Source organism: Actinopolyspora mortivallis, assembly GCF_003001495.1.
In the GTDB taxonomy this organism is placed as follows: domain Bacteria; phylum Actinomycetota; class Actinomycetes; order Mycobacteriales; family Pseudonocardiaceae; genus Actinopolyspora; species Actinopolyspora mortivallis_A.
The window spans coordinates 1-57,671 of record NZ_PVSR01000009.1 but is presented as its reverse complement, the minus strand read 5'-3'; the positions used below and the strand labels follow the sequence as shown (position 1 = coordinate 57,671).

50 protein-coding genes, 1 tRNA gene, 1 pseudogene and 1 riboswitch (1 of these 53 running past the window's edge) are annotated in these 57,671 nt (G+C 69.0%); of the genes and pseudogenes, 24 read left to right on the top strand and 28 right to left on the bottom strand.

Annotated elements, in window-relative coordinates; all coding sequences use genetic code 11:
* Positions 1–602 carry the 3' portion of an exodeoxyribonuclease III gene (locus CEP50_RS08490; RefSeq protein ID WP_106113388.1) on the top strand. The gene continues 193 nt to the left of window position 1, outside the view, so only the last 602 of its 795 coding nucleotides appear in the window; its start codon lies beyond the left edge, outside the window; the stop codon is at positions 600–602.
* A gap of 333 nt (positions 603–935) precedes the next feature.
* Here CEP50_RS08490 and CEP50_RS08480 read toward each other — a convergent pair whose 3' ends face one another.
* The 4 genes from CEP50_RS08480 to CEP50_RS20870 form a co-directional block, all read right to left on the bottom strand.
* Positions 936–1,463, bottom strand: coding sequence for an alpha/beta fold hydrolase (locus CEP50_RS08480; protein ID WP_258175062.1), 528 nt, complete (start codon positions 1,461–1,463; stop codon positions 936–938).
* An 18-nt stretch (positions 1,464–1,481) separates the two neighbouring features.
* On the bottom strand, positions 1,482–1,907 hold the full coding sequence (locus tag CEP50_RS08475) for a hypothetical protein (protein ID WP_106113386.1): 426 nt from the start codon (positions 1,905–1,907) through the stop codon (positions 1,482–1,484).
* Between the two features lie 430 nt (positions 1,908–2,337).
* Positions 2,338–2,898, bottom strand: coding sequence for a hypothetical protein (locus tag CEP50_RS08470; RefSeq protein WP_106113385.1), 561 nt, complete (start codon positions 2,896–2,898; stop codon positions 2,338–2,340).
* A 786-nt stretch (positions 2,899–3,684) separates the two neighbouring features.
* A complete protein-coding gene (locus tag CEP50_RS20870; RefSeq protein ID WP_106113384.1) occupies positions 3,685–3,810 on the bottom strand; it encodes an ALF repeat-containing protein in 126 nt (41 codons plus the stop codon).
* 117 nt (positions 3,811–3,927) lie between these two features.
* On the opposite strand from CEP50_RS20870, the pseudogene CEP50_RS08460 reads away from it, so the two are divergent.
* Positions 3,928–4,724, top strand: a pseudogene (locus CEP50_RS08460) (transposase family protein); the annotation flags it as partial.
* A 597-nt stretch (positions 4,725–5,321) separates the two neighbouring features.
* On the opposite strand, the gene CEP50_RS19825 reads toward CEP50_RS08460, so the two are convergent.
* The 3 genes from CEP50_RS19825 to CEP50_RS08445 form a co-directional block, all read right to left on the bottom strand.
* Positions 5,322–5,954, bottom strand: a complete 633-nt coding sequence (locus CEP50_RS19825) for a hypothetical protein (protein ID WP_146134763.1) — start codon at positions 5,952–5,954, stop codon at positions 5,322–5,324.
* 934 nt (positions 5,955–6,888) lie between these two features.
* The gene (locus tag CEP50_RS08450) at positions 6,889–7,437 is read right to left on the bottom strand and encodes a hypothetical protein (protein WP_106113382.1); all 549 of its coding nucleotides are present in this window, start codon (positions 7,435–7,437) and stop codon (positions 6,889–6,891) included.
* Between the two features lie 996 nt (positions 7,438–8,433).
* A complete protein-coding gene (locus tag CEP50_RS08445; RefSeq protein ID WP_258175052.1) occupies positions 8,434–9,918 on the bottom strand; it encodes a S8 family peptidase in 1,485 nt (494 codons plus the stop codon).
* 168 nt (positions 9,919–10,086) lie between these two features.
* On the opposite strand from CEP50_RS08445, the gene CEP50_RS08440 reads away from it, so the two are divergent.
* From CEP50_RS08440 to CEP50_RS08425, 4 genes are all read left to right on the top strand, one after another.
* A complete protein-coding gene (locus CEP50_RS08440; RefSeq protein ID WP_106113381.1) occupies positions 10,087–12,666 on the top strand; it encodes a bifunctional FO biosynthesis protein CofGH in 2,580 nt (859 codons plus the stop codon).
* A gap of 384 nt (positions 12,667–13,050) precedes the next feature.
* A complete protein-coding gene (locus CEP50_RS08435) occupies positions 13,051–13,290 on the top strand; it encodes a hypothetical protein (RefSeq protein WP_106113380.1) in 240 nt (79 codons plus the stop codon).
* Positions 13,291–13,379: 89 nt separating this feature from the next.
* Complete coding sequence (gene trpS / locus CEP50_RS08430) at positions 13,380–14,423, top strand: tryptophan--tRNA ligase (RefSeq protein WP_106113379.1); 1,044 nt, start codon at positions 13,380–13,382, stop codon at positions 14,421–14,423.
* 56 nt (positions 14,424–14,479) lie between these two features.
* Positions 14,480–15,517 carry a YhjD/YihY/BrkB family envelope integrity protein gene (locus CEP50_RS08425; protein WP_106113378.1) on the top strand — a complete coding sequence of 346 codons (1,038 nt, stop codon included), beginning with the start codon at positions 14,480–14,482 and terminating at the stop codon, positions 15,515–15,517.
* A 21-nt stretch (positions 15,518–15,538) separates the two neighbouring features.
* Here CEP50_RS08425 and CEP50_RS08420 read toward each other — a convergent pair whose 3' ends face one another.
* Entirely contained in the window at positions 15,539–16,756 is a 1,218-nt protein-coding gene (locus CEP50_RS08420) for a D-alanyl-D-alanine carboxypeptidase family protein (RefSeq protein WP_258175050.1), read from the bottom strand.
* A 90-nt stretch (positions 16,757–16,846) separates the two neighbouring features.
* Here CEP50_RS08420 and CEP50_RS08415 point away from each other — a divergent pair, with 90 nt between their 5' ends.
* Positions 16,847–17,080 (top strand): SCO4848 family membrane protein, encoded by a 234-nt coding sequence (locus tag CEP50_RS08415; RefSeq protein ID WP_106113376.1) that lies wholly within the window; start codon positions 16,847–16,849, stop codon positions 17,078–17,080.
* 108 nt (positions 17,081–17,188) lie between these two features.
* On the opposite strand, the gene CEP50_RS08410 is transcribed toward CEP50_RS08415, so the two are convergent.
* Genes CEP50_RS08410 through sdhC form a run of 4 tightly spaced genes read right to left on the bottom strand, consistent with a single transcriptional unit; the run spans position 17,189 to position 20,665 of the window.
* Positions 17,189–17,977, bottom strand: a complete 789-nt coding sequence (locus CEP50_RS08410) for a succinate dehydrogenase iron-sulfur subunit (RefSeq protein WP_106113375.1) — start codon at positions 17,975–17,977, stop codon at positions 17,189–17,191.
* Positions 17,977–19,767 (bottom strand): succinate dehydrogenase flavoprotein subunit, encoded by a 1,791-nt coding sequence (gene sdhA, locus CEP50_RS08405; RefSeq protein WP_106113374.1) that lies wholly within the window; start codon positions 19,765–19,767, stop codon positions 17,977–17,979. Before sdhA ends, CEP50_RS08410 begins: the two co-directional genes overlap by 1 nt.
* Positions 19,768–19,800: 33 nt before the next feature.
* A complete protein-coding gene (locus CEP50_RS08400) occupies positions 19,801–20,220 on the bottom strand; it encodes a succinate dehydrogenase hydrophobic membrane anchor subunit (RefSeq protein WP_106113373.1) in 420 nt (139 codons plus the stop codon).
* Between the two features lie 7 nt (positions 20,221–20,227).
* Positions 20,228–20,665, bottom strand: coding sequence for a succinate dehydrogenase, cytochrome b556 subunit (sdhC, locus tag CEP50_RS08395; protein WP_019852995.1), 438 nt, complete (start codon positions 20,663–20,665; stop codon positions 20,228–20,230).
* A gap of 533 nt (positions 20,666–21,198) precedes the next feature.
* Here sdhC and CEP50_RS08390 point away from each other — a divergent pair.
* A complete protein-coding gene (locus CEP50_RS08390) occupies positions 21,199–21,591 on the top strand; it encodes a cytidine deaminase (RefSeq protein WP_106113372.1) in 393 nt (130 codons plus the stop codon).
* A 67-nt stretch (positions 21,592–21,658) separates the two neighbouring features.
* Positions 21,659–22,951: a thymidine phosphorylase gene (locus tag CEP50_RS08385; RefSeq protein WP_106113371.1), complete on the top strand. Its 1,293-nt coding sequence runs from the start codon at positions 21,659–21,661 to the stop codon at positions 22,949–22,951.
* 144 nt (positions 22,952–23,095) lie between these two features.
* Here the strand turns inward: CEP50_RS08385 and CEP50_RS08380 are convergent, their stop codons facing one another.
* Both CEP50_RS08380 and CEP50_RS08375 read right to left on the bottom strand, forming a co-directional pair.
* Positions 23,096–24,280, bottom strand: coding sequence for a hypothetical protein (locus CEP50_RS08380; protein WP_258175048.1), 1,185 nt, complete (start codon positions 24,278–24,280; stop codon positions 23,096–23,098).
* 465 nt (positions 24,281–24,745) lie between these two features.
* The gene (locus tag CEP50_RS08375; protein WP_106113370.1) at positions 24,746–25,981 is read right to left on the bottom strand and encodes a primosomal protein; all 1,236 of its coding nucleotides are present in this window, start codon (positions 25,979–25,981) and stop codon (positions 24,746–24,748) included.
* 278 nt (positions 25,982–26,259) lie between these two features.
* Here CEP50_RS08375 and CEP50_RS08370 point away from each other — a divergent pair, with 278 nt between their 5' ends.
* Positions 26,260–26,841 carry an SMI1/KNR4 family protein gene (locus CEP50_RS08370; protein ID WP_258175046.1) on the top strand — a complete coding sequence of 194 codons (582 nt, stop codon included), beginning with the start codon at positions 26,260–26,262 and terminating at the stop codon, positions 26,839–26,841.
* 30 nt (positions 26,842–26,871) lie between these two features.
* Here CEP50_RS08370 and CEP50_RS08365 read toward each other — a convergent pair whose 3' ends face one another.
* Positions 26,872–27,192 (bottom strand): transcriptional regulator, encoded by a 321-nt coding sequence (locus tag CEP50_RS08365; RefSeq protein ID WP_106113368.1) that lies wholly within the window; start codon positions 27,190–27,192, stop codon positions 26,872–26,874.
* Positions 27,192–27,878 (bottom strand): hypothetical protein, encoded by a 687-nt coding sequence (locus CEP50_RS08360; RefSeq protein ID WP_106113367.1) that lies wholly within the window; start codon positions 27,876–27,878, stop codon positions 27,192–27,194. Before CEP50_RS08360 ends, CEP50_RS08365 begins: the two co-directional genes overlap by 1 nt.
* 259 nt (positions 27,879–28,137) lie before the next feature.
* Here CEP50_RS08360 and CEP50_RS08355 point away from each other — a divergent pair, with 259 nt between their 5' ends.
* Together CEP50_RS08355 and CEP50_RS08350 are read left to right on the top strand one after the other, a co-directional pair.
* A complete protein-coding gene (locus CEP50_RS08355) occupies positions 28,138–28,491 on the top strand; it encodes a PadR family transcriptional regulator (RefSeq protein WP_106113366.1) in 354 nt (117 codons plus the stop codon).
* Positions 28,488–29,129, top strand: coding sequence for a hypothetical protein (locus CEP50_RS08350; RefSeq protein WP_106113365.1), 642 nt, complete (start codon positions 28,488–28,490; stop codon positions 29,127–29,129). The genes CEP50_RS08355 and CEP50_RS08350 overlap by 4 nt, the downstream gene beginning before the upstream one ends.
* Before the next feature lie 61 nt (positions 29,130–29,190).
* Here CEP50_RS08350 and CEP50_RS08345 read toward each other — a convergent pair whose 3' ends face one another.
* From CEP50_RS08345 to deoC, 3 genes are read right to left on the bottom strand one after another with little or no spacing between them, the layout of a single operon-like run.
* Positions 29,191–30,084, bottom strand: coding sequence for an aldehyde dehydrogenase family protein (locus tag CEP50_RS08345; RefSeq protein ID WP_181188277.1), 894 nt, complete (start codon positions 30,082–30,084; stop codon positions 29,191–29,193).
* Positions 30,077–31,525 carry an aldehyde dehydrogenase family protein gene (locus tag CEP50_RS08340; protein WP_106113363.1) on the bottom strand — a complete coding sequence of 483 codons (1,449 nt, stop codon included), beginning with the start codon at positions 31,523–31,525 and terminating at the stop codon, positions 30,077–30,079. The genes CEP50_RS08345 and CEP50_RS08340 overlap by 8 nt, the downstream gene beginning before the upstream one ends.
* Positions 31,522–32,511, bottom strand: coding sequence for a deoxyribose-phosphate aldolase (gene deoC / locus CEP50_RS08335; protein ID WP_106113362.1), 990 nt, complete (start codon positions 32,509–32,511; stop codon positions 31,522–31,524). The genes CEP50_RS08340 and deoC overlap by 4 nt, the downstream gene beginning before the upstream one ends.
* A gap of 241 nt (positions 32,512–32,752) precedes the next feature.
* Between deoC and CEP50_RS08330 the strand changes: the two genes are divergently transcribed.
* From CEP50_RS08330 to CEP50_RS08285, 10 genes are all read left to right on the top strand, one after another.
* On the top strand, positions 32,753–33,769 hold the full coding sequence (locus CEP50_RS08330; RefSeq protein ID WP_106113361.1) for a DUF4185 domain-containing protein: 1,017 nt from the start codon (positions 32,753–32,755) through the stop codon (positions 33,767–33,769).
* 96 nt (positions 33,770–33,865) lie between these two features.
* The gene (gene metG / locus CEP50_RS08325) at positions 33,866–35,659 is read left to right on the top strand and encodes a methionine--tRNA ligase (protein WP_106113360.1); all 1,794 of its coding nucleotides are present in this window, start codon (positions 33,866–33,868) and stop codon (positions 35,657–35,659) included.
* A gap of 178 nt (positions 35,660–35,837) precedes the next feature.
* The gene (locus tag CEP50_RS08320; protein ID WP_106113359.1) at positions 35,838–36,683 is read left to right on the top strand and encodes a TatD family hydrolase; all 846 of its coding nucleotides are present in this window, start codon (positions 35,838–35,840) and stop codon (positions 36,681–36,683) included.
* An 828-nt stretch (positions 36,684–37,511) separates the two neighbouring features.
* Entirely contained in the window at positions 37,512–39,002 is a 1,491-nt protein-coding gene (locus tag CEP50_RS20770; protein WP_106113358.1) for a resuscitation-promoting factor, read from the top strand.
* Positions 39,003–39,106: 104 nt separating this feature from the next.
* Positions 39,107–39,991: a 16S rRNA (adenine(1518)-N(6)/adenine(1519)-N(6))-dimethyltransferase RsmA gene (gene rsmA / locus CEP50_RS08310; RefSeq protein WP_181188276.1), complete on the top strand. Its 885-nt coding sequence runs from the start codon at positions 39,107–39,109 to the stop codon at positions 39,989–39,991.
* A gap of 236 nt (positions 39,992–40,227) precedes the next feature.
* Positions 40,228–40,317: riboswitch (SAM riboswitch) on the top strand.
* Positions 40,318–40,533: 216 nt separating this feature from the next.
* Positions 40,534–41,553, top strand: coding sequence for a methionine ABC transporter ATP-binding protein (locus tag CEP50_RS08305; protein WP_106113357.1), 1,020 nt, complete (start codon positions 40,534–40,536; stop codon positions 41,551–41,553).
* Positions 41,550–42,236: a methionine ABC transporter permease gene (locus CEP50_RS08300; RefSeq protein WP_019853015.1), complete on the top strand. Its 687-nt coding sequence runs from the start codon at positions 41,550–41,552 to the stop codon at positions 42,234–42,236. Before CEP50_RS08305 ends, CEP50_RS08300 begins: the two co-directional genes overlap by 4 nt.
* A 135-nt stretch (positions 42,237–42,371) precedes the next feature.
* On the top strand, positions 42,372–43,184 hold the full coding sequence (locus CEP50_RS08295) for a MetQ/NlpA family ABC transporter substrate-binding protein (protein WP_106113356.1): 813 nt from the start codon (positions 42,372–42,374) through the stop codon (positions 43,182–43,184).
* A 99-nt stretch (positions 43,185–43,283) separates the two neighbouring features.
* Positions 43,284–44,237 (top strand): 4-(cytidine 5'-diphospho)-2-C-methyl-D-erythritol kinase, encoded by a 954-nt coding sequence (locus CEP50_RS08290; RefSeq protein WP_106113420.1) that lies wholly within the window; start codon positions 43,284–43,286, stop codon positions 44,235–44,237.
* Positions 44,238–44,316: 79 nt separating this feature from the next.
* Entirely contained in the window at positions 44,317–46,104 is a 1,788-nt protein-coding gene (locus CEP50_RS08285; RefSeq protein ID WP_106113355.1) for an ABC-F family ATP-binding cassette domain-containing protein, read from the top strand.
* Positions 46,105–46,637: 533 nt separating this feature from the next.
* Here the strand turns inward: CEP50_RS08285 and CEP50_RS08275 are convergent.
* From CEP50_RS08275 to CEP50_RS08255, 5 genes are all read right to left on the bottom strand, one after another.
* Complete coding sequence (locus CEP50_RS08275; RefSeq protein WP_106113353.1) at positions 46,638–47,039, bottom strand: PIN domain-containing protein; 402 nt, start codon at positions 47,037–47,039, stop codon at positions 46,638–46,640.
* On the bottom strand, positions 47,036–47,323 hold the full coding sequence (locus CEP50_RS08270; protein WP_106113352.1) for an AbrB/MazE/SpoVT family DNA-binding domain-containing protein: 288 nt from the start codon (positions 47,321–47,323) through the stop codon (positions 47,036–47,038). The genes CEP50_RS08275 and CEP50_RS08270 overlap by 4 nt, the downstream gene beginning before the upstream one ends.
* A gap of 151 nt (positions 47,324–47,474) precedes the next feature.
* Positions 47,475–48,002: a VanZ family protein gene (locus CEP50_RS20085; protein ID WP_181188275.1), complete on the bottom strand. Its 528-nt coding sequence runs from the start codon at positions 48,000–48,002 to the stop codon at positions 47,475–47,477.
* A 435-nt stretch (positions 48,003–48,437) separates the two neighbouring features.
* Entirely contained in the window at positions 48,438–49,028 is a 591-nt protein-coding gene (pth, locus tag CEP50_RS08260) for an aminoacyl-tRNA hydrolase (protein ID WP_106113350.1), read from the bottom strand.
* A gap of 82 nt (positions 49,029–49,110) precedes the next feature.
* The gene (locus CEP50_RS08255; protein ID WP_106113349.1) at positions 49,111–49,740 is read right to left on the bottom strand and encodes a 50S ribosomal protein L25/general stress protein Ctc; all 630 of its coding nucleotides are present in this window, start codon (positions 49,738–49,740) and stop codon (positions 49,111–49,113) included.
* 356 nt (positions 49,741–50,096) lie between these two features.
* On the opposite strand from CEP50_RS08255, the gene CEP50_RS08250 reads away from it, so the two are divergent.
* Positions 50,097–51,371 carry an Nramp family divalent metal transporter gene (locus CEP50_RS08250; RefSeq protein ID WP_106113348.1) on the top strand — a complete coding sequence of 425 codons (1,275 nt, stop codon included), beginning with the start codon at positions 50,097–50,099 and terminating at the stop codon, positions 51,369–51,371.
* Positions 51,372–51,444: 73 nt separating this feature from the next.
* Here CEP50_RS08250 and CEP50_RS08245 read toward each other — a convergent pair whose 3' ends face one another.
* From CEP50_RS08245 to CEP50_RS08230, 4 genes are all read right to left on the bottom strand, one after another.
* Entirely contained in the window at positions 51,445–52,416 is a 972-nt protein-coding gene (locus tag CEP50_RS08245) for a ribose-phosphate diphosphokinase (RefSeq protein WP_258175043.1), read from the bottom strand.
* 49 nt (positions 52,417–52,465) lie between these two features.
* A complete protein-coding gene (glmU, locus tag CEP50_RS08240; RefSeq protein ID WP_106113346.1) occupies positions 52,466–53,965 on the bottom strand; it encodes a bifunctional UDP-N-acetylglucosamine diphosphorylase/glucosamine-1-phosphate N-acetyltransferase GlmU in 1,500 nt (499 codons plus the stop codon).
* Between the two features lie 271 nt (positions 53,966–54,236).
* A complete protein-coding gene (locus tag CEP50_RS08235; RefSeq protein ID WP_106113345.1) occupies positions 54,237–55,970 on the bottom strand; it encodes a GGDEF domain-containing protein in 1,734 nt (577 codons plus the stop codon).
* Between the two features lie 61 nt (positions 55,971–56,031).
* A tRNA-Gln gene (locus CEP50_RS08230) sits at positions 56,032–56,102 on the bottom strand.
* Positions 56,103–56,571: 469 nt separating this feature from the next.
* Here CEP50_RS08230 and CEP50_RS08225 point away from each other — a divergent pair.
* Entirely contained in the window at positions 56,572–57,540 is a 969-nt protein-coding gene (locus CEP50_RS08225; RefSeq protein ID WP_106113344.1) for an acyl-CoA desaturase, read from the top strand.
* Positions 57,541–57,671 lie beyond the last annotated feature (131 nt).

Genomic DNA, 57,671 nt, shown 5'->3' with positions numbered 1-57,671 from the left:
GACGCAGCGGGGTCGCCGTGTACAGCCGTCACCAGCCGCTGGAGCGCCGGATCGGGTTCGGCTCGGAGGAGTTCGACACCAGCGGCAGGTACGCCGAGATCGAGCTGGATCAGCTGATCGTGGGCAGCCTCTACCTGCCCAGCGGGGAGGCCGGGACTCCCAAGCAGGACGAGAAGGAACGGTTCATGGAGCAGTTCCTGCCGTACCTGCGCGAGCTGCGTTCCCGCGCCGAGCAGGCGGGCAAGGAGGCGCTGGTCTGCGGTGACTGGAACATCGCCCACCAGGAGATCGACCTGAAGAACTGGAGGAACAACCGGAAGGTGGCCGGGTTCCTCCCCGAGGAACGGTCCTGGCTGAGCAGGGTGTTCGACGAGCTCGGCTATGTGGACGTGGTCCGGCGGTTGTTCCCCGAGGGGCCGGGGCCCTACTCCTGGTGGTCCTACCGGGGCAAGGCCTTCGACAACGACTCGGGGTGGCGGATCGACTACCACGTGGCCACCGGTGGGTTGGCCGAGCGTGCCGGCAGCGCCGTGGTGGAGAAGGCGCCCTCCTACGACAAGCGGTGGAGCGACCACGCGCCGGTGACGGTCTCCTACGCGTGATCCGGCCCGGGACCGTCTTATGCGAGGTCGTGGGGAGAGCTTGTCGTGATCGCTCCGGCCGGCCGAACCTGTGACCGTGAGACTTCACGAGGTGACCGAGCGCGAAGCCGACGACTGTCCGGCCGCCTACGTCTCCGACCGTGGCACGGCCGTAGTCCGGAGGAACCCGGTTGAGGTCGGGACGGAAGGACTCACCCTTGGTGCCGGGGATGGGACGTGTTCTCCCGTGTGGCCCGGTGCCGGGGAGAGCGAGGAGGGGAGCGTACGGCTACCGGGTCACAGTGGGTTTCCGCAGTCTGGCCCGGTTCACCGTGACACCGACCCGTCGGGTTCTCACGAGCGGGTCAGGAATCCTTCCATCAGCGCGACCATCGCCAGTGGGACCTCCTCGGGCGCGTAGTGTCCGGCGTCGGCGAACACCTCGAGTTCGGCGTTCGGGTACCAGCGCAGCCAGGTCTTCCGCATCACCTCGGGCGGGAGTGCCTTGTCGTGCGCGCCGGCACACACCAGCACCGGTGTCTCGGTGCCCGCGATCCGCTCGTGGATGTCGGTGCCCGCCCACGAGTCCAGGTAACGGCGGAAGGCGTTCCGGTCGCTGCGTTCCACCGAACGACGCACGGCGGCCTCCAGCCAGGGTTCGGGGAGTCTGTTCCCGGAGGTCATGTCGATGATGGCCCTGCGGTTCTGCGGGTTCCAGGCGGCTGCGGCGAACAGTTCCCAGCTCTCCTCGTCCAGGGGCACCCCCGACGCGGGAACGGGTGAGATCCCGACCAGGCAACGCAGCCTGTTCGGGGCCTTGAGCAGCACGTGCTGGGCGATCATTCCTCCCATCGAGTGCCCGATCACGGAGAACTCGGGCAGTTCAAGCGCGTCGGCGGTTCATTGCGTTTCGCTGAGGACAAGGCTCAACCCGCCGCAGAAGGCGAGCACCAGTCCGGACACGTAGGCGATGTAGATCGGACGATCGGTCGTGCGCAGTCTGGCCCGAATCAGCGCTGCCGTGCCCAGCGAGCCGTGCGTGTAAATGGCGGCGAAAAACCCGACCTGAGTCCAGGTGATCGCTGCTCCGCCGAGCAGGTATCCGCACAGCTGACCCGCCAGAGCCGCCCCCAGGATCGTGAACATCCCTTCGAAGTGGTCTTCGTGACCGAACAGCTGATCCACGAACCGGTTCCCTTTGCCGGTGGTCGCGGTGGTCGTTTTTCTCGCGACTGTGACCCACCAGTTCCGGACACGTGAGAAGAGCAGGAAAAACATCACCAGGACCGACCAGGCGAGGGTCACGGCGAAGGTGATCGTGAACAATATTTAACCTCGAAAAATCTTGTGGAACACCAGGCCGGATACCAGGATACACGTCCACGATCAGTGGACGTGTATCCTAGCATTCCGCTAGTCAGCATTTATCCTTAATATAGTTGACTCCGACCAATTCTTTTTCTAGGATTCCGATGTCGCTCCGTGATTCTTCCCAGGGGGTTTTCCGATCTTTCCTGGTGAAGGATCGAAGCAGCTTGGTCGTCTCTTTCTCTCCCCCGAGTCCTCGGATTGCCCGTATTCCTTGTAGGGCTTTCGCGCTGGGAATGCCAAAGCTGATCGCTGCCATCCCAACTCCGATCAAACAACTCCAGGGGATATTCTTCAATAAGCTGCCGATGCTGCTACCGACGTCCTTGAAGAAGTCGCCAACATCGCTGAAGAAGCTTCCAACACCGTCCAGCCAAGAACCATCGCTCTACGAGGCGGTCGCGTATGTGGCGAGCCGAATTTCGGTTTCAGTGGGTTCCGGTCTGTTGTTGATTTTGGCATCGTACTCGGGTTGGTTTTTGGCGATTGCATCCCGCAGAGCTTGGTGTGCCGCTTCCGCCGCTTTGCGGGCGACATCGGCTGAGTTCGCTGTTTGCTCGGCCGAAGCCTGCGCGTTGTCCGCCGTGGTCTGCGCCTGCGCGGCGTAGTCAGCGGTTTGGAGAGCCAGATATTGGTTCTCCGCGATACGGGCTTCCTCCGCCTCGCGCGCCAGATCGACAACCTTGCGTGCCTGCATGGCCGCTTCGGTCGAGGCGTTCGCCGCTTCGATGGCCGCATTCGCGTGCGTGGTCGCCGCCTCGGCGGCGTCTTCGGATTCGCCCGCATGTGCGGCCGCGTCCTCCGCTGCCGCGGCGGCGTTGCGGGCGTGTTGCGCGGATGAGTTCGCTGCCGCCGCCGTGTCGTCGGCCGCCTGCGCGGATCGGTTCGCCAGTTCGGTGGCGGCGTTCGCGGCCTTGGTGGCCCGCTGCCGCCGCGTTGCGTGCCGCACTCGCCGCCTCCTGGGCTGCGGTCGAAGAGGCCCGTACCGCGTTTCCTGCCTGCTGAGCAGCGGTTGCTGCATGCTCCGAGCCTGTGGCCGCGTTCCGCGCGGCTTGGGCCGCCTGACGGGCCGCGTCCGCCTGACTGGCGTCCATCGCGGCCGCCGAAGCCGCGGAATAAGCCCGTGAAGCCGCCTGACCGGCGGAGCTCGCCGCAGTCGCCGCACGCGATGCGGCATTGGCAGCGGAGCGGGCAGCCTGGTCCGCTGTGGCGGAAGCGGTGGTCGCTACCTGTGCTGCCTGGCGAGCGGTGTCAGCGGCGATCCTCGCGGCGGCGGTCGCCCGAGCCGTATCACCCTTTGCGGCCTCGATTTCCCGTCGCGCTCGTTCCGCGGCTTCCCTGGCTTCAGCGGCAGCCTTCACCGCACGCTCGGTGGGCGCTTCCGCCGCAGCCGTCTTTCGTCGGGCTTCCGCACCGGCCTTTTCGGCACGTTCGACGAGTTCGGTAACGGTGGCCTTCTCCGTGTCCCGTGCCTGCGCGACTTCCAGTTCGCGGTTCAGGAACCGGTTGAAGACGGCTTCGGTGTCGGCCTGTAGCGCCCGTTCAGCGGCTTGCTTCACGTGCGGGCCGCCGTTGACCTTGGATCGCACCACCCGTACCCGTAAATCGTGGTACCGGGCCTCTTTCCAACCCGTTTTCAGGAACTTCTCATAGGCTTCGGTGGTGTCGGCTTGCAAGACCTCTTCGGTCGCACTCCGCATTCTGGCGCCAGCGTTGGCCTTCAGCCGCACAACCGTCAACCGCAGATCGCGGTAGTGAGGTCCTTCCATCCGGTGTCCACGAAATTCTGTAATGCTTCGAGAGTTCCTTCGTTCAATGTCGCGTTGACCACCTGCTTCATGGTAGGACCACCGCTGGACATCAGTCGCGTAATGAGGTTTTCTCAGTGGTGAGGCTTCGGAGGGGTGCTCGACAGGCGTGAAGCCCCTGGTAAGGGTTGTTCCGATCAAAGACCAACTCGCTAAACCAGAGGCTTCATGTGATTACCTATCGTGTCACGCTCGATGTGCCCCGGGAACTGGCCTGGCATCTGGCCGGGCTGTTGCGTGCTGACCAGCGGAAACGAGGGCGCCGGAAGGGCAGGAGGGCCTTGTCGGTGTTTTGGCATGCGGTGCTGGTGCTGCGCTGGTTCCGCGACGGCACTCGGGTGGCGCAACTGGCCGTCGACGCCGGGATCGGAATCTCGACCGCGTACCGTTATCTCCACGAAGCCATTGAGGCACTGGCTGCGCACGCTTCCGACCTGCCCGATGTCCTGGCGCACTGCCTGCAGGAAAACACTCCTCACGTGGTGCTGGACGGTAAACGTGTTCCTACCGACCGAGTCGCTGCCCGCGTCGAAGGCGGGCACCATCTGTGGTATTCCGGTCAACACAATCAGTTCGGCGGCACTATCCAGTTCGTGTCCGCACCGGACGGGTTCCCCTTGTGGTCCTCCGAGGTCAACCCTGGCTCGACAGTGGATCTGCCCGCTGCCACCGACCACGCGCTGGGCGCCCTGTACTACGCCGCCAGTCAGGGACTACCGACCTTGGCCGACAAGGAGTACCAAGGCGCCGGGATCGGCATCCACACTCCGATCAAACGCCCACGCAACGGTGCTGTTCCCGCCGCCGACAACAGCTCCTACACCATGCTGCTGACCCACCTACGCTGCCTCGGCGAACGCGCCATGGCTCTGCTCACCACACGATGGAAAGCCCTGCAACGCATCACGCTGTGCCCCAGTGTATCGGCGACATCGTCCGCGCCGCCCTCGTACTCACCCACACCGAACACGGCAAAACTCACCGAGAAAACCTCACTGGAGACGATCGCGGCGTATTCAACCCCGATCGGGTCTCGTATCAGTACCACGCCTCATCGTTGTGGACGCTGTGGGCGATCCTCGGACTTCCCGAGCCCGGCCATCCGGAAGCTTCGATCGCGATCGAAACCCCGGCTTCGGCGTGCTGGCTACCTGAACGACTTGCCCGCCCGGTGTTCGTCCGGCCGCTAGAAGGACAGGCCCGGAGAAGTCTTCTCAGAAGCTCTCAGGGCAGGTGAAAGTCTATTGTTGTCGCGAATGGGGTGAGGTTCTCGACGAGTCCACGAAGCCTCAATGGTGTACTGGAGCAAGCGACGACCACGTTTCACAAGGCTTCTAGCGTTAGTCAGTGGCGGCAACGATCATCGTGAAACGATCCATCGATGTCTTCTCGATATGCGAGATTCCTTTCGGTTCCCCATCGGGAGAAACGCCCCGCACTCTCTCCTCAATTCGGGGTGAGGGCGGGGCGTGTGTCGACACCGTTCCTCCTGAAGTGATCATGGTCGGGCCGAGAGCGCGGTGCCGAGCTCAGCCGCCGCGGCTTCCGCGGCGGCTGAGCAGACTCAGTCGACGATCAATTGACCGCCGGTCAGAGACACACTCTTGAGGCTGTTGTCGAGGCAGGATCCCTCTATATCAGCGACATCGGTGGGTGCTGCCGTGATGGTTTTTCCTGCCAGGATTCCACTTGTGATGTCGGCGGTGAGCTCGACGGTCTGCGTGCCAACATTCACCGTCGCGCTGAAGTCTATCTTGCTGGTGCCATTGCTCAGGTCATCTTTGGTCCAGATCAACTTTTCGTCTGTGCCGGTAATGGTGGCTACGTTCGTCGTCCCGTTGCACGTTGTCGTGCTGTTCGCGCGTTTCTGCACGAACACCTGCAGTTCGGGGTGGCTACCGTCTGGTGACTCACAGTTTACCGCTGCGGTATTGACTCTCGTCTTGCCCGAGTTGGGCAGATCCGTGGTGAAATCGCTATTGAACGCGCACGTGAGTGTGGATACAGCTTTCTCGGAGTCGGCCGCTTTGTGTTGCCCGGAAGCGACGGGGGCGAGGAATAAACCACCGACCAGCGTAGCGACAGCGGCAACCATGACCGTAGGCCTGCGAAAAGAGTTCATCGTCGATCCTTTCTGGACATAAGCTCGCACGTCTCGACCCGATCGACGCTCGGGACAATACTCAAGTTCGATCATGTCGTAGATATTGATCGTGTTAGTGTGAATACGTTCAGTACACCCCCGTTCGGGTGATCATGCCGTTATGATGTGTCAGCACGGTGGATTGGTTCAGGGCATCACTGTTAGTGGTGCCCGAACTGTCGACGTGCGGGAATAGGGGACTCGAATGGAGATAGCGGCGTGTCGACTCGTGATGGGTCACTGCGTACTCCGTGCTCCGCCGTTTCCTCGTTCGCGTTTCCCCGGCTGTTGAATCCCGTGCGGTCTTTCACGGATACCCTGATTTTAGGTAAAATTGACTACGGTACTCGGCGCGTCGCGGGACATGGTCAGTACCTGGTGCTCCCGGTTCGTGGTACTGGATGCCGCCAGCCGAGCGCTGGTGCGCCGAGCTGGCCAACCGCCAACTCCGCCGGTCGGCACACCGCAGCCTGAATCCCCTCGAAACCGACGTCAGGGTCTGGATCCACGCCTGGAACACTTGGCCCCACGCCCTTCATCTGGATCGACACCGCGGAGGACATCCTCGACACACTCGCCGCATACCGCGGACAAACTAACGACTCACGACACTGGACGCTCAGGACGTACTCAACGATGAAACCCGGACGTTTCACTTCCTGCTGACAGAATAATTCGTCCGGCTCAAGCAGGCACCCGCACCGGTTCGGGTCGACCAGTTACGGCACAGGAGCGAGGTAGACCGGCGGCCAAACGTAACCCTGCGGGACGACCGGGACAGCACGTATCACCTGAACATGTTTGACCACTACTGGGTCGGATTCGTGCGTTTTTGGTTGGGAATCACGTGCGGTGAGAGGATTCTCGATCGGAGAGTTCTCGGAGAGTATGGACCCAACCGAAAAGTGTCCGTCACGGACGTTCTGCGACGTCGGTGTGCTCACGGCCGAGTGAACACACCGACGTCACGTTTGCCCGGCGCCGTGGATCAGATTCCGAATTCGACCTGGTACTTCCCGGTGATCTTCTCCAGCCCGCCGACGGCGCACTCCAACGACTCCGAAGTCGACTGGAAGGTCACCTTGCCGTCATCGCCCGCGAAGCGCCCGGAGTCCACCCGGAAGGCCACGATGACCACCTTGCTCACCTGGTTGACGGTGAACCCCGTGATCGAGCTTTCACTGATCTTCCCGTCCGACCACGTGAACGTGATGGAGCCGTCGAGCCCGAAGGAGCTTTCGCAGGACATCAGTTCTCCCGACCCCTCGAGCTCATCCGGTTGGGGAATCTCGACCGAGCCGCTGAACGCCCCCTGGCAGCTGATCGCGCTGCCGAACCCCTCGAAGTCCGTCTGCCGAAGAGTGAGTCCGAGCGCAGGATCGAACGTGACCTCCCCACTACCGGCGGGACCGCAGATCGTGTGCGGTGTGACGGCCTCGGCGGATCCGGATCCGGTGGTCATTCCGACGGCGGGAACCATGAACAGCGCCGCGGCCGCGAGAATCGCGAGCGTTCGCGTAGCACGTCGAAGACGCATGTATTCTCCTCTCGAGAGGAACAGGAGTTCAACACAGTGGCGACAGGAATCATTCCTCGACCCGGCCCGAATTCCTGTCGGTCCGCTCGTCGACACTAGGAGCTGTCCACCAGCGGGACAATCAGCCATCTGAGTGTCCGGTCCCGCTCTGGAATAAGACGGGAACCGTGCGCTGCTCCGCACGACGGTCACTCGTATGCCTCACGACAGACAGCGTGAAATCTTCCCTGGAATATTCTCGAAGGAGAAATAATAAGGGGGGTTCCGGGAACGCGAATCTGATTCTCATTTTTCTCGATTGCGCATCACGCGATCGAACCGATTCTTGGTTTTTGCGCGGCGAGAATCCAGGAACGGGAACAATCACTGTTGTCCCGTAACCGGTCTCGTTCCCGTGGCGCGGCTTCACTGTTCACGGGGTGACCGTTCATCCCGATGTCGCGAGTTACGCCCCCGGAGTCGGGAGGAGCACTCGGTGGGTCGCGGTCTCGCCCCGGACACCGTCGTTCCGTACTGGAGGGGTCACCGCGCCGCGTGACCATCGGTGATTCGGCCGCGTGCCCGGCGGTGTCGTGGTGCGGAAGACCTCCGGGGTGGACGCCGTCCGGAGTGAGCAGGGCGGGTCCCCGCCGTCTCCCGCGCGCCCGCCGGGCGGATGATTCCCCGGTTGTCCCCGGACGGGTGATAATCGGTGGGTCGGGCTCGTCCCTTCGGGGGTTTTGTCGGGAGCGCAACCCACCCTGGAACGGGGTACGTCGTCCGACACACGAGACAGTGTCACTGCTTCGGGAGGCGTTTGCATGCTGGCGCACAAGACCCCGCCGAAATGCCCGGTGTGCGGGTTGCACTTCTGCATCTGTCCGGACAAGAACGTCCGGGGACACCGTGGAGCCCGAGGGGGGAGCCGGCCCTCGGCACACCGCTGAGGTTTCCGCTCACCGGTGCGGAGTCGTGTGCGGGGCGGCCGACCGTGTTCGGCCGCCCCGCCTCCGGAAGTCAGCCCTCCACGGCGCGCAGCGCGTTCACCAGGCCGAATCCGTAGAACCCGGCTCCGGTGCGTCCGCCCTGGCACTTCGCGTCCCGTTCACCGTCACCGTCGGTGTCGTAGTTCTTCGGGCACGGGATGCGGTCGGCCTGCGCGGCCAACGCCCACCGCACGCGCTCGGCGCTCCACTCCGGGTGCGTGGCGCGGATCAGGGCGGTCACTCCCGCTGCGTGCGGCGAGGCCATCGAGGTGCCCTGCGCGTAGCCCCACTCGCCTCCGGGCAGCGTGGACAGCACGGCACCGTTGCCGGAGGGGGTCTCGGCCTGCTGCCTGCTGTCACCGCCGGGTGCGGTCACGTCGATCGAGGTGATCCCGTAGTTCGAGTAGAAGGACTTGCTCCGCTCGGGGCCGACGGCCGAGACCGTCACCGCACCGGGAAGCTCGGCGGGCAGCACCTCACAACCGGGCCCCGCCCAGCGGTCCTGGGTGGGACCACCGTTGTTGGGGCTGTTGGTGTCGTGGATCGGCTTGGACAGGTCCCAGTTGCTGTTGCCTGCCGACACCAGGTTGACCACGTCGTTCTCACTGGCGTAGGAGACGGCGCGGCGCATCGCCTCGGCCACGGCGGCCTGGTCGGGGTCGTTCCGGCACCACAGGTACCAGGGGTCGACGAAGAAGGAGCTGTTGGTCACGTCCACGTCGTGCTCGGCCGCCCACAGGAAACCGCAGATGGCCGACGAGGGGTAGATGAAGCCCTCGTCGTTGACGACCTTGATCGAGACCAGGTCGGCCTCGGGGGCCACGCCCGCGATCCCGACGTCGTTGCGGGCCGCGGCCACGGTTCCGGCCACGTGGGTGCCGTGGCCGCTGGTGCTGGGGCTCCAGGCCTCCTCCGAGCGGTCCGGGATCCCCTCCTCGGTGCAGCCGACGGAGCGGCTGGCGTCCACATTGGCGGCCAGGTCCGGGTGTCGCGGGTCGATACCGGAGTCCAGGATCCCGACCGTCACGCCGGCTCCGCCGGAGGTCTCGTGGGCCTCGGGAGCGCCGATCATGCGCATGTCCCACTGCTGTTCGGACAGCGGGTCCCGGCCCTCGCCCGAACCGTCGGTCACGGCCGCGCCGGTGGTCGCTTCCGAACCGTGTTCCACGGACGAGGACTCTCCGTCCTCGGGGAGCTTCTCGGCGAGGTTCCGGCTGGCCCCGGCGGCCCACACACCGGGTTCGTCACGCACGTGGGAGGCGAACTCGGGATCCGTGGAGTCGGCCAGCACCACGCCGATCTCCGGCCACTGCTGGGTCACCGTTCCTCCGGACCGCCGCACCGACGCGACCGTCCGGTCCAGGTTCCCGTGTGCGGGGCCCACGACGAGGAAGTGCGCCGGGTCGCTTTCCGCGGCCACCGCCGGAGCAGTCGCGGTGACCGGGGAGAGCAGGGTCAACGCGAGAGCGGCACCAACCGTCCTCAGTGGTGTGAGTCTCAGTTTCTCGGGTGACACCGAACCTCCACAGAGCGGAAGACATTACTGAATGTGGAAGTCTGCGCCCGAAAGGACCTCTCCGATAGGTCGTAATGGAGTAATTCTGCTGTGAGGCTGACAGCAACGCGTGGTCGTCGTGTGAGGCGAGCAGTGTTCTCGGGGCCGTGACGGCGTTAGGGTCTTGGCGTGTCGGTCGATCCAGAGGTTCCACCGCCCGAAACCCCGCCGAGCGCTTCGGCCATGCGCCGTGCGTTGCGCAGAGCAGCCGACGGAGTGACGCTGGACGTCACCGAGGCGACGGTGCTGCTGCACGCGCGCGGGTCCGATCTGGACACGCTGTTGGAGGCGGCGGGCCGGGTGCGCGACGCGCACCTGCGCGCCGAGGGCAGACCCGGTGCGGTCAGCTACAGCCGCAAGGTCTTCGTCCCGCTCACCCGCCTGTGCCGGGACCGCTGCCACTACTGCACCTTCGCCACCGTCCCCCACCGGGTGGAAGCGCCGTTCCTCGAACAGGAGGAGGTGCTGGAGATCGCCCGACGGGGAGCGGAGTCCGGCTGCAAGGAAGCCCTGTTCACCCTCGGCGACCGTCCCGAGGAGCGCTGGTCGGCCGCGGCCGAGTGGCTCCAGGAGCGCGGGTACTCCTCGACCGTCGACTACCTCCGCGCCTGCGCCGTGGCCGTGCTGGAGGAGACCGGCCTGCTGCCGCACCTGAACCCGGGTGTGCTCGGCTGGTCCGAGCTCACCAGGCTCAAACCCGTCGCCCCGAGCATGGGGATGATGCTGGAGACCACGGCGGAGCGGCTGTGGTCGCGGCCGGGCAACCCCCACTACGCCAGTCCGGACAAGGAACCCGCCGTGCGGCTGCGGGTGCTGGCCGACGCCGGCCGCGTGGCCGTCCCGTTCACCAGTGGAATCCTCCTCGGCATCGGGGAGACCCTGGCCGAACGCGCCGACTCGCTGATGGAGCTGCGGGCCACCGCGCGGCAGTACGGGCACCTGCAGGAAGTCATCGTGCAGAACTTCCGGGCCAAACCGGACACGGCCATGCGCGGGATGCCGGACGCCGACCTCCAGGACCTGGCCGCCACCATCGCGGTGGCCCGGCTGTTGCTGCCCTCGGGGGTGAGCGTGCAGGCGCCGCCGAACCTGGTGGGGCAGGAACACGGGCTGATGCTGCGGGCCGGCATCGACGACTGGGGCGGTGTGTCCCCGGTGACCCCGGACCACGTGAACCCGGAACGCCCCTGGCCGCACCTGGACGAGCTCGCCCGACGCACGGAGGAGGGCGGGTTCGAGCTGCGGGAGCGGCTGACCGCCTACCCGAGGTACGTGCGGGCCGGGCTGGCCGGGGACGGCATCCCCTGGCTGGATCCGAGGGTGGCCGGGCACGTGGCCGAGCTGGCCGATCCCGACGGGATGGCCCGTACCGGGGTGAGTCCGGTCGGTATGCCGTGGCAGGAGCCGGACGGTGGGCTGGAGTCGCTGGGGCGCACCGATCTCAACATCAGCATCGACACCGAGGGACGCGGCACCGACCGGCGGGGCGACTTCGACAGCGTCTACGGCGACTGGGAGGAACTGCGCGACAGGCTCCCTGCCGGGCGGGTGCCGGAACGACTCGACTCCGAGGTGGCCGAAGGGCTCCGGCTGGCCGAGCGGAACCCGGCTGCGCTGCTGGAGGAGGCCAACTCCTCGGCGGCGATGGCGTTGCTGACCTGCGACGGTGCCGCGCTGGACGAGCTGGCCCTGCTGGCCGACCGGCTGCGTGCCGACGTGGTGGGCGCGGACGTCACCTACGTGGTCAACCGCAACATCAACTTCTCGAACGTGTGCTACGTGGGCTGCCGGTTCTGCGCCTTCGCGCAGCGGGAGCGGGACGCGGACGCCTTCCGCCTCTCCCCGGAGGAGGTGGCCGACCGGGCCGAGGAGGCTCGCCGTCACGGGGCCACCGAGGTGTGCATGCAGGGTGGCATCGACCCGAAGCTTCCGGTGGAGGCCTACGCGAACCTGGTGCGGGCGGTCAAGGACCGGGTGCCCGACATGCACGTGCACGCCTTCAGTCCGATGGAGATCGTCAGCGCCGCGGCCAAGGCGGGCGTGAGCGTGGAGGAGTGGTTGACCGAGCTGCGGGACGCGGGGCTGGACACGATCCCGGGCACGGCCGCCGAGATCCTGGACGACGACGTGCGCTGGGTGCTGACCAAGGGCAAGCTGCCCGCCGCCGAGTGGATCGACGTGGTCACCACCGCGCACCGCCTGGGCGTCCGCTCCTCGTCGACGATGATGTACGGCCACGTGGACACCCCGGAACACTGGCTGGGGCATCTGCGCACCCTGGCCCGGGTGCAGGACACCGCCCGCGAGAACGGTGCCGCCGGTTTCACCGAGTTCGTCGCGCTGCCCTTCGTGCACCGCAACGCGCCGATCTATCTCGCCGGCCTGGCCCGGCCCGGACCCACGCGGCGGGACAACCGGGCGGTGCACGCGATGGCGCGGCTGGCGCTGCACGGTCGCGTGGACAACGTGCAGTGCTCGTGGGTGAAGCTGGGCGACGAGGGCACGGTCGAGGTGCTGCGCGGCGGCGCCAACGATCTCGGGGGCACGCTCATGGAGGAGACCATCAGCCGGATGGCCGGTTCCGAGCACGGTTCGCAGCGCACGATCGAACAGCTGCACGAGGTCTCACGACGTGCCGGACGGCACGCGCGCCAGCGCGACACCTCCTACGGCCCGGCCCCGGTGGTCCAGCTCGGATCGTTGGGCTGAGCGGGGTGTGCTCCCCCGGGGCGTCGTGATCCGGGGGAGGTGCCCCCGTCGCCGCCGACGAACCGGGGACGGGGACCGTACGATCCCCGCACCGCGGGATTCGGCGGAAGAAACATCGCGATATCGGGCAACCTCGTCGCCCGCTCGGACGTCCCCCGGTCGTCGACCGGTGTCCGTGGAGCGGGAGATCCCGTGTCCTCCCCGGCGCGTCCGGCGGGACGGGACCGTTTACGATCTTCGCGGTCACCACACGATCGTGGAACACCGCACAGCTTTCCGGTGACGCGGTGTTTCGGGGTGCGCGGGCTCGGGTGACACGTGCGGGGTGCCCGGGGCACCGCCGCGATCGCGACTCGAGAGAACCGACGAAGGAGGACACGGCTCGTGCGTGAACACTGGGCCGCCGCGGCGGTGTCGCTGTCGACGCTGGTGCTGACCCTGTTGACCGGAGGTGTGGCCCGTGCCGCCACCTCCGAGACGGTGTTACGGGCCACGGGGCCGATGGAGACCCTCAGCCCCCAGGTCGGGATCATCGCGGTGGTGTTCGGTGTCCTCGGCATGATCGTGGGTGCGCTGCGGCGCAAGCGGGTCCCCGTGCAGCCGGAGAACCAGCGCAGGAGCTGAAAGGTCCTCACGCTCCCCGGCGCCCGCCCTCCCGGCCCACGAGCCCCTCGGGCGAAAACCGCTCGCGGCGTTCTGCCAGAATCGACGGTGTGCACAGCGAGAGTTCCGTGACCGAGGAGAGCGGCGCGCCGTCGAAGCGCCCGCGCGTCTTCTCCGGTATTCAGCCCACGTCCGGTTCCTTCCAGCTGGGGAACTATCTCGGAGCCCTGCGCAACTGGATAGCCCTGCAGGACACCCACGACGCCTTCTACTGCGTGGTCGACCTGCACTCGATCACCATCCCCAAGGAACCGGAGGAGCTGCGCGAGAACACCCGCAACGCCGCGGCCCAGCTGTTGGCGTTGGGGATCGACCCGGAACGCAGCACCCTGTTCGTGCAGAGTCACGTTCCCGAGCACACCCGGTTGAGCTGGGTCCTGGAGTGCCTGACCGGATACGGCGAGGCCGCCCGGATGACCCAGTTCAAGGACAAGGCGGCCCGGCAGGAGGACGAGCACGTCAGCGTCGGACTGTTCACCTACCCCGCGTTGATGGCCGCCGACATCCTGCTCTACGGGACCGACCTGGTTCCCGTGGGTGAGGACCAGCGCCAGCACCTGGAGCTGAGCCGCAACCTGGCCCAGCGGTTCAACTCCCGCTTCGGGCGGACCTTCGTGGTCCCCGAGGCCCACATTCCCACCGACACGGCCCGGATCTTCGACCTGCAGGACCCGACGGCGAAGATGAGCAAGTCGCTTCCCTCGGGGGTCGTGGAGTTCATGGACGACCCCAAGCGCGCGGCGAAGAAGATCCGTTCCGCGGTGACCGACAACGAGCGCGACATCCGCTACGACCCCGAGAACAAGCCCGGGGTGAGCAACCTGCTGGTGATCTACTCGGGGATGACCGGCAGGTCCGTGAGCGAGCTGGAGGCCGCCTACGAGGGCAGCGGCTACGGGGACCTCAAGAAGGACCTCGGTGCGGTGCTCTCCGACTTCCTCACGCCCTTCCAGAGCAGGGTCCGGCAGTACCTGGACGATCCGGCCGAACTGGACAAGGTGCTGCGCCGCGGTGCCGAACGGGCCCGCGCGGTGGCCGCCGAGACCGTGCGCACGGCCTACGACCGGGTGGGTTTCCTCCCTCCGGTGGGCTGAACTGATCCTTTTGGGGTAATCTCCGCACCGACGTCCGTACGGCGCGGAGGTGAGCAGTGGCCGACCGCAGTCAGCCAGCGCGCACCGCGCACCGGCAGCCCGCCCCGGGACGGATCGAGCTGTACCGCAGGCGCTACCCGTGGTTCGACCGGCTCGTGCGGGCCGCCCAGCGGTACCAGCGCAACTACGGGGACTACTACGCGGCGGCCATCACCTACTTCAGCGTGCTGGCGCTGGTCCCGCTGCTGATGATCGCCTTCGCGGCGGCGGGGCTGGTGCTGGCCAGCAATCCGGCGCTGCTGGAGCGGCTGCGCGGGGCCATCTCCGAGTCGGTGCCCAGCGCTCAGCTGAGCGAGCTGGTCAACGGGATCGTGGCCGAGGCCGTCGAGCAGGCCGGTGCGGTCGGCGTGATCGGCCTGGTGGCCGCGCTGTACTCCGGGCTCGGCTGGATGGGCAACCTGCGTGAGGCCCTCACCGCCCAGTGGGGGCAGGGCCCCACGGCCCTCTCCCTGCCGCGACGCATGTTCGCCGACCTGCTGGCGCTGCTCGGGCTGGGACTGGCGATGCTCGTCTCCTTCGGCCTCAGCGCGGTCGGGGGCGGCGTCGGTCGGATGTTGCTCCGCCTGGCCGGGATCCAGCACACCACACTGGCCTCGCTGGTGCTGTGGGCACTGGCCCTGGTGCTGTCCCTGGCGGCCAGCTGGCTGGTCTTCCTGTGGGTGCTGGCCAGGCTGCCCCGGCAACCCGTGGTGCTGCGTACCGCGCTGTGGGGGGCGTTGTTCGCCGCCGTCGGCTTCGAGGTGCTCAAACAGGTGGGCGTGGTGTACCTGAACAGCCTGAGCGGTTCCCCCGCCGCGGCCGCTTTCGGGCCGGTGCTCGGGCTGCTGGTGTTCGCCTACCTGACCTCGCGGTTCCTGCTGTTCGTCACGGCCTGGACGGCCTCGGCCGGGGAGAACCTGCGGATGATCCCGCCGGAACCCCCGGCGCGCGCGGTGATCACTCCGGTGGTCTCCCGGGGTGGGGGCTCCCGGACGATGCTGGGGGTCTTCGGGGTGGGCGTGCTGCTCGGATGGTTGACCCGGCGGCGCCGCTGAGGCGAGGTCCCGCGGAGCGGACTAGCGTGGCCTGCGGCGGTACAGCAGCACGACGACCAGCACCGCCACGGCTCCCAGTGCTGTCGCGACGATGATCCTCGGCAGCACCGACCCCCGGGTCGTCTCCGTGGAACCGGCGGTCTGCCCGGCGTCGTGCCGCTCCGGCGGCGGTGCCGTCCCGCCGGTTTCCCCGGGGGCGCGGTCGACGAGCTCACCCACCGAGGAGGACCCCTCGGCCAGCCGGAAGCCGTAGTCGAGCAGCGCGGCGGCCTGGTCGGACATGGTCACCGGGCGGCGTTCCCCGCGCAGCAGCACCGCGGCCAGTCTGTGCCCGTCCCGGTGTGCGGCCACCACCCTGGTGTGTCTGGCGTCGTCGGTGAAACCGGTCTTCCCGAACAGCGCCCCCGGGTAGTTCCGGACCACGCGGCTGTCACTGGCGATCCGCAGCGGCGGCTGCCCGGGCGGGGAGGGCAGCTCGGCCCGGTGCTGCCCGGCGATCCGGGCGAACTCGGGGTTGTTCATGGCCGCCCGCAGGATCAGCGCGAGATCGTAGGCGGAGGTGCTCATCCCGGGCCCGTCCAGCCCGGAGGGGGTGGCCGCCCGGGTGTCGGTGGCCCGGAGCCGTTCGGCGAGCTCGTTCATCAGCCGCAGGGTGCGGCTGGTGCCGCCCAGCTCCCGGGACAGGGCGTGCGCGGCGTCGTTGCCGGACTGGAGCAGCAGCCCGGACAGCAGTTGGCGAACCGTGTAGGTGACCCCGGGTTCCAGCCCCACCGAGCTGCCCTCCGTCTCCGCGTCCGCGCGGGTGGCGGTGACGGTGTCGGACACGTCCAGCTCGCGGACCGCCACCAGTGCCGTGAGAATCTTGATCACCGAGGCGGGGCGGTGTCGCCCGTGCGGGTTCTTCGCCGCCAGCACCGTCCCCTCGTCCAGGTCGGCCACGACCCAGCTGCCCGAGGTGACCGTTTCCGGAGGACCCGGCTGCCGTGCGGGGGTGACCACACCGCACTCCCCCATGCGCGGGCCGCCGAGCGCCTGTTCCGGCACCGGCAGCGGCGGCGGGGAGGACTCCCCCGGAGGAGGGACTTCGGAGCTGTCCACCGGAGGTGGGGGAAGGGTGGCGTTCGGGCAGGAGGCCTGTTGGTGCCGGAGGGCGAGGGCGGGACAGGGCAGGGCCAGCGTGGCGAACACCGCCACCAGGCTCGCGAGAACCGGGAGGACACGTCCGGAAGCTGTACGCACTCGCCTCAGCCTAGATCATCCACCGCCGCGGTGGGATCCGCCGAACGACCCCGTCCGGGTGTGTGCGTGACCACGCACGATACTGGGGGCGTGCGCATCACACGTGGTACGGGGCTGGCGCTGCTCCTCTTCGGTGTCTGGTCGTGGCTGCTGTGGCCGACCTTCCTCACGAACATCCTCCGCAGCGAGAACTCCTGGTCGGGAGGTTCCCCCACGGGTTTCCTGTGGGTGCACCTGGCGATCGGGGCGGTCTCGTTGGTGCTGGGCACCGCGATCGGCGTGCTCGGTTGGCGGGGCTACCGGGCGGCGGGCCGGGGGGACTGACCTCCGGGGCACCGCCTGGTGTCGAGGCCGGGCACCGGCCCGCGCGAAGCGGTCGTGCCCGTCTCCGCGCGGGGACGACCGCTTCGCGCGGACATCGTGTGCCCGCCTTCAGCGCCTGCGGAACATCAGGGCCCGCTTGACCTCCTGGATGGCCTTGGTGACCTGGATGCCGCGCGGGCAGGCGTCGGTGCAGTTGAACGTGGTCCGGCAGCGCCACACCCCGTCGACGTCGTTGAGGATGTCCAGCCGCTCCTCGGCGGCCTCGTCCCTGCTGTCGAAGATGAACCGGTGCGCGTTGACGATCGCCGCCGGGCCGAAGTAGGAGCCCTCGGACCAGTACACCGGGCACGAGGTGGTGCACGCCGCGCAGAGGATGCACTTGGTGGTGTCGTCGAAACGTTCCCGCTCGGCGACCGACTGGATCCGTTCCCGGGTGGGTTCGTTGCCCGTGGCCACCAGGTAGGGCTTGATCGCCCGGTAGGCCTCGAAGAACGGCTCCATGTTGACCAGCAGGTCCTTCTCCACGGGAAGCCCCTTGATCGGCTCCACCGTGATGGTGGTCTCGCCCTTCTTGGCGAACATGTCCTTCATGAGGACCTTGCAGGCCAGGCGGTTGACGCCGTTGATCCGCATGGCGTCGGAGCCGCAGACACCGTGCGCGCAGGAACGCCGGAAGGTCAGCGTCCCGTCGATGTACCACTTGATGTAGTGCAGCAGGTTGAGCACACGGTCGCTGGGCAACGCCGGGATCCGGTAGGACTCCCAGTGCAGGTCGTCGTCGACCTCCGGGTTGTACCGTTCGATCTTGACCGTGACCATCGTGGCGCCCTCCGGAACGGGAGGGGCATCCGAGGGCAGGTCGGCGGGGGTGCTGCTGTTCGTGGTGGGGGCGGTCATCAGTACTTACGCTCCATCGGCTGGTACCGGGTCACGGTGACGGGCTTGTACTCCAGACGGATGTCCGAGCGGAATCCGGTCAGACCGAGCGGCGCGTTCGGATCCTCCTCCTCGGGCAGCTGCTTGTACTGCATGCTGTGCCGCATGAAGTTGGTGTCGTCCCGCGTGGTGTAGTCCTCGCGGGCGTGCCCGCCCCGGGATTCCTTGCGGGCCAACGCGGAGTTGACCAGTGCCTCGGCGAGGTCGAGCAGAAAGCCCAGCTCGACGGCCTCCAGGAGGTCGTGGTTGTAGCGTTTGCCCTTGTCGTGGACGGCTATCCGGCCGTACCGCTCCTTGAGCAGCTGCACGTCCGACAACGCCTGCTTGAGGGTCTCCTCGGTGCGGTAGACCGAGGCGTTGGCGTCCATCGTCTCCTGTAGGGCGGTGCGGATGTTGGCCACCCGCTCGCCGCCCTCGGCGGTGCGCAGGTGGTTGACCATGCCCTCGACCAGCTTGGCCGGCTGCTCGGGCAGCTCCAGGAAGTCGTGCTGGTTGGCGTACTCGGCCGCGGCGATGCCGGCGCGCCTGCCGAAGACGTTGATGTCCAGCAGGGAGTTGGTGCCCAGCCGGTTGGAGCCGTGCACCGACACGCAGGCCACCTCGCCGGCCGCGTACAGGCCGGGCACGGTGTTCTCGTTGTCGGCCAGCACCTCGGCGTCCACGTTGGTGGGAACCCCGCCCATGGCGTAGTGCGCCGTCGGATAGACCGGGACCGGCTCGTGCAGCGGCTCCACACCGAGGTAGGTGCGGGAGAACTCCGTGATGTCGGGGAGCTTGCTCTCCAGCACGTCCTCGCCGAGGTGGGTGACGTCCAGCAGCACGTGGTCCTTGTTGGGACCCGCGCCGCGTCCCTCCAGCACCTCCATGGCCATGGAGCGGGCCACGATGTCCCGGGGAGCCAGGTCCTTGATAGTGGGGGCGTAGCGCTCCATGAACCGCTCGCCGTCGGCGTTGCGCAGGATGCCGCCCTCACCGCGCACCGCCTCGGAGATCAGGATGCCCAGTCCGGCCAGCCCGGTCGGATGGAACTGGTAGAACTCCATGTCCTCCAGCGGCAGCCCCTTGCGGTAGATGATGCCCATCCCGTCGCCGGTGAGGGTGTGCGCGTTGGAGGTGGTCTTGAAGACCTTGCCGAAACCGCCGGTGGCGAAGATCACCGACTTGGCCTGGAAGACGTGGATCTCCCCGGTGGCGAGTTCGTAGGCGACCGCTCCGGTGCAGTGCTGGGTACCGTCGGGGCCGGGGGTCATGGTGATGTCGAGCACGTAGAACTCGTTGAAGAACTCGACCCCGTGCTTGATGCAGTTCTGGTACAGCGTCTGCAGGATCATGTGGCCGGTGCGGTCGGCCGCGTAGCAGGAGCGCCGCACCGGGGCCTTGCCGTGGTCCCTGGTGTGCCCGCCGAAACGGCGCTGGTCGATGCGCCCCTCCGGGGTGCGGTTGAACGGCAGCCCCATCTTCTCCAGGTCGAGCACCGCGTCGATGGCCTCCTTGGCCATGACCTCGGCGGCGTCCTGGTCGACCAGGTAGTCACCGCCCTTGATGGTGTCGAAGGTGTGCCACTCCCAGTTGTCCTCCTCGACGTTGGCGAGGGCGGCACACATCCCTCCCTGGGCGGCCCCGGTGTGGGAGCGGGTCGGGTAGAGCTTGGTCAGCACGGCGGTGCGGGAGCGCTGACCGGCCTCGATCGCGGCGCGCATACCCGCGCCACCCGCACCGACGACGACCACGTCGTACTTGTGGAATTGCATGGGGTCTCCTTGGCTCGTCGCCTGCCGGGCTGGTCAGCTGATGTTCGGGTCGAAGGTGAACAGCACGTAGGTCCCCAACACCACGGTCAGCACGATCGAGCAGTACAGCAGCATCTTCAGCCAGAAGCGGGTACGGTCGGAACGCGAGTAGTCGTTGATGACCGTACGCAGTCCGTTGCCGCCGTGCAGTCCCGCGAGCCAGAGCATCACCAGGTCCCAGACCTGCCAGAAGGGGGACGCCCAGCGTCCCGCCACGAAGGCGAAGTTGATGCGGTGGACGCCACCGTCCAGGAACAGCATGATCAGCATGTGTCCGAGGACGAGGAACAGCAGCACGACACCGGACAGCCGCATGAAGATCCAGCTGTAGAGCTCGAAGTTGCTGCGGCGGGCGGCGGGCCGCGTCGAGGAACGCGGTTTGTCGACGGAAAGTGGTGCTTCGGTCGTGGTCATGATGGTACTAGCCCCCGAACAGTTCCGTGACGGCACGAGTGATCATGCTGATGGCGGCCGGGATGATCAGCACCAGCCAAAGCACCAGAACGGTCCACAGCATCGGCCGCTGGAACCTCGGGCCCTCGGACCAGAAGTCGACGAGCATCACCCGAATTCCGTTGAACGCGTGGAAGAGCACCGCCGCGAGCAGGCCGAGCTCGAACACGATCATCAGTGGGTGCTTGTAGGTGTTGATCACCGTGTCGTACGCGTTCGGCGAGACCCGCACCAGCGCGGTGTCCAGGACGTGTACGAACAGGAAGAAGAAGGTGAGCACGCCCGTGATGCGGTGGGCGACCCACGACCACATGCCCAGGTCGCCGCGGTAGAGAGTGCCCTTGGCGCGGGGCCTGACGGCCTCACGCGGGGTTCCCTCCGCCGCGGTGGCGGTTGTACTGGCCATGACGGAAGGCCTCCAACGTCGCTGGTGGACTCCGGATCCGTCCCGGCGCTCGCGCGGATCGACCCCGTGACGGCGCGGTGCCCGCGCCAGTGCCGATTACCCGAACGGACCCTTGACTCATGGGATGCTAGACCCGCGTTGTTCGGCTGTCCTACTCGCATGTGCCCGCTGTGATCGAGCAGACAGCCCCACGGGGGTGGTTGATCGATGTAGTCACGCCGTCACGGGGCGCGGGGGAAATCGTTTCCCCGGTGTCAAGCAGTCCGGCCGAGAAATGTGTCACCGGCATCGTATTCCGGTGTTCCTTCACGGGTGTGCCGGGGGTGGGCAGCCGTGTCACGCCCACCCCGTCAAGGAAAACGATTCGTTTTCCGGTGTGCGGGGCCCTTCCCGCGCCGTGGTCGGACGTGGGGTGAGAACCCCGTTCGTGAGCGGCACCGTCCGCCCCGAGCGGCTATCTTGAGGGGGAGTTCGGTCCGGTGGACGAGGTCGGCGGATTCCACCGGATCCCTCGAAGGAGCGGGAGGCCGGACATGGACGACGACGGTTCCGTCGACTGGCCCGCGCTGCGTGCGGCGGCGACCTTCGCGGCCGAACACGCCTACTGCCCCTACTCCGGTCTCGCCGTGGGGGCCGCGGCGCGCTGCACCGACGGCCGGGTGGTCGTCGGGTGCAACGTCGAGAACGCCTCCTACGGGGTGACCCTGTGCGCCGAGTGCACGCTGGTGGGCGAGCTCCGCATGAGCGGAGGAGGCGGTCTGGTGGCCGTCTCGTGCCGGGACGGACGGGGTGAGCTGGTGATGCCCTGCGGGCGGTGTCGACAGCTGCTCCACGAGATGGGCGGGCCGGAGTGTCTGGTGGACACCCCCGAGGAGGTCCTGCCGGTGCGCCGGTTGCTGCCCCACGCCTTCGGTACGTCCTCCTGACGCCCCGGGTCGCCGAGGGGAACAATCCCGGGCGACGACCGAACCCCGTGAGACCGAGGGAGGACGAATGTGGCACACCGCCGTGGAGGTCATCCGGAGCAAACGGGACGGCCACCGACTCTCGCGGGAGGACATCCGCTGGGTCGTGGACGCCTACACGCGGGGCGAGGTGGCCGAGGAGCAGATGTCGGCGCTGGCCATGGCCGTGCTGCTGCGGGGGATGGACGCGCGGGAGACGGCGGACTGGACCAGGGCGATGGTCGACTCCGGTCGCACCGTGGACCTGGGCGGCCTGGGCCGTCCCACGGTGGACAAGCACTCCACGGGAGGGGTGGGCGACAAGGTCACGCTGGCGCTGACCCCCCTGGTGGCCGCCTGCGGTGCGGCCGTGCCCCAGCTGTCCGGGCGCGGTCTCGGGCACACCGGCGGGACGTTGGACAAGCTGGAGTCGATCCCGGGGTGGCGCTGCCGGATGTCGGACGAGCGGATGTGGCACGCCCTGCAGGAGGTGGGGGCCGTGATCCGTGCCGCCGACGACCGGATCGCCCCCGCCGACCGCAAGCTGTACGCGTTGCGGGACGTCACCGCGACGGTGGAGTCCGTTCCGCTGATAGCCGGCTCGATCATGAGCAAGAAGATCGCCGAGGGAACGGCCGCGCTGGTCCTCGACGTCAAGTGCGGGTCGGGAGCGTTCATGAAGGACCGGCGGCGGGCGGGGGAACTGGCCGAGACGTTGATCTCCCTCGGCGCGGCCACCGGGGTGCGTACCAGCGCGCTGCTGACCGACATGGACGTCCCGTTGGGGGAGAACGTGGGAAACTCCCTGGAGGTGGCCGAGGCCGTGCGGGTGCTGCGCGGCGAGGGACCCGCCGACGTGACCGAACTCACGCTGGCGCTGGCCCGCGAGATGCTCGCGCTGTGCGGGCTGGACGACACCGACCCCGCCGAGAAGCTGGTCAGCGGCGCGGCGTACCGAACCTGGCGTGACCTGGTGCGCGTCCAGGGCGGGGACCCGGACGCCGCGCTGGAGGCGGCTGCCCACGTGCACACCCTCCACGCCCCGCGTGCGGGGTTCGTGACCGGACCGGACGCCCACTCCGTCGGAGTGGCCGCCCGACGGCTGGGGGCGGGGCGGCTCCGCCGGGAGGACGCGGTGCGGCCCGGAGCGGGTGTGCGGTGCCTGGCCAAGCGGGGGGACCGGGTCGCCGAGGGTGATCCGGTGCTGGAGCTGCACACCGACGAGCCGGAGGCGGTCGAGGACGCGGTGCGGCTGCTGGAGGGGGCCTACGGGATCACCGACTCTCCCGGGGAGACCCGTCCGGTGGTGCTGGAGCACCGTTCCGGAGTCTCCGAGCGGTGAGGGCGGGTCCCGCCGTCGTCCCGACGGCGGGAGGTGTCCGCTCGCTCCGTGCCGCTCGACACCGGCTTCGCCTCCGGGGAGGAGCCGGTGACGGCTCCGTCCCGTGAATCCCCGCGTGCGGGGTGACGAAGCCTGCCGCGCCTGTTACGCCGTGTCGGCCGTGTAGTCGTCGTCGGGGCCCTCGCCGTTCTGCTTGTCCGGCTCCCGCTTGGCGCTCTTGGAGCGACCACGCCGCTGCTGTTGCCGGGGCAGGGCGGTCGGGGGGGACACCGAGGAACTGTTCGCGGGAGCTCCGCCGCCGAGGATCAGCTCGGCGAACGTGGCCATGGCCTCGTCGAGCTGGCCCGCGTGCTTGCGTTCGCTCTCCTCGTTGGCGTTGCGGACCAGCGAGTCCAGCGTCTCCGCGTCGGGACGCTCGGCGAGGCTGCCCTGCAACTGGGACAGGTCGTTGCCCAGCGTGCTGCCGACGTCCCCGATCCGTTCGGTGACTCCGCTCTCGACCGAGTCGAGCCTGTTGTTGACGTTCTCCTCCACGGAGTCGATCCGCCCGGAGACCTCGTCCAGCCTGCTGGCCAGCGATTCGAGGCGTTCGGCGAGCTGCTGGAGCCGTTCGGTGGGGTCCACCGCCGGACGTTCCGCGAGGGCGTCCAGCTTCCCGTTGATCTTCTCCGAGCTCTCGGAGACGGTCTCCCCGACACCGTTGCGGATCTCCTGGGCGGCCTCGGTGACCGACCGCTGCAACGATTCCCTGGTGCCGTCGAGGTGCTCGTGGACGCCCTCGTCGATCTCGGTGAACCGGCTGCGCAGTCCGGTCTCCATCTGTTCGAGGCGCTCCCGGATCGGCTCCTGCACGGAACCGGGGACCTCGTCGAGCCGGGCGTCCTGTTTGTCCAGTTGCTGCCCCAGCTCCTCCAGTCGCTTGTGGACGTGCGCGAGTTTGTCCTCGAGCCCGTCCATGCGGCCCGTGACCCCGTCGAAACGGCCCGCCATACCGTCGAGACGGCCGTCCAGCTGGGCGAACGGCTTGGAGAGTTTGTCGGCGAGTCCTTCGACCTGGGTGTTCAGGCCGGCGATCGCGTTCTCCTGGGACTCCAGTTTGGATAGTGCTTCGTCGAGTCGTTCGGCGAGCACGCTGACTTCGGTGCGATCGGGCAGCTCGGACAGCCGTTTGCGTACGGAGCCGAGGGACTCCAGCGGCGACATCCGGGCGTTGATCTCGTCGAGAGCGTCGAAGATCTGCTGTTGTTCGCTTTCGCGGATCTCCGCTGCCCGCGTCAGCATGTTCCGCATACGGTCGAACGACACCGTGTCTTGGCTGTTCTCATTCACGGCAAAGGTCGTCCTTCGTCGAGGGGGAGGGAGAGGACTAGTGGAGCGTAGCGAGTAGATCTTCTCTGCGTCAGACACCCCCCGGAACTTTTCACGAACGCGGTGGTCGTTATTCCTGCTTTCGGGGGAACGGCCCGCGTCCTTTCGCCGGTCGACGAGGACTCCGCGAACCCCTGTGGGCCCGGAGGCACGCCGCGCTCCGGGAAACGCTCCGAGTCCCTCGTGGACCCGGAAGGAACACGGACCCGGCGGGGACGCGCTCGGAGACGGGTGTTTTCGGACACGAGCCACACGTGACCACGGTACTACCTTCCGGCAACGGCGAGGGTGGGGTAGCACCGCGCCGGACGGCCCGCACGAGGAGGGAGCGACCACGAGGACACGTCCGCCTCTCCCGGCACGGCCGGACGTGCCCGTCCCGCGTGCGACACCGGTGGACCGGTGCCGTACGCGGACGGCGAGACGTCAGTGCACCCGCAACCTCGCCTCGAAGTTCTCCACCAGTTCACGCCACTTGGCGACCTCGTCGTCGAACGGGGGCGTGGGGGGAAGCCTGTTCGGGTCGGGACGCAGCACGAAGGAGATCATCCAGCCGAGACGTTCCGAGGGGTGCAACGCGGCCTCCACACTCTCGTCCCCCGCCCAGGTGGCGGCGTCGACGAGCAGCTCCTCGGCGAGGTCGAGCTGGGTCGGGTCCACCTCGGTGGGACCTTCGGCCAGGTCGTTGTCCAGCCCGTCGAGCAGATAGGTGTTGTCCGGTTCCACCTCGATGTCGAGCTCGCCGGAAGTGGCCCTGTTCCGGACCCGCTGCCAGGTGACCACCCGGGCGAGGTCGGTGTTGTCGGCCTTGTCCTCGGCGAGGAAACGAGCCAGGGCCCGGGGTGAGGTGCACACGTCCACACTGCCGTCCGAGCCGAGGAACACCGGCTCGTCGTCGAGGTAGCAGCGCAGCGAGTAGTACTCCGCGCCTCCGGTGATGATCCGGATCGGGTCGATCCCGATCTCGCGCCAGAACCCCGCTTCCTGCTCGTCCTCCTCCTCGTCGTCGATCCGTTCCACCTCGGCGGTGTCGGTCAACCCCGTGGGGGAGTCGTCGCTTTCCAGGGCCTCACCGAGTTCGCTCTCGGCGGTGGCCACAGCGGTGGGATCGACCTCGGGCACGGCCACGACCCCGTCGATGGCGTCGAGCACCTCGTCCCAGCGCTCGGCCACCACCTGACACAGCCTGGTCCAACGCCGCTGTCCCTCCCTGCCGTTGAAGGCGATCGTGCCCTCACCGAGCAGGTCGAACCCCTCGGCGGCCTCCAGGACCTCGGTCACGGTGTCCAGCTCGCACACCTCGGCCAGGGACCGTGCCATCTCCACGATCTCGGACAGCTCGTTGAGCGTCCAGGTGTCCGGAGGCTCGGCGACGAGCTCGGGAACACCCACCAGGTCGTACTGGTGGTCCTCGTCCGGGCTGAGATCCACCGCGGACAGGGCGGGGACCACGTGCCAGGCGGGGTGGTCGTCGAGGTCGTTGGCCGCACCGGACCTGACGAACGCGGCCAGGTGGGCGGGGTCGGGAAACGCGTACAGATTCTCTTCGTGACCGAGAAAGGCTTCCCATTCCTCACCTTCCTCGCGCCAACGGGGAGCCCAGAGGGTGACCAGATCGCCCTGCGGCAGCCCGAGCTCGATCGGGACGATGTCCTGCGCCATCTTGCTACCTCCGGTCGCCGAAGCAGACGCTGCCGAAGCCTACGGGACGGGAAATGATCGTCGGTACGGTGTCGCTCCGCGTCAGAGCGGTCCGCACTACGCTACCTTCGGTCGGATCGCCGCTTCCGACGGTGCCGCCGAAGCACGTTCTCCCGCCGGGAGGAGAGCCTCGGGGCGGCGGTCGGTGCGGAGGACAGGGGCGTCGCCCGCGAGGATCGGAGGCGATCGGTCACGGTTGGCGGTACCCAGCGGGGCCGGTCGGGACGATCATGATCCGGATGGACGTCACCCTGCTGTGGACCGAGATCACGGTGTGGCTCGCCGAACACGCACCCGCCACGGCGGCCGGGCTGAGACGGGCGGTGCCCCCTCCCGACCTGGACACCCTCGAGGAGGATTTCGCCGTGGGACTTCCGTCGCAGCTGAGACAGTGGTGGTCCTGCTGCGGCGGGGCGGACGAGGACACGCTGGTGGAGGTGTTCCCACCGTGCTACACGCCCTACGGCGCGGCGGGGGCCTGGCGGGTGTGGTCCGGCTTCCGGGAACTCTGGGGTGACAGGTGGCAACGCCCCGCCTGTGACTACTACGCAGGCTCGGCGGGCAGCAGCTTCCACCCGGCCTGGATCCCGATCGCGGGGGACGGGTTCTCCGACGAGCTGGTGATCGACCTGAGACCCGGCCCCCTGCGGGGCTGCGTGCTCGCCTGGGAGCAGGAGACGCGTCGGGTGGGGCCTCCGATGTGGCCGGACCTGGCCACGCTGCTGACCGACGTCCACCGGGCGTTGACCGAGGGGACCTCGGCCGGTTACAGCCGCGCCACCGTCACCGCCGAGGGCAGGCTGGACTGGCAGATCCGCTGAGTCCTCGTTCCGCCCGGAGTGTGCGTCCCGTCACGGGCCCTCTCCGTCCGTGACGGGATCCAGCAGTGCCCGCAGTTGCCGTGTGTAGGTGTCGAAGGCGGCGCGGCCCTCCTCGGTGAGCGCCACGTAGGTGGTGCCGCGCCCGCTTCCCGTCCGGACGCTGTCGGTGTATCCCGCCTCCTCCAGCCTGCGCAGGTGGGTGATCAGGTTCCCCGGCGTCATGTCCAGCAGTTCCCGCAACCGACCGAAGGCGATCCGGTCCTCGTTCGGCAGGGCGGCGAGGGTGGTCATGACCCGCAGTCTGGCCTGGGCGTGGATGACCGGGTCCAGTCGGACCTCGCCAGGCTCCATCACCGGCCTCCCTTCAGCGCCACGCCGCCCTTCCCCGGAAACGGCGCGCTCCGTGTGCGTCCCCGCAGTGCGAACACCACGCCGGCCAACAGGAAGCCGCCTCCGCCCGCCAGGGACATCACCAGGTAGTGGTGCGGGATACCGGTGAAGGCGCCGATCGCGTTGACCAGCAGGATCCACGCTCCGACGCCGTACTGTAACCAGTCCCTGGTCAGCGCGCCGCAGCTCAGGTAGAGCGTCCCCACCAGCAGGCCGGATCCGCTGGTCCAGAGCATGGCGTAGACCTCGTCGGAGATCCCGAGCCGGCCGACGGCGCCGATCATCATGCCGAGCGCGACGAAGCCGAGCGTCCAGCTCCACCCGTACATCGCCCCGGAGCGCTGGGCGGGGCCGCGCAGCCCGCGCAGGCTGCCCGCGAGGTGCCAGGCGGTGACCACACCCGCGCCGACGATCAGAAGGAGGAAGGCGGACAGCGCGTACCGGAACGGAACGTCCAGTACGGGGTCCGGTCCGGCGGTCAGGTACAACTCCCCGAATCCCAGTCCCCAGGCCAGGCCCCAGGTGCCGAACAGCAGTCCCGGGCTGACGTCGAGAGCCCGTTCGGTGCGCTGGTGCTGCTGCTCGGTGATGGCCAGCATCTCCGCCGGTGACGGGCTCGGGCCCTCGGAGGTGCGTTCCTCGGTCATCGTCTGCCTCCCGGATGTCTCCGTCTCGGGAGTCCGACCGGGACGGTTCCGCCGAGCGGAGGCGGGTGTTCCGTCAGCCGTCGGCGACCTTTCCGCGCGGACTCCGGGTGGATGCGAACTTTGTGATGCAAAGTCTCGCTTACTTTGTGGCGCAAAGTCAAGGTCGGTGTCGCTGCGGCCGGAGGCGGCGAGGAGTGCGTGCTCGGGGTGTCTCGCTTACTACTTGGCGAGACATACTAGTCGGTGTTAGCTTCTAGTCGTGTCGGAGAGGAAGTCGGTGGAGCGGCAGACGCAGTGGCTGCGCGGCGTCCTGGATCTCGCCGTGCTCGCGCTGCTGGCCGAGAGCGGGGAGGACTACGGCTACACGCTGGTTCGGCGTCTCGACGAGGCGGGACTTCCCGGGATGAAACCGGGGACGCTGTACCCGCTGCTGAACCGCCTGGACTCGGAAGGGCTGGTGCGCAGCGAGTGGCGTGCCGGTTCCGGCGGACCGGGAAGGAAGTTCTTCCTGCTTACCGAACGTGGACGTGCGGTGCTGGCCGAACAGGGGCCGCTGTGGACCGAGTTCGCCAGGAACGCCACCGCCGTACTGGAACGAGGGATGAGTGCATGACCGCGGAGTCGTCGACGAAGTACCGCGACGAGCTGGTGTTCGCGCTGCGGATGCGCGAGGTGCCCGGAGACCGGATCGGCGACGTGCTGGCCGAAGTGGACAGCTATGTGGCGGAAACCGGCCAGGACCCGGTGGAGGCGTTCGGCACTCCCGGCGAGTACGCCGCGCGCGTGGCCGAGGAGCTCGGAGCGAGCGTGGGCTATCCCCGACGTGCCGTGCTGCGCCCGGGGGTGCTGCTGGTCGCGGCGCTGGCGCTGTGCGGGGCGGAGCTGCTGGTGTCGGCAGCAGCGGCGAGCGAGGTCGTGCTGACCACCGGGGGGATCGTCGGCGTCGTCGCCCTGCTCGCACTGCTCGCGGTGGTGCTGCTGCTGGTGATGCGCGCGGCGACCGAAACCCACGGCACGGCCCGACGACTGTGGCTCTGGCTGGGGTCGCTGGCGATGCTGGTGCTCGCACCGTTCGCGGCGAACGCGGTCGAACGGCTGGTCGGGGCGGAGCCGGTGCTGCTCACGATGCCGCGCTGGTCCGCGCTCACCCTCGCCGCGGTGTTCCTGCTCGCCATGGTGGTTTTGTTGGTCCGGGGCATCCGGGGCAACCGGATCGTGGATCCCAGGCCGGGCGGCCCCGGTCTTCCGTGAACACGGGGGTGACGGTCCGGTCACCGGTTCCCCGGGAGAGCGGCCCGGACCACCGGCGCCGTCACTGCCCCAGAGGGTGCCACACCGTCTTCAGGTCGGTGAGGGTCCGCAGCCGCTTCGGAGTGGGCGGCTCGTTCCAGTCGGGCTCCCGCACGGGCACGTCCAGGACACGTTTGACGGTCTCGGCGGCGGCGTCCTCCAGCCGGGCCCGCAGGGACTCCTCCGCCCCGGTCGGATCCAGGGCGTCCACGTCCTCGTGCGAGGCCAGCCACGGGGCCAGCTCGGCGGGATCGCCGGTGAGCACGTTGGCGACCCCGGCGGGCAGGTCCGAGGTGGCCAGCACCTCGCACAGGGTCACCGCGGGCAGCGGTCGGTCCGGGCTCGCCAGCACCACGGCACTGTTGCCCGCGGCCAGCACCGGGGCCAACACGCTGACCAGGCCGAGCAACGCCGACTCCCGGGGAGCGACCACGCCCACCACGCCCACGGGCTCGGGCACCGAGTGGCACGTGTAGGGGCCGGACACCTGGTTCACACCCCCGAACACGGTGCCGATCTTGTCCGTCCAGCCCGCGTACCAGAACACCCGGTCCACGGCGGCCTCCACGGAGTCGGCCGCCGCGCGCAGGGAGAGCCCCTCGGCGTCGGCCACCTCGGTGGCGAACTGGCCGCGCCGGGCCTCCAGCATCTCGGCGACGCGGAAGAGCACCTGACCGCGACCGTGCGCGGTGGCCCCCGACCAGCTCTCGAAGCCCTTCCTGGCCGCGACCACCGCCTCGCGCAGATCCTTGCGGGAGGCCAGCGCGGCGTTGGCGAGGAACTCCCCGTGGGCGTCCAGCACGGGGCGGACCCGTCCCGACTCGGACCGGGGGAAGGACCCTCCGATGTAGAGCTTGCGGGTTCTGGGCACCGTCACTCTCCCCCGCCCGTTCGACGGCTGTTCGGCGTCAGACATCGAGATAAGCCTCCAGACCGGCTCGCCCGCCCACACGATCGGACCCCGACTCGCGTTCTCCGCCGAAGGGGGCCGTGGGATCGAACCTGTGGAAGGTGTTGCCCCAGACCACCCCCGTCCGCAGCCGGTTCGCCGTCCACAGTGTCCGGGAGCCCTTCTCGCTCCACACCCCGGCGGCCAACCCGTGGGGCGTGTTGTTGGCCTTGGTCACGGCCTCCTCGGGGGTGCGGAAGGTCAGCACGGACAGCACCGGGCCGAAGACCTCCTCCCGGGCCAGCCGCATCGACTGGTGGACCTCGGAGAACACGGTGGGCGCGAGGAAGTAGCCCCGCTCGGGCAGGGGGTGCGGGCTGCTCCACCGCCGCGCTCCCTCGGCCTCCCCCGTCTCGACGAGCCGGGTGATCCGGTCCAGCTCGGCGGCGGAGTTGACCGCGCCCACGTCCGTGTTGCGGTCCAGTGGATCCCCGACCCGCAGGGTGGCGGTCCGCTCGCGCACCCGCTCCACGAACTCCTCGGCCACGGACTCCTCGACCAGCACCCGGGAGCCGGCACCCCGGACGTGCCCCTGGTTGAAGAAGGCCCCGTCGACCACTCCCTGGACCGCCTGTTCCACGGGCGCGTCGGCGAAGACGATGTTCGTGCCGCTGCCGCCCAGCATCAGCACCGGGGTTCTGCCCGTTCCGGCCAGCCGGTGCCGGATCCGCCGCCCGACCTCGGTCGAGCCGACGAAGGCCGGTTTGGCCACCCCCGGGTGGGAGAGCAGCTTCTCCCCGGTGTGCGCCCCGCCGGTGAGGACGTTGACCACTCCCGGCGGCAGGCCGGCCTGCTGGCAGAGCTCGGCGAACACCAGCGCGCTGAGCGGGGTCGTCTCGGCCGGTTTGACCACCACGGTGTTGCCGCACGCCAGGGCGGGGGCGACCTGTTGGGCCAGGGTCAGCAGCGGGAAGTTCCACGGCAGCACCTGGCCGACCACTCCGAAGGGGGCCGGGTCGGGGCCGAAACCGGCGTAGTCCAGTTTGTCCGCCCAGCCCGCGTGGTGCAGGAAGTACGCGGCGGCGTTCGGAAGGTCGAACTCCCGGGCCTGGCGCACCGGTTTGCCCGTGTCGAGGCTCTCCAGCACGGCCAGCTCCCGGCCGCGCTCCTGCAACAGCCGCGCCAGCCGGAAGAGGTACTTGGCCCGTGCCGAGCCGTCGAGGCCGCCCCACCGGTCGCGGAACGCCCCGGAGGCCGCCTCGACGGCCCGGTCCACATCGGAGTCCGCCGTTCCCGCGACCGTGGCCAGTTCCTCGGTGGTGGCCGGGTTCACGCTGGTCGTCTTCTCACCGCTTCCCGCGGAGAACGTCCCGTCGACGAAGAGCCGGTACTCGGAGGACAGTCCGGCGAGTCCGGCCGATTCGGGGGCGGGGACGTACTCCCACGGGGCGGGCTCGGAGTCCGTCACAGGTCCACCGCCACGTGGTCGGGGCCACCGTAGTGGCCGTCGAGTTGTGTTCTCCGTTGCATCAGCAGGTCGTTGAGCAGTCCGGAGGCCCCGAACCGGAACAGGCGGGGCGTGAGCCACTCCGGACCGGCCACCTCGCGGACGGCGACGAGATAGCGCAGCGCGTCCTTGGTGGTGCGGATCCCGCCCGCCGGTTTGACCCCCCGCCACTGGCCGGTGCGGTTGTACCACTCGCGCACCGCCCGCAGCAGCACGTGGGTGACCGGCAGCGTCGCCGCGGGGGAGACCTTGCCGGTGGAGGTCTTGACGAAGTCCGCCCCGGCCAGCAGCGCCAGCCAGCTCGCCCGCTGCACGTTGTCGTAGGTGCCGAGTTCGCCGGTTTCCAGGATCACCTTGAGGTGGGCTCCGCCGCAGGCGGCCCGGACCTCCCGGATCTCGTCGAAGACCTCCCCGTAGCGTCCGGACAGGAAGGCGCCCCGGTCGATCACCATGTCCACCTCGTCGGCCCCGGCGTCCACGGCCAGCTCCACCTCGGCGAGCTTGGCCCGGGAGCAGGAGCGTCCGGAGGGGAAGGCGGTGGCCACCGAGGCCACCCCGACCGGAACCTCACCCAGCGCGGACACGGCCTCGGCGACCAGGTCCGGGTACACGCACAGCGCGGCCACGCGGGGCGTGGCCGAGTGGCCCGGATCGGGGTGCCGCGCCTTGGCCGCCAGCGCCCGCACCTTGCCGGGGGTGTCGGCCCCTTCGAGGGTGGTGAGGTCGACCATGCCGATGGCGGTGTCGATGGCCCGCAGCTTGGCGTCCTTGCCGACACCGCGTGCACCCAACGCGGCGGCGCGCTGTTCGAGGCCGACGGCGTCGACGCCCGGCAGGCCGCGCAGGAAACTCTCCAGCGCCCTGCCCCCGCGGGCCGCCTCGGCCAGTTCCGTGGGAAGTCGTGCCGGGGCGCCGGAGCCGCGAGTTCGGCTTGGCGAGTGAGCCATGTCCCCAGTCTAAGGAGTCCTCTCAGCCCGGCCTGCTGGGCCGCACGGCTCGGTGGGGCCTCGCGGCGCTCCTCGTGACTCCCCCGTGTGACAGTCCGTGGGGTCCCGTGTGTGCACTGGCGAGTGAGGTCCGATCTCGTGTAGTACCCACTCGACGTCGGTTCCTCCCCGGGACGGGGAGTTCCCACCCAGCGGGTCGCCGGTGCGGGCGACTCCACCCACCCCCGCGAGGTTCGGTCGCATGGTTCGGATCACCAGCGTCACCCGGCTGGCCAGAATCACCGGTGCGCACGCCGTGCGCGACACCGCGAGACGCTTCGGTGTCCACGCCACCGACCTGGGGATCCCGTGGCGCTCCGGCGACGGCGGGGTGCTCGTGGCCTTCGGCGACACCTACGGCGCCGGGTGGGGCGGGCACGGGCCAGGACCACCCGAGGCCGACTGGCGCTTCAACGTGCTGGCCCACGGCACCGACGCCGGTCTCGACTCCGGCCTCGTCCTCGACCGCTTCGTGGCGCGCCCCGACGGCACGGCCGCCCAGGTGATACCGCCCTGGCGTCCCTCCGAGGAACGCACGGTCATCCCCACCTCGGGGATCTCCGTGGGAGGACGGGAGTATCTGCACTACATGTCGGTCCGGCGGTGGGGGAAACCGGGGCGGTGGCGGACGTGGCACGCGGGGCTGGCCTGTTCCGACGACGGGGGACGCACCTGGAGCAAGCCGCGGGACGCGGTGTGGCCCAACCGGTGCGGCGGCCCGGTGAGCCGCCCGTGGCGGCGGCACACGCACCCCTTCCAGCTGGTGGCCTTCGCCGGGGTGCTCGACGGGTGGGTCTACCTGCTCGGCACCCCCAACGGGCGCTACGGGGACGGGCATCTGGCCCGGGCTCCGGTGGACGCGCTGCTGGAACCGCGTGCCTACCAGTACTGGAACGGTCGCTCCTTCGGGACCGAGGTCTGCGCCGCCGCTGCCGTGCTCGGCGGGCCGGTGGGTGAGCTGTCCGTGCGCTACAACAGCTTCTTCGGCCGCTGGCTGGCCACCCATCTGGACGAACGGCGGGCCGAGATCGTGCTGCGCACCGCCCCGAGCCTGATCGGGCCGTGGACGGACGGGCAGACCCTCGTCTCGGCGGAGGAGTACCCGGCGCTGTACGGCGGTTTCCAGCACCCGCACGGCTGCGACCGTCCGCGGATCCACTTCACCGTGAGCCACTGGTGGTCCTACAACGTCGACCTCTTCCGCGCCGAGCTGGCGTGACCTCGGTGGAAGCGGCTCCAGCCGGACGGGGTCCGGCAGGGGTTGCGAGGGAAACCCGTTCGAGGCCGCCGGGCCGGGGTACGTAGGCTGTGAACCATGAGTACCTCCGTGCTTACTGGCGTGGCGTGGCCCTACACCAACGGGCCGCGGCACATTGGTCACGTCTCCGGAATCGGTGTCCCCTCGGACGTCTTCTCGCGGTTCCACCGAATGTCCGGAAACAAGGTGCTCATGGTCTCCGGCAGCGACGAGCACGGGACGCCGATCCTGGTGCAGGCCGAGAAGGAGGGGGTCACCCCGCGCGAGCTGGTGGACAAGTACCACCGAGTGATCGCCGAGGACATGCGTGACCTCGGGGTCAGCTACGACCTCTACACCCGCACCACCACAGGCAACCACTACGAGGTGGTGCGGCAGATCTTCCTGGCGCTGTACCGCAACGGCTACATCGTCCCGAGGACCACCACGGGAGCGGTGAGCCCCTCGACGGGCCGGACGCTGCCGGATCGCTACATCGAGGGAACCTGTCCGATCTGCGGCTCCGACGGGGCCCGCGGCGACCAGTGCGACAACTGCGGCAACCAGCTCGACGCCGCCGAACTCCGCAACCCGGTGTCGAGGATCAACGGTGAGACGCCCCGGTTCGTGGAGACCGAGCACCTGTTCCTCGACCTGCCCGCCTTCACCGAGTCCCTGGGCAAGTGGCTGGCCACGCGGACCGACTGGCGTTCCAACGTACTGAACTTCACGCGCAACCTCGTCGAGGACATGCGTCCGCGCCCCATCACCCGGGACCTGGACTGGGGGGTTCCGGTGCCGCTCGACGGTTGGGACGAGCAGTCCATGAAGCGGCTCTACGTGTGGTTCGACGCGGTGATCGGGTACTTCTCGGCCAGTGTGGAGTGGGCCAGGCGCTCGGGGGACCCCGAGGCGTGGCGCGCCTGGTGGAACGACCCGGAGGCCCTGCGGGTGTACTTCATGGGCAAGGACAACATCACGTTCCACGCCCAGATCTGGCCCGCGCTGTTGATGGGGCACAACGGTGCGGGGGACCGGGGAGGCACGCCCGGCCCCTACGGGGAGCTGAACCTGCCCACCGAGATCGCCTCCAGCGAGTTCCTCACCATGACCGGGTCCAAGTTCTCCACCTCGCGGGGGACGGTGATCTACGTCCGCGACTTCGTGCGCGAGTTCGGTCCCGACGCGCTGCGCTACTTCATCTCGGCGGCGGGTCCCGAGACCCACGACGTCGACTTCACCTGGGACGAGTTCGTGCGCAGGATCAACTTCGAGCTCGTCAACGAGTGGGGCAACCTGGTCAACCGGGCCGTGTCCTTGGCGGCCAAGAACGTGGGGGCGGTTCCCGAGCCCCGCGCCCCCGAGGCCGTGGACGAGGAGCTGAAGTCCACGGCGCGGCAGGCCTTCGACGTGGTCGGCGGTCACCTGCGTGCCTCGCGGTTCCGCGCCGCCACGCAGGAGGCGATGCGGGTGGTCTCGGCGGCCAACAAGTACCTGTCCGAGCAGGAGCCGTGGAAGCGCAAGGACGACCCCGAGCGGCGGGACACCATCCTGCACACCGCGCTGCAGGTGGTCTCGGACGCCAACACGCTGCTCACGCCGTTCCTGCCGCACTCCTCCCAGCGGGTGTACGAGCTGCTCGGCGGCAGCGGTGTCTGGGCCGCCCAGCCCCGGCTGGAGGACGTGGACGATCTGGACGTCGCCGACCGGCGTTACCCGATCCTGACGGGTGACTACACCGAGGAGCTGGCGAGCTGGGAGTCCAGGCCGATCGGGGTGGGGACTCCCCTGAGCAAACCGACTCCGTTGTTCGGCAAGCTCGATCCCGAGCTGGCCGAGACCGGCCCGGAGTGGGCTCCGATCCGGCACTGAGGTCGTTCGCCGCCCGCCGGGTGGGGGTTTCCGCACGCACCCGGCGGGGTGGCGACCCGAGGACGAACGGCGCCACGGCCGGAGAATCGAGGGAAACCGCCCCGAAGTTTCACCTGATCGTGTGAGTCGGCGCCGGGGCTCGCCCTCGGCGGCGTGGAGTGTCTGCGAGGGAACCGACGTGAGCAAAGAGGACAAACGAACTCCGCCCCCGGCGCCGGAGCCGCTGCCCGCTCCGGCGGTCGACGCGCACACGCATCTCGACGCCTGCGGGGCACGGGAGGCCGAGCAGGTCCGGGCCATGGTGGACCGTGCCGAGGCCGCCGGTGTCGGCCGGGTGGTGACGGTGGCCGACGACCTCGACTCGGCCCGCTGGACCGTCGAGGCCGCCGGGTGGGACGAGCGGGTTCACGCCGCCGTGGCGCTGCACCCCACCCGGGCGAAGGACTTCGGGGAGCACGAGCGCGCGACGCTGCGCGAGCTCGCCCACGCCCCCGGGGCGGTGGCGGTGGGCGAGACCGGACTGGACTACTACTGGGACTTCTCCCCGCCGGAACCGCAGCAGGAGGCCTTCCGCTGGCACATCGCGCTGGCCAAGGAGGTCGGCAAGCCGCTGATGATCCACGACCGGGACGCCCACGAGGACATCGTGCGCATCCTCGACGAGGAGGGGCCGCCGGAGACGGTGGTCTTCCACTGCTTCTCCGGCGACGCCGAGTTCGCCCGGCGGTGCGTGGACGCGGGCTACGTGCTCTCCTTCGCGGGAACGGCCACCTTCCGCAACGCCAACGCCCGGGGGCTGCGGGAGGCGGCCGCGATGGTTCCGGCCGAGCAGATGTTGGTGGAGACGGACGCCCCGTTCCTCACCCCCCATCCCTTCCGCGGCAAGCCCAACGAGCCGTACTGCGTGAACTACACCGTTCGTGACCTCGCGGAGCTGCGCGGGGAGGACGTCGCGGAACTGGCAGTGGCGACCACTCGCACGGCCGAGCGAGTTTTCGGGCTCGATCCGGCGGGAGTTCGCTGAGCACTACGACCGGGGTGGCTCGGTGCGAGTCGGGCGGCGGTGTGTTCCCCGCACACGCGCGGGGACGGGGCCGGGCCAGTTTTAGGCAAAATCGGGACACGTGCGCCCGGCACACGTCCGGGAACGGCTACTACGGCGGGTTGCCGTTCCCGCCCGGTACCTGGCGGGCCCTCCGCGACGCCGAGGGCGGCTAGGGCGGCTGCGGTGCCTGGCCGCCCCGCGCCCGCAGCCCGGGGCTTCCCCGCCCGTCGGTGCTCGCCGCACGGTGCCGTGGTCCCCGGCGGTGTTCCGCCGGGCCGAGACCGAGTCCCACCGTCCAGCGGACACGCCGGGGAGGTGGGACCCGCGAGGGCGCGGAAAGTGTTATGCGGCGGACGAATTCGGTCACGTGCGGTGTCGAGATCTGCGCGTAATGGGGTCGGAAACTCTCGTCGGGAGCGCGTTTTACTCGTTCGAGTGAGTTTTTCGGACACCGAGTGCGCAGGAGTGTCCGTTTTCGGGACGGTAACCCGAATCACACCGATTTCGTGATCCTTGGCAGGGCGCAGATCATCACGCTAGAGTCTCGAACTCGTAAACCAATGACGACGGTCATGGGTTACGCCCGCAGTCTTCGCCGGTGTACGTCGGGGTGGTCGGCCGGGTGTCCGGGCCCGCAAGGGGCGCGGACACGACGGTCGATCAGGGCGGCGCTGGCTACGGGAGTCGGATACGGACACGAAGCACGAAGGTTGTACGTGGCCTGTCGTGCGCCGGTGACACCCTACGTGGTGTTCCCGCGCGCCCGAGGGGGAACACGTCTTCCGGCCTTCGGGAGGTAACGACCCTGTGAACGAAAGCGACTATTTCGGTCGGAGCACGTCGAACGACCGGTACTCCCACGACGGGGGGCATTCGCTCGACCGGACCGACTGGTTCGCCCCCGATGTCGCACCCGAAGCACACACCTCGGTGGGCGTGCTGGAACGCCCCGAGGAGGAACGGGCCGACTCGCCCTATCCGGCTCAGGACCACCCGAGCTTCCCGCCGGGGGCGCTCGCCATCACCCCGGAGGACGTCTACGAGATCCTCGGGTCCGACGCCGACGACCTCATGGCCGACGCCGGTCTCGACGTCGACGAGCTGATCCGGCTGCTCAACGCCGAGACCACGGTCATGCCCCCGCTGCCGCTCTCCGGTGACGGACCGCAGGACCCGGCCTCACCCGAGTTCGCCGAGGCCATCGGCACCTGGAAGCGCCGTTTCCTCAAGAGCGCGGTGGCCGCCGTGGTGCTCTCGGTCAGCGGCGCCGGCGGTGCCGCCGCCGCGATGGACAAGTCCGTCACCGTCGAGGTCGACGGGAACGAACGCCAGGTGAGCACCTACGAGTCGACCGTGGGTGAGGTCCTCGAGGACGAGGGCATCGAGGTCGACCGCCACGACGCGTTGAGCCCCTCGCTCGACTCGAAGGTCTCGCACGGCGACACCATCACCCTCGACCGGGGCCGCAAGATCGAGCTCACCGTCGACGGCGAGACCCGGGAGGAATGGGTCCGCTCGGTGACCGTCGGCCAGGCACTGCGCCAGCTCGGCGTGCCCACCGACGGCTCCTGGGTGTCGGCGAAGCGCACCGTGCCGGTCCCCGAGGAGGGCATGAACCTGGAGGTGAAGACCTCCAAGGACGTGACCCTGGTGGACGGTGGCAAGGAACCGAAGCGGTTGACCACCACCGCGGTGACCGTCGAGGAACTGCTGCGCGCCCAGGGCATCACGGTCGACGGGAACGACAACGTCACCCCCGGCGGGGACAAGAGGATCACCGACGGGGCCGAGGTGCGGATCGACCGCACCGACACCACCACGATCAACGTCCGCGAGCAGATCGAGCCGCCGGTCGAGAAGATCGTGGACGACTCGATGCTGCAGGGCGAGCGCAGGGTCGAGCAGCAGGGCAGCCCCGGCGAGAAGATCGTTTTCTTCCGCGTGACCAAGCACAACGGGGAAGAGGTCAAGCGCGAGGCCATCGACGAGCGGGTCGTTCAGGAGGCCGAGCCCAGGGTCGTCCGGGTCGGCGGCAAGAAGCCGCCGAACAGCGGGGTCTGGGACAAGCTCGCCCAGTGCGAGTCCGGTGGTAACTGGTCGATCAACACCGGCAACGGCTACTACGGCGGCCTGCAGTTCAACAAGTCGACCTGGGACGCCTACGGCGGCAGCCAGTACGCCGCCTACCCGCACCAGGCGAGCCGGCAGCAGCAGATCGCCATCGCCACCAAGGTGCGCGACGCCCGGGGCGGTTACGGTGCCTGGCCCGCCTGCGCGTCGAGTCTCGGCCTGCTCTGAGCGGAACCCGGCGGGGTCGTGGCCGTCCTTCCGGCGGCCACCGACCCGGCGAGTCGCCCGTGGCCGCCTCCGCCCCTCGTCGCGGCCCTGCTAGTTTCGTCGGCGTGGAAGGGCAGTCCGCTGCGGCGCGTCTGCTCGGCCCCGCCGAGGTGCGCGGACTGGCCGAGCAGCTCGCACTGCGTCCCACCAAGAAGCTGGGCCAGAACTTCGTGCACGATCCCAACACGGTGCGGCGGATCGTGGACTCCTCCGGGGTCGGCCCCGAGGACGTGGTGCTGGAGGTCGGGCCGGGAATCGGTTCGCTGACCCTGGGGCTGCTGTCGGTGGCCGGCTCCGTCACGGCGGTGGAGGTCGATCCGACGCTGGCCGAGCGGCTGCCCCGCACGGTGCGGGAGCACGCCCCGGAGCTGGCCGACCGGCTGCGCGTGGTGTGCGCCGACGCGCTGCGGTTGAGCGCCGGGGAGGCGGGCACCGGTGAGCGGGCCCCCACCGCCCTGGTGGCCAACCTGCCCTACAACGTGGCGGTGCCGGTGGTGCTGCACCTGCTGGCCGAGCTGCCGACGCTGCGGCACGGTCTGGTGATGGTGCAGGCCGAGGTCGCCGAGCGGATGGCCGCGGCACCGGGTGGTCGCAGTTATGGCGCGCCGAGCGCCAAGTCGGCGTGGTTCGCCTCCGTGCGGCGGGCCGGTGCGGTCTCGCGCAACGTCTTCTGGCCCGTGCCCAACGTGGACTCGGGGCTGGTGGCGTTCCGCCGGCACGACCCTCCGGCGGACTTGCCGCGCGAGCGGGTGTTCTCCGTGGTGGACGCGGCCTTCGCGCAACGGCGCAAGACGCTGCGTTCCGCGCTGGCGGGCTGGGCCGGTTCCTCGGAACGGGCCGAGCGGCTGTTGCGGGCGGCCGGGGTGGATCCGGGCGCCCGGGGGGAGCGGTTGTCCATCGCGGACTTCGCGGCGGTGGCCGCGGCCGCCGAGCGGGACCGCCCGGAGTGACCGGGGAGGCGGGCCGGAGTTCGTGCCGCCTCGGTGCGCGGGTGGGGGTTTCCCGCGCTGCCGCCTCTCCCGATGGCTCATTCCTTCGAGTGGCGTGAGGCGCTGCCCTCGAAACTTTTCGTGACATCCACGATGTCAATTCATTCCGCAGTGTGAGTGACTCATGCTACAAAGAGCGGAAAGTGACTGACATCAACTTGCGTGTTTCCGCTTTCGTGAGTTCTACTCTCATGCGGAGTCCATCCCGAGCGGCCGAGAGATCTGGCTCGACGACGCCGCAGCAACCACCCGGAACGGGCAGGTGCTACAGCCAGGAACGATGGAGTTGATTTGTCTCTGAGTTCCACCGCAACCGCGAGGGCGCTGCCCGTGGCTACCCGCCTCGGCCTGACGGAGCGCCGTGTCGTCGATCTCGGGCGGCGGACCACGACCGCCTGTCGACACCACGTCTGAGTCCCGTACCGGCCCTTGGTTCCCTCCCAAACCGGCCACGTGCGACGAAGCACGTCTGAGGCCGGGGTGAGCTGAAGCGGAGTTCGATCGTGATCACAGTCGAAAACCTGAGCAAGTCCTTCACCCAGAACGGCAGTCGTGTCACCGCGCTCGACAACGTGAGTCTCGAAGTCCCGGACGGCGCCGTCTGCGGCGTGGTCGGCACCAGCGGTGCCGGCAAGTCCACGCTGGCGCGCTGCATCTCCCTGCTGGAGAAGCCGGACAGCGGGGCGATCCGGGTGGACGGCACGGACCTGGTCGGGCTGGACGGCAGCAAGCTGCGTGCCGCCCGGCGCCGGATCGGGGTGGTGCCGCAGGGTGACTCGCTGCTGCGGCAGCGCACCGCGGCGGGCAACGTGGCGCTCCCGCTGGAGTCCGCCAAGGTCCCGGCCGCGCAGCGGCGCAGCCGGGTTGCCGAACTGCTCGACCTGGTCGGGCTCAGCGACAAGGCCTCGGTCTACCCCGACCACCTGTCCGGCGGGCAGCGCCAGCGGGTGGCGGTCGCGCGCGCCCTGGCCGCCAAGCCCTCGGTGCTGCTGGCCGACGAGCCGACCTCCGCGCTGGACCCGGCCACGACGGACTCGGTGCTCACCGTGCTGGACCGGGCCCGCTCCGAGCTGGGGGTGACCGTGCTGGTGGTCACCCACGACATGGCCGTGGTGCGCCGCATCGCCGACGACGTGGCGGTGCTGGAGCAGGGAAGCGTGGTCGAGCACGGCAAGGTCCTGGACCTGGTCTCCGAACCCGGCAGCCGTATCAGCTCCACCCTGCTTCCCGAGACGGACCAGGCGGAGCTGGTCCGCCCGAACGACCGGAGTCACGACGTGGTCGCCGAGGTCGTGCTGGTCGGTTTCGCCGCGGTGGGGGCCCTCCTTCCGGAGGCGTCGAGCCGCTTCGGAGTGGAACTGTCGATCCTCGGCGGTGGACTGACGCGGCTCGGGGACACACCGGTCGCCAAGTTCCGTGTCGGCCTGTCCGGTGAACGTTCCGAGTCCGCGCTTAAGTGGATGATCGAGCGCGACGCGCACGTGCGCCGCGCTCCCGTGAGCGTTGATGGAGTTGCCGCGTGAGTGAAGTGACCCCCTGGTCGGAGGTCCTGGAACTGGCACGTCCCGCGACGGTCCAGACCATCTACATGGTGCTGGTCTCGACGCTGATCGGTGTGGTGGGAGGGTTGCCGCTGGGTGTGTGGCTGCACATGACCTCACCGGTGGGGCTCAGCCCCAGGCCCGTGCTGCACCGGATCATCAGCGCCGTGGTGGACGTGGTCCGTTCGATCCCGTTCGTGGTGCTGCTGGTGGTGGTCGCCTCGTTCACCCGGATCCTGGTGGGCAAGGCCATCGGCAGCACCGCCACGATCGTGCCGCTGGCCATCGCGGCCATCCCGTTCTTCGCGCGGCTGGCCGCGAACGCGCTGCGCGAGGTCAACTCCACGGTGGTGGAAGCAGCGGTCACCACCGGAGCGAGCAAGATGCGGATCGTGCGGACAGTGCTGCTCAGCGAGGCGCGGGCGGCGCTGGTCGGTGCGGTCGGCGTGACCATGCTCGCCCTGATCGGTTACGCCGCCATGGCCGGTGCCATCGGCGGGGGCGGGCTGGGCTCCATGGCCATCCAGAACGGCTACTACGCCTACGACGACCGGGTGCTGTACTCGGCCGTGGTGCTGCTGGGCGTGCTGGCCTGGGGGATGCAGCTGCTCACCGACTGGGTGACCAAGCTGGTCGACCGGCGCCGCGCCCTGGCCAACGTCTGAGCCGCGAGGTCCTCGCGGAGCACGTGAGCCGTTTCGACCTTCCGACGCCGGATCCGGCCGTCCCCGACACGGTGCGGGTCCGCACAACGGTGCGCACACCGTGCCACCCCGACATGATCCCGAAGGGACGACACGATGCGAACCAGAAGAGTTCTCGCCGCCCTGACCGCCGTCTGCGGCCTGGCCCTGGCCGGCTGCTCGGGCGGCACGGAAGCCCAGGAGGACCCCAACGCGCCGATCAAGGTGGGTGTGACTCCCCAGCCGCACGGCGAGATCCTGGAGTACGTCAAGAACAACCTCGCCGAGGACGAGGGTGTCAAGATCGAGATCCAGGAGTTCAGCGACTACAACCGGCCCAACGGGGCGGTGGCCAACGGCTCGCTGGACGCCAACTACTACCAGCACAAGCCGTTCCTGAACGAGTACAAGTCCGAGCGCGGCGGTGACCTGCACTGGATCGCCCCGGTGCACCTGGAGCCGTTGGGGATCTACTCGGACAAGCACGACTCCCTGGACCAGCTCCCCGAGGGAGCGACCGTCTCGATCCCGAACGACCCCTCCAACCGGGGAAGGGCGCTGAAGCTGCTGGAGGCCCAGGACCTCGTCACGCTGGAGGAGGGCGCCGGCCAGGAGGCCGAGGTGCGCGACATCGCCGAGAACCCGAAGAAGCTGGAGATCAGGACGCTCAAGGCGGCTCAGCTTCCGCGCACCCTGGGTGACGTGCAGGCGGCCGTGGTCAACGGCAACTACGCCCTCAAGGCCGATCTCGACGACCCGTTGGCCCTGGAGTCCACCGAGGACAACCCCTATGTCAACGGAGTGGTGACCAACTCGGAGATGCGGGACGACCCCCGTGTCGAGAAGCTCGTGGAGATGTTGCAGTCCCAGCAGGTGAAGGACTTCATCAAGCGCGAGTACGGCGGCAAGGCGGTCATCCCCGCCAGCTGACCTGGAAGGATCCCGGCGGGCCCGGACGGTGGACGACTCGCGTGCGAGCTGGGGCACCACGGCGCCGTGTCGGCACGTACCCTGGTGGGTGTGCTGTCCGTGGTACCTACCCCGATCACCGTCCGGGTTCCGGCCAAGCTGAATCTGCACCTGTCGGTCGGCGACAGCCGCTCGGACGGCTACCACGAGTTGGTGACCGTTTTCCAGGCGCTGTCGCTGGTCGACGAGATCACGATACGGACCGCCGAGGAGCCCGGCCTCGACGTGCGAGGGGAAGGCGCGGAGGTCACCCCCACCGGCGTGGACAACCTGGCCTGGCGGGCGGTCACCGAACTCGCGCGCCACTGCGGTCGTGACCCCGAGAACCCTGGTGTGCGGGTGTCGCTCAACAAGGGGATTCCCGTGGCCGGTGGGATGGGCGGAGGCAGCGCCGACGCCGCGGCCACGCTGCTCGCGCTGAACTCGCTGTGGCGGCTGGAGATGGGGCGCGAGGAACTCGCCGAGGTGGCCGGGCGGCTCGGCAGCGACGTGCCGTTCGCCCTGCAGGGCGGCACCGCCCTGGGCACCGGCCGGGGGGAACGCCTGGTTCCGGTGCTGGCGCGGCACACCTACCACTGGGTGATCGCCATGAACGAGGAGGGGCTGCGCACCCCGGACGTCTACGGCGAGCTCGACCGGCTGCGACAGACCTCCTCCAACCGGGTGGGGGACGTGGAGCCGGTGCTGGAGGCGCTGGCCTCCGGCGACCCGCGCGAGCTGGCGCTGCTGCTGGGCAACGACCTCCAGGCGGCCGCGGTGTCGCTGCGTCCGGTGCTCCGGCGCACCCTGCGTGCGGGGGTGGACGCCGGGGCCCTGGCCGGTATCGTCTCCGGATCCGGCCCGACCTGCGCGTTCCTGTGCACCGACGAGGAGGCGGCCGTGCGCGTGGCCGCCGAGCTCTCCGGGGCCGGGGTGTGCCGGACAGTACGTGTGGCCCAGGGGCCGGTGCCGGGGGCCAGACTGGTCGGCGACGACAAGGCCGACCGGCCCACCCCGCCACAGGTGCACGCCTGAGACGGGAGTTCTCCCGCCGGGCAGCCACTGCCGCACGGCTACATCCGCCGCGTCGCGAACGGAAGAGACTCAACCTTCGATGTCCAACCTGATCAATCTGGAGTCGGTCGAGAAGAGCTATGGTGTCCGGCCGCTGCTGGACGGCGTCTCGCTCGGCGTCACCGAAACCGACCGCATCGGCGTCGTCGGTCTCAACGGTGGGGGCAAGACGACCCTGCTCGAAGTGCTCAGCGGCATCGAGGAACCGGACGCGGGCCGGGTCAGTCAGGCCCGTGACCTGCGCAGCGCGGTGGTCACCCAGCGCACCGAGCTGCCGGAGCACGCCACGGTGCGCAACGCGGTGCTCGATCCGCAGGGCTTCGACGCCGACTACGAGTGGGCGGCCGACCCGAGGGTGCGCTCGGTGCTCAACGGCCTCGGTATCACCGGGCTCGGCCTGCAGACCCGGGTGGCCGAGATGTCCGGTGGGGAGCGCCGCCGGGTGGCGCTGGCCGCGGCCCTGGTGAGCGAACTGGACCTGCTGGTGCTGGACGAGCCGACCAACCACCTGGATGTGGAAGGGGTGCGTTGGCTGGCCGACCACCTGCTGGCGCGGCGCTGCGCCCTGGTGATCGTCACCCACGACCGGTGGTTCCTGGACACGGTCTGCAACCGCACCTGGGAGGTCGTCGACGGCCGGGTCGAGCAGTACGAGGGCGGCTACGCCGACTGGGTCTACGCCCGCGCCGAGCGGGCGAGGCTGGCCCAGCAGGCCGAGGAGAAGCGCCGGAACCTGGCCCGCAAGGAGCTGGCCTGGTTGCAGCGCGGCGCCAAGGCCCGCACCTCCAAACCCAAGTTCCGGGTGGAGGCGGCCGAGGCGCTGATCTCGGACGTCCCCGAGCCGAGGGACACGGTGGAGCTGGTCTCCTTCGCGAAGCGGAGGCTGGGCAAGACCGTGGTCGAGTTGGAGAACGTGGATCTCGCGGTGGACGGCCGCAAGCTGCTCAACGACGTCACCTGGCGTCTCGGCCCCGGTGACCGGATCGGTGTGGTCGGGGTGAACGGGTCGGGCAAGACCACCCTGCTGCGGTTGCTGGCGGGGGAGCGCGAGCCGGACGCGGGTCGCCGGATCGAGGGCAAGACCGTGCGGCTGGCCCATCTGACCCAGGAGCTGCACGACCTGCCCGGGCGCTGGCGCGTGCTGGAGGCGATCGAGGACGTGGCCACCCACGTCCAACTCGGCAAGTACGAGCTCAGCGCCTCGCAGCTGGCCGAGCGGTTCGGTTTCGGCAAGGGCAGGCAGTGGACCCGGGTCGAGGACCTCTCCGGCGGGGAGCGACGCAGGCTGCAACTGGCCCGGTTGCTCATGGACGAACCCAACGTGCTCGTGCTGGACGAGCCCACCAACGATCTCGACATCGACACGTTGCAGCAGTTGGAGGACCTGCTGGACGGCTGGGCCGGAACGCTGGTGGTGGTCTCGCACGACCGCTACCTGGTCGAGCGGGTCTGCGACCAGGTGGTGGCCCTGTTCGGGGACGGCACCATCACCCACCTGCCCGGCGGCATCGACGAGTACCTGCGGCGCAGGCAGTCGTTGCTGGAGTCCACCGAGCAGAACGTCGGCAAGCAGAGTCGGCAGGAGAACACACCCAAGAGCCAGGGCCTGTCCGGGGCGGAGGAGCGGGCCGCCCGCAAGGAGCTGGCCCGGTTGGAACGCCAGCTGGACAAGCTCTCCGACCGGGAGCAGCAGCTGCACACCCGGTTGGCCGAGGCCGCCACCGAGCCGGAACGGCTCCAGGACCTCAACGTCCAGCTGCAGCAGGTGCGGGAGCAGAAGGACGAGATCGAGAGCAGGTGGATGGAGGTCGCCGAGACCCTGGAGTGACCCGACACCCGGGGATCGCGGGTGGGAACCCGAGCTCCTGGTGCGGTCCTGAGCGCAGTACGGGAGCTCTCTTCCTCCGGCAGGAGAGTTCTCGTGCGATACCGGTGTGCTGATTCCTGCCGTCGTTGTGTGGAAACAAGAGACTGGTTATGAGTGCTTCGGGTTTATCCACGACAGGAGAACTACGGGTCGAATGGACATGGGACACGTATGCCAATGCCGCCTCGTTCCACTTCGGAAGGACGCGTTCCGAGCAGGTGAGAACTTTTGAGGTGTGCGACCGGGACGGGAATACCGTTGTTCTTCTCGACTTCTCGGAAAGTGGCGAGATCGTGAGCATGGAGCTTCTGGACGCGGAAAACCAGATCCCGAGTTCCTGTCGCGAGTAGAGCTTCGGTGGTGCCAACGACGAACAGCGTCCTACTCTGGGGGAAGTCGGTGCGAACAACCCAGGGTTGTTGGTGCGGTGGCGAGTGAGGACAGACACCAGATCACCACCACCGCACTACCGTGCCACTTCGTCGCACGCGCCTTCAGTCGCGGATGAGCTCGATCCGGAGTGTGTCACCGTCGAGAGGTAGGCCGTCGACGGATCTCCAGGCTCGGTCGGCGGTGGCTGCGGGCAGCTCGAGGCGACGGGCCACGGCCAGGCACGCGCGGTCTCCCAGTGAGAGCCCCGCTGAGCGGGTGTGCGGCCACAGCTCTGCCGCGAGCTGGGCGTCGGTGTCGGTGAAAGGTTCGACGGTGATGCCCAGCACTCGTAGGCGCGCGAGGGTGCGGGAGGCGTCGACGCCGTGTTGCAGGAGTTTTTGGGCCAGTTCGCTCCAATTCGGGGTGGCCATAACGGCGGTGGCCAGCAGGGGATCAACGGCGGCGGCACCGTCCTCCTCGCGCAGCCAGGCCAGTACTGCCGAGGTGTCCAGCACGGTGCTCACGAGCCCTCCTCGGCGTCGTCGCGGGCGGACTCGGCGCGGCGGTCGGCGATCAGCTCGTCGACCGCCGACCCCTCGCCGGTCCAGGCTTCTGCCACGTCGCGGCGGATCCGCTCGGCCAGGTGGGCTCGTGTCTCGATGACCACCCGGCCGTCTTCTTCGTATACGGCCAACGGGGTACCGGGCTCCACGCCGGTGGCCCGGCGCAACGACGACGGGATCGTCACTCGGCCCTGCCCGTTGGCGTAGATCACGCCACAGGTCTGATCGCCAGCTGTTTGTGTCATTTTTCAATTATATCAGACACGCTTTGCATGGATAAGTCACGTGTTCTTCAGTGGGCTTGATCGCCGTATGCTTGTCTCAGTGGCTTTCCGTTGCCTCGCGCTCACTCCTCGGCGGTTTCTCGGGGCAGATGGGCAGGGGAGGGATGCGGGGTCATCGGGTGGGCGCGCGTGTGCGGCCCGAGAGGTGAACACCGCCGCGCACCAGGAAACCGAGCACGATACCCAGCAGTCCTCCGGTGAGGTTGTCGAAGACGTCCTGGAGGGTGCAGCTCCGTCCCAGGGCGGGAACGAGCATGTGGGTCGTTTCGATGAGCACGGGTGCGGCGAGAACCGGAAACAGCGCGATCCACCACCTCCGAAAGGCCAGCGCCGCGAAGAACCCGAACGGGGCGAGCATGACCGAGTTGGCGAACTGCTCGGTGACGGCGGGAAAGTCGGTTATCCCGGTGTCCAGCCGTGGGGAGAGCCCGCAGAACACCGAACCGCTGTTCGCTCCGGAAGGTGACAGGGTGACGGCGAGAACCGGGGAAAGGGCCACCGAGGCCCCGTACAACGGGGTTCCGAATCCGATTCCGCGGCGAACCAGAACGTGACTCAGCAGGAGGAGAACGACGAGGGAAACCGCGAACACCGCTGTCGCCCAGGGGGTGACGAGCGAGTGCACCAAGATCGACGTCATGTCGTGACCGTACGGCACGAGCAGGTCGGGTTTCCCCGTTTTCCCGTCGAGGACGGTGACGAGGGAGGGGAGACCTCTCCTGGCGCCCGAAGACGGGCGCCGTCCGGGTCCCGGCCCGGACAGGGACTCCGTGTCGACGACAGATCGATGATGGTGGTCCGCGCCGGTGCTACCGGCGCTTCTCTCCCCCATGGTCACCGATCCGTCAGCGGAATCAGGTCGGGGCGACCACACCCCGGCCGCGCCGACGACAGCACGGCGGAACACACGACGGGTCCGCACCACGATTTCTCCTGGCTTTCGGGGCCGCGCGGTGCTGCTGACAGGCGAGACCTCGACGAGGGCGTGATGCTCCCGCAAACAGTGGTCCGCCATCGGGAACCACCGCCACTCGATCCGGAGACCGGCGACTACACGTCGGAACGGGGAACGCCGTCAGTGGAACTCGTTCTGCGCGGCCTCCAGGCCCTTCGTCGTCAGCGTCCGCACCGCGTCCGCGCAGTGGTCGACGAAGTAGCCGAGTTCGGCGCGCTCGGCCTTGGAGAAGTCCCGCAGCACGTAGTCGGCCGGATCCATGCGCCCCGGCGGCCGGTCGACGCCGAACCGCACCCGCAGGTAGTCGCGGGTGCCGAGCGACCTGCTGATCGAACGCAGGCCGTTGTGCCCGTTCTCGCCGCCGCCGCGTTTGAGCCGCACCCGGCCGTAGGGCAGGTCGAGCTCGTCGTGGATCACGATCACCGACTCCGGGGGGACCTTGTAGAACCGGGCTGCCGCGGCCACCGGCCCCCCGGAGAGGTTCATCAGCGACCGGGACTTCGCCACCGCCACCCGAACGCCGTCGAGCCTGCCCTCGGCGATGTCGGCCCCGGACTTGTGCCGTTTGAAGCCGCTGCCGATGCGGTCGGCCAGCTCGTCGGCGACCAGGAAACCGATGTTGTGCCGGTTGCCCGCGTAACGCGGCCCCGGGTTGCCCAGCCCGAAGACAAGGGCGAGCCGACCGGCGTCGTTGTCGTCCGGCGGGGTCACGAGCCCTCCCTGACGTGGTGGCCGGGGGCCGTGCGCCTGCCGCACGGCCACCCGGCACGGCTTCTCCCGGTTCCTCCGGTGGTCACTCGTTGGCGGTCTCGCCCTCGGAGGCCTCCTCGACGACACCCGCGCCGCTGGTGTCGATCTCGGACTCCATGTCGGCCTCCGTGGGGGACTCGGAGACGTTGGCCACCAGCACGTCCTCACCGCTCTGCAGGGTGGCCCCGGAGGGCAGCGGCACGTCCGGGGCGTGGAACTGGGTTCCGGCCTCGGCGTCCTGGACCGAGATCTCCAGGTGCTCCGGGATGTGCATGGTCTCGGCCTCGATCTGGATCTCGTTGGCGTCCTGCGAGACCAGGGTTCCCGGGGCGGCGTTTCCGGTGACCACGACCGGCACGCTGACGGAGACCTTCCCGCCGCGCTTGACCGGCATCATGTCCACGTGCTCGATGTAGTTCTTGGTCGGGTGGGTGGTGATCTCCTTGCACAGCGCGAGCTCGTTCTTGTCACCCGCGATGTCGAGGGTCAGCACCGCGTTGCGGCCGTTCTCCCTGATCACCCTGGCGAACTCCACCGTGGGCAGGGTCAGGTACTTCGGCTCGATGCCGTGCCCGTGCAGGACGGCGGGGACCCTGCCGGCGCGCCGGGTCCGGCGCGCGGCACCCTTGCCGAACTCGGTGCGCTGTTCCACTGCGAGGCGTATCTCGGCCACGGTTACGTACTCCTTGGCTTCGGCTGAGTGTGTCAGTCGCTGGCCTGCGGCGGCGCGACGCGCGACTGGTCTGCTGGAACGGGGCGTCGAGCGCACACCGGAGTCCGAACCGGGGTCGATGCACCGGCCTGTCGCCGGTGACCACCAGCCGCCACGCCGATAACGCCGGGAGTGACCCGGCCTCGCCGAGGCAACCATGCCATTGTAGGTTCCCCCCTTCGGCCCTGGTTGGGCGGCCTCCCGGAGGAGTTCCACCGTCAGGGGCGGGCCCCGGCGACACGCGCCGCGCCCCGACACGCGCGCCGTGCGCGGCCGAATGCCTTCCCCACCCGTTCGGTGGATATTACGTTACCGGCATGAGTGCGGAGACCACGGAGAGAGATCCCGCGAACACGGGATGGGGCAGCCGGTTACGACGAGTCGGGCCCGGAATCATGGCCGCCGCCACCGGAGTGGGGGCCGGGGATCTGGTCGCCACACTGGTGGCCGGGTCCCGCTTCGGCTACACCCTGTTCTGGGCGATCGTGCTCGGCACGGTCTTCAAACTCGGACTGGGGGAGGCCGTGGGGCGGTGGCACCTCGGGTCGAAACGGACGATGATGGCCGGATGGCGTTCCCTCGGCCGCTGGACGATGTGGTTCTTCGGCGGTTACGTCGTGGTCTGGGGGTTCGTCTACGGGGCGACGGCCATGTCCGCCACCGGTCTGCCGCTGAACGCGCTCTTTCCCGGCATCTCCGTGCGCTACTGGGGGATGTTCTGCGGAGTGGTCGGACTGGCCCTGGTGTGGTTCGGTCGCTACCGGGCGCTGGAACGCCTCATGACCGTGCTCGTCGGGGTCATGTTCGTCACCGTGGTGGGCACGGCCGTGCTGGTGGCCCCCGACCTGACCGCCCTGGCCGGAGGGGCGGTGCCGCGGCTGCCCGACGGCTCCCTGATCTACGTGCTCGGCCTGATCGGCGGAGTGGGCGGAACCATCACCATGGCCGCCTACGGCTACTGGACCCTGGCGAAGGGGTGGCGCGGCCCCGGCTGGATCCCCTTCATGCGCACCGACAACGCGGTCGGCTACCTCACCACGGGTGTGTTCGTGGTGGCCATGCTGATCGTCGGTTCGGAGCTGTTGCTCGGGCAGGGGATCACCGAGGGCGACCGCGGTCTGCTCGAACTGGGCGGACGGCTGGCCGCCGAGTACGGACAGTGGGCGCGGCTGCCGTTCCTGATCGGCTTCCTCGCCGTCACCTTCACCTCGCTGCTGGGGGTGTGGAACGGGGTGAGCCTGATGTTCGCCGACTGGTGGCGCACGTGGCGGACGGAGCCGCCCACGACCTCCGGCGGGGAGCACGGGAACGGTCTGCTGCGCAGCGCCGCCTACCGGGGGTACGTGCTGTGGCTGACGGTGCCGCCGATGAGCCTGTTGTTCTTCGACCGGCCGTTCCAGCTGACGATCCTCTACGGGGTGCTCGGGGCGCTGTTCATGCCGTTCCTGGCGGGAACACTGCTGTTCCTGCTGAACTCGCGGCGCATGCCCGAGGCGTACCGCTCCGGTTGGCTGTCCAACGTGGTGCTGAGCCTGTGCCTGGTGCTGTTCGCGGTGCTGGCCGTGCACCGACTGCTCGGCTACCTGACCTAGGAGTTCCGGGCGGTGCCGCCCTCGGGGGCGGTTCCGCGCGGAACCGCCCCCGAGCCGGGACGTACTCGCGGCGTCACGCCTGGCCGTTGAACAGGCCGGTCACCGAACCGTCCTCGAACACCTGGTGCACAGCCTTGGCGATCAGCGGCGCGATCGAGAGCACGGTGAGCTTCTCGAAACGCTTCTCCTCCGGAATGGGCAGCGTGTTGGTCAGCACCACCTGCTTGGCGCCGCTGTTGGACAGCCGCTCCACGGCCGGACCGGACAGCACACCGTGCGTGGCGGCGATGATCACGTCCTTGGCACCCGCCTGCAGGAGCTGCTCGGTGGCCTTGACGATGGTGCCGCCGGTGTCGATCATGTCGTCCACCAGCACGCACAGCCGGTTCTCCACGTCACCGACCACGCGGTTGGCCACGACCTCGTTGGGCTTGCTGGGGTCGCGCGTCTTGTGGATGAAGGCGAGCGGGGTGCCGCCGAGGTTGTCCGCCCACTTCTCGGCGACCCGGACCCGGCCGGAGTCCGGGGAGACGACCGTGATCCGCTCCTCGGAGTAGGTCTCCTTGATGTAGTCGGACAGCACGGTCTGGGCGAGCAGGTGGTCGACCGGCCCGTCGAAGAAACCCTGGATCTGGTCGGTGTGCAGGTCGACGGTGAGGATGCGGTCGGCGCCGGCCGTCTTGAACAGGTCGGCCATCAGCCGGGCCGAGATGGGCTCGCGACCCTTGTGCTTCTTGTCCTGGCGCGCGTAGGCGTAGAACGGCATGACCACGGTGATGCGCTTGGCGCTGCCCCGCTTCAGGGCGTCCACCATGACCAGCTGCTCCATCACCGCCTCGTTGATCGGGTCGCTGTGCGACTGGATCACGAAGGCGTCACACCCGCGCACCGACTCGTCGTAGCGGACGAAGATCTCGCCGTTGGCGAACTCGTAGGCGGCCTGCGGCGTGACGTTGACGTCCAGGTACTTGGCGACCTCCTCGGCCAGTTCCGGGTGGCTGCGTCCCGAGAAGAGCTTGAGACTCTTCTTCGGCGTCGCAGACATGGCACTCACGGTCATCGTCCCCTCCCGTTGACGCTGCAAGACTCGGCTGTCACTCGTCGGTTTCGGCGGACTGGTCACGGTCGGCCAGCGCACGCCGGGCGGCCTCGTCGGCGGCGGTGCCGGGACGCTTCTCGGCGACCCAGCCCTCGATGTTGCGTTGCCTCCCTCGGGCCACCGCCATCGCACCGGGGGGAACGTCCTCGGTGATGACCGATCCGGCCGCGGTGTAGGCACCGTCCTCGACCCGCACGGGAGCCACGAACATGTTGTCGGCACCGGTCCGCGCGTGGGAACCGATCACCGTGTGGTGCTTGGCCACCCCGTCGTAGTTGACGAAGACCGTGGCGGCCCCGATGTTGCTGTGCTCCCCGATCGTGGCGTCCCCGACGTAGCTCAGGTGTGGGACCTTACTTCCCGCTCCGATCTCGGCGTTCTTCGCCTCGACGAAGGTGCCCACCTTGCCCTCGGCACCCACCCGGGTGCCGGAGCGAAGATAGGCGAACGGTCCCACGGAGGCGTGAGGGGCCACCTCGGCGTTCTCCCCGTGGGTGCGTACCACCCGGGCACCGGTGGCCACCACGCAGTCGGTCAGCGTGGTGTCCGGACCCACCTGAGCTCCTTCGGCCACGCTGGTGTGGCCGCGCAGCTGGACGTTCGGTTCGAGCACCACGTCCCGGCCGAGGGTGACTCCGCCGTCCACCCACACGCTGGAGGGATCGGTCACGGTGACACCCTCGCGCATCCAGTGCCGCAGCAGCCTGCGGTTGTACTCCGCGGCCACCGAGGCCAGCTGCACCCGGTCGTTGACCCCCTCGACGAGCCAGTTGTCCGCGCACACCAGCGCCCCGGTGCCGCGACCGCGCTGCCGAGCGATTTCGATCACATCCGTGAGATACAGCTCACCCTGGGAGTTGTCCGTGGACAGCAGCCGCAACGCCTCGGTGAGGAACTCCGCGTCGAAGGCGTAGACCCCGGAGTTGATTTCGGGGACGGCGGCCTGTTCCGGGGTGGCGTCCTTCTGCTCCACGATGGCGGTGACCTCGCCCTCGTGGTCGCGCAGGATGCGCCCGTAGCCGTGCGGGTCCTCGACCACGGCGGTGAGCACGGTGACCGCGTCCCCACGGCGGCGGTGCTCGCGCAGCAGGCTCCCCAGGGTCTCGGCGTCCAGCAGCGGAATGTCCCCGTAGGTGACCAGCACGGTCCCCCGCGGTCTCCGCTGTTCCGTCGCGCACCGGACCGCGTGCCCGGTGCCGAGCTGCTCGTGCTGCACCACGGGGGTGATCTCGCGGTCGAGTTCGGAACGCAGTCGTGTGAGATGTTCACCGACGGCCTGTCCGCCGTGCCCGATCACCACGCTCAACTCGTCGGGTGCGACACCCGCCGCGGCGCGAACCGCGTGTTCGAGCAGTGGTCTGCCCGCGATCCGGTGCAGCACCTTCGGGGTCGCGGATTTCATGCGAGTGCCTTCGCCCGCGGCCAACACGAGCACACTCACCGGGTCGGAGGACATGCCGTCCGAAGGCGGCTGGGCAGTGACGCCCTCGAGCATCGATGCTCTCCCTCGGAGTCCAGCGGTTTCGACGTCGACACACCGTACCCGTCCGTAGACGGTGCCGGATTCCACGGAAACCGACCCGTGCGGTCACGGGAGGAACGATGCGCCTGTGACGTCCAATCGGGTGAAGGGTAACCGTCCGGACGCCGTAGCGGACCGCTGCCCCGGCTCGTACGAACGTCCCGGTGCGCCTGCGGGGAACATGTTACCCCTCGTGTGCGGCGTGTGCCCGCAGAAGACCGGCCCTGTTCGTCCCCGACGGCACTCAGGTCGCCTCCGGCGGGATCCACAGGGGCTGTTCGGAGGAGATCTCCTGGGTGGAGTCCGTGGAGACCGCGACCACCCGGTTGCCCCCGAGCCGCTTGGCGCGGTACATGGCCATGTCCGCCCGCGCCAGCACCTCGCTGGCGTCCTCGTGGGGCTGCATCGCCACCACGCCGATGGACAGCGTCACCCCCCGGGACAGGGAGGAGGGCAGTTCGGCTACGGCGTGCACGGTGCGTTCCAGCGCGCTCTCCGAGGCCTGCAACGGAACCCCGGGCAGCAGCACCACGAACTCGTCACCGCCGTAGCGGGAGACCAGGTCGTCGGCCCGCAGGGTGTCGCTGAGCGTGCGGGCGATCACCCGCAGCACCTCGTCGCCCTCGGCGTGGGAACGCTGGTCGTTGACCTCCTTGAACCCGTCCAGGTCCACCAGGGCGACCGAGAGCGGCTGGGCCTCGGGTTCCTGCAGCAGGCTCTCCAGCTTCGCGTCCAACGCTCTGCGGTTGGGCAGCCCGGTGAGCGGGTCGTGCATGGCCTGGCGCGTGATCGCGTGGTGCTGCCGGTTCAGCCGCTGACGGTCCAACCGGGCCTTCAGCGTGGTGCTGCGGGAGGCCCGCATGTTCCACAGCTCCGTCTCCAGCTCCCGGGAGTACTCCCGCAGCGCGGGGGCGGCCTCCTCCGGAGGCAGTTCGGAGTGCAGGGCGTACTCACGCACCAGCGAGATGCGCAGCCCCGGTTCGGAGACGTCCTCGGCGATCGCGTCCCTGGCTTCGAGCAGCACCTCGGTGGACTTGTCCGCGGCACCCGCCGCGCGGTGGCAGCGGGACAGCGCGATGGCGAGCACGATCCGCTCGCGGGTGGGCATGTCCCGCTCGGTCTCCGAGATCTCCGCGAGGCGCGCGACGTGCTCGGCGTCCGGATGCGCCAGGGCGGAGGCGGCCGCGAGCACGGGAAGCCGGTCGGCCTCCTGCATCCCCGGGATGCGGGGGAACAGCGACTCCTGGGAGCGGCCGTCCATGGAGAGCGCGATCTGGGAGGCGGTGCCGAAACGCGCGTGCGCCTCCTCCTGCTTGCCGATCCGTTCCAGCCGCAGTCCCCAGCCGAGCAACATCCGGCAGCGGTTGATCAGGTGCGTGGCGATCTCGTACGGGCCGCCGCTTTCCCGGATGCGGTGGTGGGCGCGGGCCATGACCTCGTCGGCCATGTCGTAGATCCCGAGCTGGGTGAGGACCCGACCGATGTCGATCAGCGCGGTGGCCAGCAGGCGTTCCCAGGAGCGCCGGCCGAGGGTCGCGTCCGGGACCAGGTCGTCGTCGAGGATGACCAGCGCCTCGGCCGCCTGGTTGAGCGCGTTGTCCTCGTTGCCGTCGATCAGGGCCAGTCGTCCCCGCAGGGCGTGGGCGTCGGCACGCAGCACGTCGAGCCGGTGTCGGCGGGTGTGGGTGAGCAGCTCGTCGAGCAGCGGAACGGCCTGCTCGGCCATTCCCGGGGCGCACAGCCGCAGCATCGAACCGCAGCACAGCAGCTGCCCGACCATCCTGGGATTCCCCCGACGTCGGGCCTCGCTCAACAGTTCGTCGGCTTCGCGGAGGGCGGCCCGTCGCCCCTGGAGATCGCTGTGCTGACCGACGACCTGCAACTCGCGGGCGCGTCCCATCACCCACGCGTCGGAGACCTCGCCGAGCGAAGCAGCCGCTCCCTCCCGCGCGTCAACCACGTCGTCGCGCAGCGGCACACACCCCCTGCCGGAGCCGACCCGTCCGGTCGGCGCGTGTTGTCAACCGGGGTGCCGGTCGCTCCGCCGCCAGGATTCGAACCTGGACTATCGGAACCAAAATCCGAGGTGCTGCCTTTACACTACGGCGGATCGCACGACACGACATCGCACTGTCCGCACCACACCACGGGGTGCGGTCTCGACTCCGCAGCTTACCGACCACGCGGCGTGCTGGCGACGTCCGGCCGCTCGCTGTCGCGTCCGAGGTCATGATGTCATGCCCCCTCCCGGCGTCGACATCCGGATGGAGCCTGTGGCGCACGACAGTGGTGAGAGGTCCTCTCACCAGTGGTTTCCTCACGTGGCCGGTGGGCCACGGCGGGGTCCCGTGCGGTTCGCCGATCGACTGGCCGTGAGGTGTCGGTGCTGCCAGGGTTGGGTACGACGAAGGAACGCGGGAAACCTACGCCGCCGTAGGTTACGCTGCCGTAGGCTGAAAGGGGCATTCCGGTCGGTCCGGACCGGAAGGTGGGCGTACCGGGATGCCAGGCGGTGAGTGGACCGCTTTCGAACAGCCACTACGAAAACCCCCTTTCCAGAAGTCAGTAGAGGTAACCAGATGACCGCACCGACCGAGAGCGCGGCCGCTGAGGAGCGGCCCCGCCGCCAGGCCCCGAAAGCCCTGACGGCGGGACGCCGTCCCCACGTCGCTCAGGCCCTGGTCTACGTGTTCGTCATAGTCCCGTTGATCGCGTTGGTAGCCGCCGTTCCCGCCGCCTGGGGGTGGGGACTGGGACCGGTGGACGTCTCGCTGGCCGTCTTCTTCTACGTGGTCAGCGGACTGGGGGTCACCGTCGGCTTCCACCGTCTGTTCACACACAGGTCGTTCAAGACCAACCGGACCGTGCAGGTGCTGCTGGCCGTATCCGGCATGAGCGCCGTGCAGGGACCGGTGATCAACTGGGTGGCCGACCACCGCAGGCACCACGCCTACTCGGACCGCGAGGGCGACCCGCACTCGCCCTGGCGTTTCGGCAGCTCGGCGGCCGCCCTCGCCAAGGGGTTCTGGCACGCCCACATGGGTTGGCTGTTCCAGCGGGACATGACCAACGCCGACCGCTTCGCTCCCGACCTGCTCAAGGACCGGGTGCTCTCCCGCGTCAACAGGCTCTTCCCGGTGTGGACGCTGGCCAGTTTCGTGGTGCCCGCGCTGCTGGGCGGGCTGATCACCTGGTCCTGGTGGGGAGCGCTCACCGCGTTCTTCTGGGCCGGGCTCGTCCGGGTCTCCGTGCTGCACCACGTCACCTGGTCGGTGAACTCGATCTGCCACATGATCGGTGAGCGCCCGTTCAAGAGCCGGGACCGGGCGGCCAACTTCTGGCCGCTGGCGATCGTGTCCTTCGGCGAGTCCTGGCACAACTCCCACCACGCGGATCCGACCTGCGCCCGGCACGGGGTGCTCAGGGGCCAGTTGGACATCTCGGCCCGGATGATCTGGGTGCTGGAGAAGCTGGGTTGGGCCTGGAAGGTGCGCTGGCCCAGCGAGAAACGGCTCAGCAGGATCTCGGCGACCGAGCAGGGGCACTGACCGGCTCCGACCGGTTCCGCCCCCGAGCGGGCCGGCCGGGCTCCGCCGAACGGCCCCGGGCCGGGCCCACGGGCCCGGCCCCTTCCCGGGGATGTGGGGGTCCCGGGAAGGGGGGCGGAACGGGACGCGTG

Coding starts and splice junctions, on each gene's coding strand:
- CEP50_RS20870 (WP_106113384.1), bottom strand. CDS start 3,810: ATGTCCAGCGGTGGTCCTACCATGAAGCAGGTGGTCAACGCGACATTG.
- CEP50_RS19825 (WP_146134763.1), bottom strand. CDS start 5,954: ATGATCGAACTTGAGTATTGTCCCGAGCGTCGATCGGGTCGAGACGTG.
- CEP50_RS08450 (WP_106113382.1), bottom strand. CDS start 7,437: ATGCGTCTTCGACGTGCTACGCGAACGCTCGCGATTCTCGCGGCCGCG.
- CEP50_RS08410 (WP_106113375.1), bottom strand. CDS start 17,977: ATGACCGCCCCCACCACGAACAGCAGCACCCCCGCCGACCTGCCCTCG.
- sdhA (WP_106113374.1), bottom strand. CDS start 19,767: ATGCAATTCCACAAGTACGACGTGGTCGTCGTCGGTGCGGGTGGCGCG.
- CEP50_RS08400 (WP_106113373.1), bottom strand. CDS start 20,220: ATGACCACGACCGAAGCACCACTTTCCGTCGACAAACCGCGTTCCTCG.
- sdhC (WP_019852995.1), bottom strand. CDS start 20,665: ATGGCCAGTACAACCGCCACCGCGGCGGAGGGAACCCCGCGTGAGGCC.
- CEP50_RS08390 (WP_106113372.1), top strand. CDS start 21,199: ATGGACGACGACGGTTCCGTCGACTGGCCCGCGCTGCGTGCGGCGGCG.
- CEP50_RS08385 (WP_106113371.1), top strand. CDS start 21,659: ATGTGGCACACCGCCGTGGAGGTCATCCGGAGCAAACGGGACGGCCAC.
- CEP50_RS08375 (WP_106113370.1), bottom strand. CDS start 25,981: ATGGCGCAGGACATCGTCCCGATCGAGCTCGGGCTGCCGCAGGGCGAT.
- CEP50_RS08370 (WP_258175046.1), top strand. CDS start 26,260: ATGGACGTCACCCTGCTGTGGACCGAGATCACGGTGTGGCTCGCCGAA.
- CEP50_RS08365 (WP_106113368.1), bottom strand. CDS start 27,192: ATGGAGCCTGGCGAGGTCCGACTGGACCCGGTCATCCACGCCCAGGCC.
- CEP50_RS08360 (WP_106113367.1), bottom strand. CDS start 27,878: ATGACCGAGGAACGCACCTCCGAGGGCCCGAGCCCGTCACCGGCGGAG.
- CEP50_RS08350 (WP_106113365.1), top strand. CDS start 28,488: ATGACCGCGGAGTCGTCGACGAAGTACCGCGACGAGCTGGTGTTCGCG.
- CEP50_RS08345 (WP_181188277.1), bottom strand. CDS start 30,084: ATGTCTGACGCCGAACAGCCGTCGAACGGGCGGGGGAGAGTGACGGTG.
- deoC (WP_106113362.1), bottom strand. CDS start 32,511: ATGGCTCACTCGCCAAGCCGAACTCGCGGCTCCGGCGCCCCGGCACGA.
- CEP50_RS08330 (WP_106113361.1), top strand. CDS start 32,753: ATGGTTCGGATCACCAGCGTCACCCGGCTGGCCAGAATCACCGGTGCG.
- metG (WP_106113360.1), top strand. CDS start 33,866: ATGAGTACCTCCGTGCTTACTGGCGTGGCGTGGCCCTACACCAACGGG.
- CEP50_RS08295 (WP_106113356.1), top strand. CDS start 42,372: ATGCGAACCAGAAGAGTTCTCGCCGCCCTGACCGCCGTCTGCGGCCTG.
- CEP50_RS08285 (WP_106113355.1), top strand. CDS start 44,317: ATGTCCAACCTGATCAATCTGGAGTCGGTCGAGAAGAGCTATGGTGTC.
- CEP50_RS08270 (WP_106113352.1), bottom strand. CDS start 47,323: ATGACACAAACAGCTGGCGATCAGACCTGTGGCGTGATCTACGCCAAC.
- CEP50_RS20085 (WP_181188275.1), bottom strand. CDS start 48,002: ATGACGTCGATCTTGGTGCACTCGCTCGTCACCCCCTGGGCGACAGCG.
- CEP50_RS08250 (WP_106113348.1), top strand. CDS start 50,097: ATGAGTGCGGAGACCACGGAGAGAGATCCCGCGAACACGGGATGGGGC.
- CEP50_RS08245 (WP_258175043.1), bottom strand. CDS start 52,416: ATGTCTGCGACGCCGAAGAAGAGTCTCAAGCTCTTCTCGGGACGCAGC.
- glmU (WP_106113346.1), bottom strand. CDS start 53,965: ATGCTCGAGGGCGTCACTGCCCAGCCGCCTTCGGACGGCATGTCCTCC.
- CEP50_RS08225 (WP_106113344.1), top strand. CDS start 56,572: ATGACCGCACCGACCGAGAGCGCGGCCGCTGAGGAGCGGCCCCGCCGC.